The sequence below is a fragment of the Candidatus Latescibacter sp. genome (assembly GCA_030692375.1).
Lineage (GTDB): Bacteria > Latescibacterota > Latescibacteria > Latescibacterales > Latescibacteraceae > JAUYCD01.
This window is the reverse complement of record JAUYCD010000020.1, coordinates 1-52,735: the sequence shown is the minus strand read 5'-3', so window position 1 is coordinate 52,735 and position 52,735 is coordinate 1. Positions and strand designations below refer to the sequence as shown.

The following is a 52,735-nucleotide window of genomic DNA, read 5'->3' as shown; positions in this document are numbered from 1 at the left end:
ATATTCCCCCCTTAACAAGGGGGGATGCCAAAGGCAGGGGGGATTTCTTCTTCCCGGCGAATAAAGATCCCCCCGCCGCTTGAGCGGCGACCCCCTTTTTAAGGGGGTAAAAAAAACTTCAGCACCAGACATTATCTGATTGACTTAACACCGGGCTCTCGCGGTAGTTTCCTGATACACCGGTAACCGGAACGAGTATCAATTTACAATTCCATGCCCCCTCGCCCGCTTGCGGGAGAGGGGGTAGGGGATGAGGGAATCACCAGCCCAGTCTCAGTTGGACTGCTCCTCGCGTGTCGCCATTAGTTCCGGGAGTTTTGGAAAGCTCGTCGGTGAAATAAGCGGCGTCGATCTGTATAAGTTTGAGATTGAGACCCACCCCGACAGTGGGGTAACCGGAATTGATTCCGGCGCGCAGTGAAAGCACGGTCAGGTCCAGCTCTCCGCCAAAATGAATTTTCTTAAACATATTCTCGCCGTTGGAGTTGAGAAAATCAAGGTAATCGGCGAGGAGAACAATCCGGTCGTTATAGAACCGCTTGGCGATACCGAGATCGACGGATGAGTTTCTCCCGTACCCGATGTCACGGATGGCGGCGCCAACTTCGGACTCGATGAGCGGAACACTCCAGAGTGTGCCCACATCAACGGCATAATGGGTGGTTTTGTTGTTCTTGGCGTTATCTATGACCGGATTCATGGTATCCTGAATATTCCCGAGGTCGGTGGCCTTGATCTGGAAAAGCGGCGCTGTACGGCGTTCCATGTACTTGAGATTCACACCGACTTTCAGCCCGGGATACAGCATGGTCAGCGGTCTGGCGAATCCGAGTACAACAGCGGTGTTCGCTTCTCCCTCGCCCCAGACGCGCGGCTCATAGATGCCCCGGTCGACCTTGAAAGCCACATCTTCGGTGCTGAAAACCGCAAGTCCTACTCCCAAACCAAACGCATTCACTCCAATATCCACCATCGGAGCGGCATTTATTCTTCCCCATTTGCTGTCATAGGGTTCAAGATCCTTGACAAACTTGTCCTTGTCGTCCGGGGACAGGGTGTCAAAATTCTGGAATGAGTCCTTGTGGTCGTTGATGAACTTTGCCATATCCAGGAGGTCTTTGTTTCCGAATATAGCGAAATTTACGATGGAAAACCGTATTGTATTAATCCGGGTCAGTAAAGCGGGATTGTCGACAAAGCCGTTGTATCCCATCCCTCCGGCGATACGGGCATCGCCCATGCCGATCGCCTTCACATTTCTGTAGGATATCCCCTGATCGGCGAATGAAACAGCCGTAAGACTGAAGATCATCGCACAGATAAAGCCGAAAAGCAAAATTGTCTTTTTCACGATTTCTTCTCCATCTTTTTCAAGAGATTATTTGTTTCTCCATTTTTCCCAGACTGCTCTATACTGGGTGTTTCTCACATTGGTGGGATCGGTAGAATAATACTTGGAATCCTCATCGGTCAGGCCGTCGCCGTCATTATCTTTTCCGTCGATGACTTCCTCATCCACCCGGCCGTCGCCGTCGTTATCGATGCCGTCATCGTACCAGTAGAAATTGATAATGCTTGCTATCTGGTGGACATACTTCTTGATGTCCGCCGTATCGAAGGTGGTATTTGTGCTGTTCTGTACCATGAAGACAATGCTGTCTTCCCCGTTCTCGAGCAGATTAAGAAAGATATTGATGAGACGGTTGATGTCATCCGGAGTATATCCGGGGACTCCGGCGGTAATACCGGCCGGTTTGGCGGTTTGGCCGAGGAATGCGGTCAAGCCGTCGAAATTGATCTGCTTCCCGGTTGCATCGGTGATCGATGCGCCGGTGAACTTATACCCGTCAAGGTTTCCGGTCTTTATTGCGCCGAGGTTAAGCTGGAAATCGTTCGAGTCGATGACACCGTCGCCGTTGGTGTCACGGAGACTGAGCACCCCGGACAGGATACTCGACACCGTGTAATCAAGGGCGATATCCTTTTTCTGAAGGTCGCCTCTGGCAGTGTTGTTCCATATAGCCGAAAGCTTTTGGGTTATATCCACATTTGCCTTGTACCAGGCGGTCTGCTGGCCTGTACCCATCTGGTCGAGCGTAGTCAGGAGCGCCAGACTGCCGGTACCTGCCTGAGAGCCTTTGCTGGACTGAACGAGGTCGACTATCCTGGTGATGTTCAGCCCGGATTGAAGGAGCGTCGCCTTCGAGTAGGTATAGAGCACCATAGAATCGGTAGAATCTATAAGTGCGCCGGTAGCCTGATTCACCAGATCCTGTTTGGCCTGAGCGTAATTCCCATCTCGTATGGCTTCTTCAGCTTTTTCAATCGGCGTCTTCTCTGTGTCGCCGGCGAAACTGAATATATTGCATCCGGCAAACAGAGCTATACCCATCAAAAATGTTAATACTGATGTTAAAAAACGAATTCGTATACTCATGCTGCCCTCCCATTGCGTATGTCATTTCTGTAACCCTCTAACGAACAGCGTGGAAACATTTCTCGTGTTACATTGCAAACGGCTACCTCATGCCGTGAAGTATTCACCTCCTCAGTATTCGATTATAGAAAGATGCCGAAACGGCTTCATCGTTCCCGCGATACGGCAACGGTTTTATCGTTCCCGTGATACGGCAACGGCTTCATCGTTCCCGCGAAGCGGCAACAAGTTCGGCATGACAGCGTCACCCTGAACTTGCTTCAGGGTCTATAAGAAACCCCGGATCAAGTGCCTTCTTTCCAGGAATTAAGGTATTCTATCTGCTCCGGGGTGAGCCGGTCGATGCTGACACTCATCGCATCAAGCTGGAGTTTCGCCACCTGCATGTCCACCTCCTCCGGCAACCGGTGCACACCGGGCGCCAGTTTCCCGCGGTTCTTGATGCCGTATTCCACTCCCAGCGCCTGGTCGCAGAAAGACATGGCCATAACTGTTGAAGGATGCCCCTCAGCACAGGCAAGGTTCACCAGCCGTCCCTCGCCGCAGAGGAACACCGCCTTGCCCTTGATGATGTACTCATCGAAGTAAGGACGGATGGCGCGTTTGGCTGAAGCGGTTTTCTCCATGCCCGCCACATCTATCTCATTGTTGAAATGCCCGGAATTGGCCAGTACCGCACCGTCTTTCATGGCTCGGATATGTTCCAGGGCCACCACATGCAGATCCCCGGTCACAGTTATGAACAGGTCGCCGAGCGGAGCGGCTTCGGCCATTTTCATAACCCGGAACCCATCCATTACCGCCTGGAGCGCCCGGAAGGGATTGATTTCGGTAATTATAACATTGGCGCCCAAACCCTTGGCCCGGAGCGACACTCCCTTTCCGCAGTTGCCGTAACCGGCAACCACAACGGTTTTTCCGGCGATAAGGATGTTCGAGGCCCGGAGAATCCCATCGATGGTGGACTGCCCGGTTCCGTAGTAATTATCCATGAGATGCTTGGTGTCGCAGTCATTGACCGCGATGATAGGATAGAGAAGAGCGCCGTCTTTCTCCATGGATTTCAGACGTATGATGCCGGTGGTGGTTTCCTCGCAGCCGCAGACCATTCCGGGGATCAGGTCTTTCCTCTCCATATGGACCGCGGTAACCAGATCGCAGCCGTCATCGATGGTAATATCGGGATTGAAATCCAGAACCGCCCGGATATACCGGTAGTAATCCTCGACCGATTCGCCTTTGACTCCGTAAGTGGCAATGCCGTCTGCGGCCAGCGCGGCGGCCACATCATCCTGGGTGGAGAGCGGGTTGCAGGAGGTGATGGCTACCTCAGCTCCTCCGGCAATAAGCGTTTGCACCAGCACTGCTGTTTCCTTGGTTATATGGAGAGCCAGACCAATACGATGACCTGCAAGAGGTTTCTCACTCTCAAAACGGCTCCGGATTTTGAGAAGAGCCCCCATCTGACGCTCCGCCCATTCTATGTTTCTCCGGCCCTGGTCCGCTAGGGTTATGTCTTTTACTTCGTACGGCATGGTTTTCCTTTCAAAGGGTATGCGGTTAGATGCATAATGAAATCTGCCGCCCGGTAAATTTCTGTGATAACTATCACACTTTTCAGAGGCCTGTGAAAAAGTTTGTTTTTATTGTCATTTAGATCCTGAAACGAGTTCAGGATGACGTCATGCCGAACTTGTTGCCGCTTTGCGGGAACGATAAAACCGTTTCGGCATCTATCAATTAAACAGGGTTTTTCACAAGTCTTTTCAGAGTTTCAGCGCTTTCCGCAGTTCTTCGGCCTTATCTGTCGCTTCCCAGGTGAAATCCGGGTCGCTGCGTCCGAAATGCCCATAGGCGGAAGTTTTGGCATAAATGGGCCTGCGCAGTTTCAGAGAATCGATGATACCCTTGGGAGTGAAATCGAAACAATCGCGCAGCGCTTTGCAGAGAACCTCGTTATCGACCTTGCCGTTTTCGAACATGTCTACATTTATATGGGTAGGTTCGGCCACACCGATGGCATAGGAGAGAGCCACCTCACACCTCGAGGCGATTCCAGCGGCCACGATGTTCTTGGCAGCCCAGCGCGCTGCGTACGCTGCGGAGCGATCCACCTTGGTGCAGTCCTTGCCGGAAAATGCCCCGCCCCCGTGATGGCCCATGCCGCCGTAGGTGTCCACAATGATCTTACGGCCTGTCAATCCCGTATCGCCGTGGGGGCCGCCTACTACAAATCGCCCGGTGGGATTTACAAATATCTTGGTTTTGTCATCGAGGAGACGGGAGGGAATCACCTCACGGATCACCATGTTGACCATGTCCCTGCGTATGGTTTCAAGGGAAACATCGGGGCTGTGCTGGGTTGAAATGACCACGGCATCCGCATGATGGGGCCTGCCGTCCTGGTACTCGATGGTAACCTGGGATTTGGCATCTGGTTTCAGGTAGGTAAGCTCCCCGGATTTTCGCAGTTTCGACAATTTATAGACCAGTTGGTGAGCCAGTTGGATGGGCATGGGCATAAGCTCGGGAGTCTCATCGCAGGCAAATCCGAACATCATTCCCTGGTCTCCGGCGCCCATTTCCCCGTAGAGGCCCTGCCCTTCGGTCACTCCCTGGGAAATATCGGGGGATTGCGGGTGAATGGACACGATAACTCCGCAGCTATCGGCGTTGAACCCGATGTCGCTGTCCGTATAGCCGATCTCACGGCAGGCCTGACGGGCCACATCGGCGAAATTGATAAAGGCGTTCGTAGTGATCTCGCCTGAAATAACGATCAGTCCGGTTGTGCAGAGCGTCTCGCAGGCAACTCGGCTCATGGGGTCCTGGGCGTAAGCAGCATCCAGAACGCTGTCCGATATACGGTCACTTACTTTATCAGGATGTCCTTCAGATACAGACTCGGATGTAAAAACGAATTTCCCCCTCATGCGATTCCTTTCATTTCTATTTCTGGTGTTAATCGGAGTTTGGATATTTTATTTCAACATTACAGATTTTTTTATGAATAGATGCCGAAACAAGTTCGGCATGACACAATACGCTTGTCATCCTGAACTCGTTTCAGGATCTAATTATATTATATTGAACCTGTTCATCTCTTTTTTCACCAATTCCTTGACCTCCTCGGCGGTATCGAAGGTAAGGGACCGGTCAGCGATTTTTTTCGCCTCCTCCAGACTTACCGAGCGGATAAGACGTTTTATTGCCGGTATGAAAGAAGGGGTCATGGACAATTCATCGATCTCCAGCCCAATGAGCATAAGAGCGGTTGCCGGATCGCCGCTCATCTCTCCGCAAACAGCAACTTTTATGCCGTTCTCATGAGCCGCTTGTGCAGTGATCTGGATCAGCCTCAGAACCCCCGGATGAAAAGGCTCGAACAGCGCGGAAATCTTGTCGTTGGCGCGGTCCACCGCCACCGAATACTGGATCAGATCGTTCGTTCCGATGGAGAAGAATTTCACCTTTTTTGCCATGCGGTCGGCGATCATCACAGCAGCCGGCACCTCGATCATTACTCCCACAGGCATATTGGGGTCGTAATCCCGGCCCTCCTTACGGATCTCCTCCTTCACCTCTTCCACAATGGCCAGGGTTTCGTTCAACTCCGCAATGTTGGAAACCATCGGAAACATCACGCTAACATTCCGTGCAGCGGAAGCGCGCACGATGGCCCTGAGCTGTATCTTGAAAAGATCCTTCAAGGTGAGGCTCACCCGAATGGCCCGCCAGCCCAGGTAGGGGTTTTCTTCCGGTTCCGGGGGAGAAAGGTAGGAAATCTTATCGCCGCCGAGGTCAAAGGTTCGAATGACTACCGGCCGCGGCGCCATCTTGTCCGCCACCGACTTGTAAGCGGTATACATTTCCTCTTCGCTGGGGAGAGTATCTTTCATGATGTAGTGAAATTCGCTGCGAAATAATCCGATGCCTTCTGCGCCATTTTCCAGCGCCGCTTCTCCCTCTTCGGTAAATTCGATATTGGCCATAAGAGCGATATGTCTGCCGTCGGTGGTGACCGCCGGCAGATCCTTGATATCCTGCAGGTTCAGGCGGTCCTGTTCAAGCTGTTTCTGTTCCTCACGGTAGCGGTCGATGGTTTTCTGATCCGGGTTAACAAACACTTTTCCGCTGGAGCCGTCGACGATAACCGCATCCCCGGCGCTTATATCCAGCGAAGCGGTTTTTGCACCCAGAACGGCGGGAATTTTAAGAGCACGGGCAATGATGGTGGCGTGGGAGGTTTTCCCCCCGTAATCAGTCACAAAAGCCTGGATTTTCCCCGAGTGCATGTTCGCTGTATCGGAGGGATTAAGAATCTTGGCTATTACAATCACCGGGTATTCAATATTTTCAAGGGTGAAATGATCCTTCCCGAGAAGCTTGACATATACCCTGCGAAGAATATCGGTTATATCGCCGATCCGCTCGCGCAGGTACTCATCTTCGACACGCTTATAAGCTTTTATTATCTTGCGGGTGGTACGGAAAAAGGCGTATTCAGCGCTTTTGCCTTCCTCGATGAGCGTATTGGTTTCATCGATGAGCTGGGGATCCTCAAGGAGCATGATGTAGGGATCGAATATGCTGGCATTTTCCTTACCCGCTTTTATCTCAAGCTTGAAACGCAGCTCCTTGATATCCCTGACCACTTTGGCGAGCGTTTCCTGAAGCCGGAGTTTTTCGTGTTCGATCTCCTCCGGGGCAATGTATTTTTCCTCGATCCAGATATTCTCGCTGTCGTAGATAAACGCATGACCGATAGCAATGCCGGGTGACCCCGCAATACCGGTATATTCCCGAGATATGAGTTTTTTTTCTTTTTCCAAAGAAGTCACCCTGTACCTTTATAAGGTATTTGAAAAACTTTTTTTACATGATAGACTTTTGCAAAAGGCTCATAATAGATGCCGAAACAAGTTCGGCATGACGCTGTCACCCTGAACTCGTTTCAGGGTCTACATGATAATAAAGCCAACTTTTTCACATGCCATTTAAGCTATACATGCTTTATTCTTCATCAAATTTACTGTCGATAATAGCCTTTATTTTTTCCACAGCCTCTTCCGCATCTTCACCCGTGGCGTTTATGGTCACTTTGCTGCCGTAAGCGGCGGCAAGCATCATCACTCCCATGAAGGATTTACCGTTTACCCGGGTGCCGTCCACTTCCAGCTCTATTTTTGATTTGAAGCGTGACGCCTCCCGGACCAGGAGCGTAGCAGGCCGTAGATGCATTCCCAGTTTGTTTTGAATATATACCACCTTTTCAACAACCATTTTCTCCCCTAAAAAAGCTTCGGCAGGAGGTTTTTGCCTTTTTACATTACGATATAATCATTCCCAGAATCAGAGCGGCTCCTGCCGACCACACCAGCGCCTTCGACGGCGGCTGCTTCCTACGGAAGAGGAAAACGCTGAGAAGAAATACCAGGCAAACTCCCACCGTTATCCAGCTCGCCCTGTACGGAGGATGAGCCAGAAAGATTACCGTCAGATAGGGGAGAACCAGACAGCCGAGCAACTCCATTGTCGATACCGCAGACTCCAGCTTTCTATTCTTAATCTCTATCACCACCTGTGGCCCGAGTTGATATCCGTTCAAAAGCCAGCGCCATTTTAAATAGAACAGGGGAAGATTAAAGAGCGCCAGAAAAACCGCTGCTCCCCATAATCCATAAAAATACGATGAAAACAATCCCATTACAACAGCAAATGGCCGTAAAGTTCTCCAGAAATACCTATCCCCTACCGAGCCGGTCGCCTGCCCGACCGCAAGCTTGAAACGCCGAATGTCCTCTTCACTTATACCGTCATCATCACGGAAACGTTCCTCCATCTTTATTACTGCACCGAGGACTAAGGGAAACATGAACGGGTTGGCGTTGAAATATTCAAGGTGGCGGAGATAAAATTTCCTCCTCTCATCATCACCCTCCCAAATGCAGTTCCCCGCCGGTTCGATGCACCAGGCAAAACCAAGGTTCTGACGGTATTTTCCCGAAAAAGATCCCTGAGCAAAAAAGCTTCGCAGGTATATTTCCACCAGAGCTGCGAAGCCAATTTTTTTCATATCACGTTTACCAAAAGCCATAGGAATCCGCCTATCGAACCGATAAGGAAATACCTTTTTTTGTTGTATTGCCAGTAAAAATGGAGGGCTGATGCGGCAACCGTACCCCAGATGATGTACGACCCCACCACGAGAACATGGACCGCTTTGAACGGCAAATGCCTCACCAAACCGCATAAATACGCTCCAACCGGTACAAACACCAAAGCCATCAGAACACCTTTAAGGAAACACGTCCCGATTCCGAAAACGTGCTTCATCCCTAGAGAGGGCCTCTCGCCGCGTTCCAGACCGGAGACGATCTCTTCGCTGCGCATGCCGTTTCTTTTCCTGATGAAAACTGTCATGTAAAGCCCTGAAAAACCAACCGCAATTCCGAAAAGCATGGCGGGTAGGAGCGCCGCCCTCACAATCGTGTTGTCGAAACCATAGACTTTCGCAGCCGTCAAAAGCGAAGCGGTGGAAATAAAGGAAGCCATATTGTTATCGGTGAGTCGCACCGCCCCGAGGGGCATGTAATCGAACCAAAGGAGCTGGAACACTATCCCCATCAGGAGACCGATAACGGGCATGCCGAGAAGAATTCCCAGAAGGGAGCAGGATACCAGCGGTTCGGATACCATCACCTGTGGCCCGCTGGTGGTGTCCATGGATACGATGCCCCCCAGGAGAAGCAGCAGCAAAAAGGTCTCCACGGTCAGTCTCCGAGAGCTTCAAGGTTGGCAATCAGTTTTTTCATTTCTTCACGCGTATCGTTTCCCTTGCGGCGCTCCTGTTCGATAATGTCCTTCGGCGCCCGGGAGAGAAAGTTTTCGTTCGCCAGTTTTGTCTCGATGGAGGCGATGAAATTACGGCGTCTCTCGATCTCTTTGGAAAGCCGCGCCCGTTCACGGTCGAAGTCCACAAGCCCTTCGAGGAGAACGAACACTTCATTTTTATCGCTGATTCCTGCCGCCGATTTAGGCGGCCGGGCGGACTCTCCGGTAAAGGTGATATGCTTCACCGCGGCCAGATCCAGAATATAGGCAATATTTTCCTCTAGAATGCGCTTTGCCTTTTCATCCGCCGGAACCACGATCACCTCGGCCTTTTCACCCGGAGGGACATTCATCTCGTTTCGGATGGTGCGGATGGCGCTGATGAGAGATTGCACCATCTCCATCTCACGCTCGATATCCGGGTCGATTATATGCATTTTAACATCCGGCCACTTCGAGACCATAATGCTCTTCGCCGGTTTTTCACCCAAAAGCCCGGTGAGAAGCTGCCAGATTTCCTCGGTAATAAAAGGCATGATCGGGTGGAGAAGCTGCATGCTTCCTGCCAGAATCTCCGCCGCGTTCCGAAGCACGAACGTTTTTTCATCACCCCCGCGGGCCACACGGGGCTTGATGATCTCCAGATACCAGTCGCAGAAATCATGCCAGATGAAATGATACATGGTCTGAGCGGCTTCATTGAATTTAAAGTTTTCCAGCATTTGAGTCACATATATCACTTCGCGATTGTACCGGGACTTTATCCATGTATCGGCTAAATCCGGTTTTACTGCATCGGTCCGCCCTATTGAACCGCCGGAGAATGTCAGGATGAGACGGGCCGCATTCCAGATTTTATTGGCAAAGTTCCGGCCGATATCGAAAGTGTTGTGCTCCTTCTTTTTCCCGCTCTTCCCGGCATAGGAGATGAACACATCCTGCCCCTGCGCCGTAATGATAATCATGCTGAACCTCAGGGCATCGGCGCCGTGGGTCTCGATAACTTCGAGAGGGTCGACTCCGTTTCCGAGCGATTTGGACATCTTCCGTCCCTGTTCATCCCGTACTGTGCCGTGGAGATACACCTTGGAGAAGGGGATGTCCCCCATGAATTCCATTCCCGCCATGATCATCCTCGCCACCCAGAAAAAGATGATCTCCGGCGCGGTAGAAAGTGTGCTGGTGGGATAGAAAGTACGCAGATCGGGGGTGTCTTCCGGCCAGCCGAAAGTGGAGAACGGCCACAGCCAGGAGCTGAACCAGGTATCGAGGACATCGGGGTCCTGAACCACATCGGCGCTCCGGCACTTCGTGCACTCGGTCACCGGAGTCTTTGAAACCATGACCTCACCGCATTGCCCGCAGTAATATACCGGAATCCGATGCCCCCACCAGAGCTGACGGGATATGCACCAGTCTCTTATATTCTCCATCCAGCCCAGGTATACTTTGGTCCAGCGCTCGGGATAGAAAGCGATACGGCCGTCGTTTACCGCTTCTATCGCGGGCCTGGCAAGGGTTTTCATACGGACAAACCACTGGTTTGAAAGATACGGCTCGGTAACGGTATGGCAGCGATAGCAGTGCCCCACCGCATGACGGTGATCCTCCACTTTGACCAGGAGGCCGAGGCCGGTTAGCATTTCAACCGCCTTCTTCCGCGCCGCCTCACGGGTAAGGCCATCGAATTCGGTCCCAGTGTGGGCGTTCATGGTGCCGTCGCCGTGCATGACGGTAACCGGCTCCAGGTGGTGACGGAGACCGATCTCGAAGTCGTTCGGATCATGGGCCGGGGTGACTTTGACCGCCCCGGTGCCGAAAGCCGGGTCCACGAAATCATCGGCGATTACCGGTATCTCACGGCCGACCAGGGGCAGAATCAGTGTTTTCCCCAAAAAATGGCTATAGCGCCGGTCTGCGGGATTCACCGCCACCGCCACATCTCCGAGCATGGTTTCCGGCCGTGTTGTAGCAACCACGATCCCCTCAGAGCCGTCTTTAGCCGGATAGCGGATATACCAGAGATGCCCGGAGCGTTCTTCGTGTTCGGCTTCCTCATCCGAGAGAGCGGTCTGGCAGCGCGGGCACCAGTTGATAATATACTTGCCGCGGTAGATAAGCCCTTTTTCGTAGAGGCGGACAAATACCTCTGTCACCGCCCGTGAAAGTCCCTCATCCATGGTGAACCGCTCACGCTCCCAGTCACAGGAACAGCCCATCCGCTTGAGCTGCTTGATGATGACGCCGCCGGTCTCTTCCCTGAATTTCCATACTTCGCGGATAAAGGCCTCGCGGCCCAATTCCTGGCGGGTTTTTCCCATCTCGGAGGAGATTTTCCGTTCCACTACGTTCTGGGTGGCGATGCCGGCATGATCTGTTCCCGGCATCCATTCGCTCTCAAAACCCTGCATTCTTTTCAAACGGATGAGAATATCCTGGATGGTATTGTTCAGGGCATGTCCCAGATGAAGCACTGCGGTAACATTCGGAGGAGGAATAACGATGGAATAGGATTTTTTCCCGGTCCCCGGCGCCGCATGACCGAACCCGTTTTTTCCCCAGAATTCCAGCCATTTTTCTTCGACTGTTTTGGAATTGTAAATTTTATCTATATCGGCGGCGCCCACCTGAACCCCCCGTACATCTTTCGGCGTGAAAGTTCAATTGATAAAGGTTACAATATACTATCTCTCGCATGGTATGTCAATGGAACGGCGCAAAAAGAAAAGGGAATGCACCCCGGTCTCCGAATTTCCACTAATTGTCCAGACTTTGTCACTTTGTACCTTAACTTTTTATATCATTTACATTGAAAAATCTTATATTTTATTCTATATTTGATGAAGCCCCCTTCAATCCACCCCGCACGTACTTCGTACGAGCGGGGACCCCGTGTCCTTCGGACATCCTTCCCCCGTTCCGGGGGCAGGTAAAGATACAAGCGGGTTTCTTGCTTCCCTTGCCCCCGGAACGGGGGAAAGGGACTGAGGGTTAGGGGGCTGGTGACCAACAAAGGAGATGGGAAATGAGTGAAAAGAGAAAAAGAGTCGTGTTTGGATGGGCCGTCTTAGTGGCCCTCGCTGTTTTTGTCATCCTCGATGTTCATGTGGCCCGTCAGGAGAACGGCAAATCTCCGGTGTCGCTCGTGAACGATGCGGCAGCCAAATCGGGAAACAAAGCGGTAGTGACCCTGGTCACTTCCATGGACAAAGAGCTGAAAAACCCGGCGCCTCTCGATACCGAAAAGGTTACCGACGAGCAGGTTAATGCCGCGGTGCGCCGTGCGCTTGATATGGATAAATCGGAAACCAGCCTAGTCAAAGTCATCAAGCCGACCGATTGGGTGCTTGTCAAGATCAACATGGTGTCCGCCCCGGTGCAGGACAAGGACGGGAAAAGGAAGAATTCCAATTTCTGGAACCACGACTTCGAGCATTGGGGCGATGTAACCGATGCACGGGTGGTGAAAAGCGTAATCGGATACATGGTGGAAAAAGTGAAACCCAAACGCATCACCATAGTAGAAGGTTCGGGAACCTGGGCAGTGGCCGGGAAACGCGGCCAGGGTTCCCAGTACGACCGGGCTTCCTTTGACGATGACGGCTGGACGATACACTGGAAAGAGTTCGACAATATCTGCTACAAGGAACTCTGTGAAGAATTCACCAAATCCCAGAATCATACGGTGGTGGATTATGTTGACCTGAACGAGGACAAGTACAAATTTGTCCCCGTCCCGGGATATGGACTCCAACGAACGGATATGAAATCACGAGGCCAGAAATTCGGGAAAGAAGCCTGGATTCCCGGCACCGGAAAGCTGCGTGAAGGATACTACATGCCGGAAACCATGCTCAATGCCGACAAACTGGTCAATATCCCGGCTATGAAGATGAATTCGATGGGGGGAACCCTCGTTTTCAAGAACTATGTGGGGGCGTTCTCATCGTTCCCCTATAATGACGGAGTGGCGAAGAGCCAGATGGACCGCTATGGAATCTCGCAGGGAATGGTGGACATTTTTAGCTACCGTCCCACCAATTACGCGGTTATCGCCGGGTTCTGGGGCTCGGAAAAGGACTGGCCGAGCTGGACGCTGAACCTTCACCATAACGTCGTGATCGCCGGCGGCAACCCGGTGGCCACGGAAGCCACCGCTCTCCGTGTCATGGGAGTCAATCCCGATGATGTGGTCTGGACCCATCTGGCGGTAAACAAGGGATTCGGGAGCTATGATGAAAAAGACATCACGGTGGTGGGGAAACAGGTTCGGGAAGTGCGCCGGAACTTCATCAAGCACTCGGCATACCAGGGCATCGGGTTCCAGAATTACCTGATGAACGGCCCCTATCAGGAAACCGACCTGAACAAGGATATTCTGGGCGGAGAAGCCTCTATCAAACCAAGCGACGGCCAGAGCGCTTCTACAGGCAGGCCCTGGTGGGTGTTCAAACATCCCCTCGGATTACCCGAAGCGTATGTGAGCTTGAACGAAGCCATGAATGACGACCTGGCCAACACAATTACCTACGCCTATGTCTGCCTGAAATCCCCGCGCAAACAGGAAGGGAATTTCATGTTCGGATTTGATGACGGCGCCAAAGTATATCTGAATGGAAAAGTTATCCTAAACGATGACGGCCCCCACGAGTTTAAACTGCGGGAGCAGGCCATTCCGGTAGTTCTGGAAAAGGGTGAGAATCATCTGCTTATCAAGCTGAAAAACCGTTTCGGGCCAGCGGGATTTGCCTCTTCAATAGAGGATACCTCCAAGACCATGCTGTATGATATGGAGGTGGTGGTTCCCAAAGAAAAAGGGATGGCCCAGCCGGGCAAGAGCGCGAAACTTTGAAAAGGAGACAAGAGTACGGATACCCTGAAAAAAAGGAAGAAATTAGTATTTTCTTTCGCCCTTGTACTGGCATTTTTTCTCAGCATCGGGATTGACATCAGGCTCGCGCACCGTGAGCACGGTTCCTCGCCAGTGTCTCTGGTGGATAATTCGCAGGCCAAAACAGGCCGTGCGGTGGTTGCCATTGCCACTTCCGAAGACAAGGAGATGAAGAATCCGGTTCCTCTGGCTGCCGGGAAAGTTACTTTCGAACAGGTAGATGGAGTCGTTCGCCGGGCGCTGGAGATGGACCGGTCCGAAACCAGCCTCGCCAAAGTCATCAAACCCTCCGATCATGTGGCGATCAAACTCAATATTGTCAGTGCCCCGGTGTATGACCATGACGGTAAACGCAGGAATGATCGTTTTTTTAATAACGGAGCGGGACACTGGGGCGATGTCACCGATGCCCGGGTTGTGAAAAGCGTGGTGAAATACCTCGTGGAAAAGATGAAACCCCGCCATATCACCCTGGTGGAGGGCGCTACCTGGACAGTGGCGGGGAAACGGGGCCAGGGGCCGCTGTATGAAGCCTCCTACGATGAGGACGGCTGGACTCTCCGCTGGGAAGGATTCGACAACATCTCCTACAAGGAGATGTGCGCGGAATTCACCCGGTCCCAGAACCATACGGTAGTGGATTATGTCGACCTGAACGAGGACAAATACCGTTTTGAACCGGTGCCCGGGGGCGCGTTTCAGAGAGTGGATGTGAAATTCCGGGGCGGCAAATTCGGCTATGGTGTACCGATACCCGGAACCGGCACACCCCGTGACGGGTACTATATGCCGGAAGCCATCCTCAGCGCCGACAAGTTGATAAATATCCCGGCCATGAAGATGAACATCGGCGGCGGCACCCTGCTTTTCAAGAATTATGTGGGGGCGTTCGCCTCCATCCCCTACGGCGACGGGCGCGGTAAAAGCCAGATGGACAAGTACGGTTTTCCTTACGGCATGCTGGACATTTTCAGCTACCGGCCCACCGATTACGGGGTGATCGCCGGTTTCTGGGCATCGGAGAAGGACTGGCCCACCTATACTCAAAATCTCCACCATAACATCGTTATCGCGGGCGGCAACCCGGTTGCCACGGAAGCCACAGCGCTGAGGGCTATGGGGGTGAATCCGGCGGATGTAGTAGTAATGCATCTCGCGCGGAACAAGGGAATCGGCAGCTTTGAGGAGAAAGACATCACCGTTGTGGGGAAACCGGTCCGTGAAGTGCGCAGGAACTTTGTGAAGCATTCCGGATACCAGGGAATCGGATTTCAGAACTACCTCATGAACGGGCCATACAAGGAAACCGATCTGGACAAGGACATTCTTGGCGGGGAAGCCGCTGCCAAACCGAAAGACGGACAGACTGCCTCCACCGGCAAGCCCTGGTGGGTGTTCAAGCATCCCTTTGGTTTCCCGGAAGCGTATGTGAGCCTGAATGAAACGCTCACCGACGATCTGGCCAACACGGTCACCTATGCCTATCTCTGCCTGGAATCCCCCGGTAAGCAGGAAGGGAGATTCATGTTCGGTTACGATGACGGCGCGAAAGTATTTCTGAACGGGAAGGTAATCTTTCGTGATGACGGTCCCCACGAGTACAAGCTGCGGGAACAGGCCCTACCGGTGGTTTTGGAAAAAGGGGAGAATCATCTGCTTATCAAGCTGAAGAACCGCTTCGGGCCGGCTGGATTCGCCTCCTCCATCGAGGACACCTCCAAAACCATGCTCTACGACCTGAAAGTAGTGGTTCCACAGGAAAAAGGGATGGTCATGCCGGTCAAAAACGCCAGGCTATAGAGAATATCTCTTACAAAAAAGGGTACTGCGTTAATCAGCACTCCAAATAGAAAGATGCTAAGAGAGAAATTTGACAGGATTGACAGGATTCCCAAGATTTTAGAAAAAACAAAAAATATAATCCTGTAAATCTTGTAAATCCTGTCAAAAAATCTTTCAGTTTCCGGCTCCTCGTTTTTGGATTCTTTTCATTTTTTACAAGGCAGCTTTTCTTGACTCATGTTTATGAAATACTGAATTTCTTTTACAATCTCTATTTCACCATAGAGAAACTGTTTTACGGGACCTACACAGAGAAAATCATCGCCAACACCTGGGCGCTTTTCCAGAGCCTCTGGTATTATGTGCTGTTCGGCGTCCTGGCGGCTGTCTTTATCTCCGAGCTGATGTCCCATGAAAAAGTGCGGGGATTCCTGAACCGGAGCGGCGGAATCCCCATTCTTTTTGCCGCGGTTCTGGGAATACTCTCCCCGATGTGCACATTCGCCGCCATACCCCTGGTGGGCGGACTTGCGGCGGTCGGCGTCCCCCTGGCGCCGCTGATGGCATTCCTGATAGCCTCGCCCCTGATGAACCCCTCCCTATTCATTATCACCTGGGGGGTCATGGGGCCGGAAATGGCCCTGGCGCGCACATTCTCGGCTCTCCTTTTGGGGGTGATCGGCGGATGGACTGTGGAGTTTTCCCTGTCACGCGGCGCGGTATATTTCAAAAATCCTCTAAAGGAAGGTTTCACCGCGGGAAATATTATCCGTTCCTGCCCTTCGGACGGCTCACCTTTACCCTCACGGGCGCGGGTGCGAGGTTTCATCAAACATACCTACAAAATGTTTGTATATATATCGAAATATTTCATTCTGGCGTTGTTCCTCGCCGGAGCGGTTCAGGCTTTCATCAAACCCGAGTGGATTGCAGCACTCCTGGGAGGAGGAGGTTTCAAATCTGTGCTCCTCGGCGGGCTTTTGGGCATCCCCCTTTATGTATGCGGAGGCGGAACGGTCGCCCTCATCGGCGTCCTGGTCAGTATGGGCATGGGCCAGGGCGCGGCGCTCGCTTTTTTCATCACCGGACCTGCCACAAAAATCTCTACTATCGTTTCCCTCCATGCGGTTCTCCGTAAACAGGTCGCTCTCGTCTACCTGGCGGTAACCCTCATCGGCGGGGTGCTCCTGGGATACGGGTATTCCATGATCGCTCCTCCCATGACCCTGGACTCCCGGTACTACGGCAAGGTGGAATCCAAGGAAGATTCCATCATCTACAAGCCCGGCATCGGGTCGCCTTCGGGAGATTGATACCTCAAGCCAATGAACTTCCCCGAAACAAGAGGAAAAAACTTGACGTGAACTTACAGTTTTTGTATTATATTTTGTTTTCTCAAAGCTTGTGAAAAACCCATGTTTAATTGATAGATGCCGAAACGGTTTCATCGTTCCCGCGAAGCGGCAACAAGTTCGGCATGACGCGGTCACCCTGAACTTGTTTCAGGGTCTAAATGTTAACCCTTTTCACAAGTCTTATCCCTTTTTACATCAGTTCGGAGTATGCTGAATGATGAATTTTCATAGAAGGAACATACTGGCTGCTTATTCCTCTTTCTCTACCCCTCAGGGGGCGGAAGAGTTTTACATGACCTGCGATACCAATGATGAGGCGCCTTTCTTTCTGTCATTGGAGGAGCTTCATACCGTCTACTGCGAAATGCTCAGGGAATGCGGACTTTCGGAAGACACCCAGGTATTCTGCCGCTTTTACCTGAGCGACATCGCCAACCAGAAAGAAGAATTACTCCGGTCACGTGCCTGTCGCATGGCCCGCAGCGGCGCCGTTTCCATTATCCAGCAGTCGCCGTTGAGCCACGGACCGGTGAGTCTTCTGGCTTATCATGTCAGAAACACAGCCGCTTCCTACGAAAAAAAAATTCTTGCCTGCGATACGGAAGGATGGCGTAACGGGGCTGTGCTGTCCGGAAAACACTATTCCCTGGTATTGACAGCCAATTTCAGCGGGAACGGCGACTTCGATTCCTACAGACAGACCGGAGAGATTCTCCGGACATTCAACGGAGTACTGGAGGACAACGGTCTCACCATGCTCGGGAATACTGTGCGGAAATGGGTTTATGTCCGTGACATCGACAACCATTATAACGGCATGGTCAAAGCCCGGCGGGAGTATTTTGCCGAGCACGGGCTGACAAGCGATACCCGCTTCATCGCCAGCACCGGCATCGAGGGCAAACTGAAAGAGACCAACACACTCGTTTCACTTGATGCCATTTCGATAAAGAATTTACGGCGGGAACAGATAATCCTCATGGAAGCTCTCGATCATCTCTGTCCAACCATCGATTACGGAGTCACCTTTGAGCGGGGATCCCGGATTCAATTCGGCGACCGCTCTCACCTGTACATTTCGGGAACGGCAAGCATCGACAGCGCGGGGGAAATTCTCTATCCGGGTGATGTCATCCGTCAGACAAGCCGTACCATCGAGAACATCCGGGCGCTTCTTGCCCCCCATGGCGCCGACCTTTCGGATATGGCGTACCTGATTGTCTACCTCCGCGATTTCAAGGAACAGCCGAAGGTGATGCGGGTTCTGGAGCGTGAAATTCCGCCGGAAATTCCTCTGCTTTTTGTCGAAGGAGCGGTCTGCCGTCCTTCCTGGCTGGTGGAAATCGAGGGAACCGGGATCATCCCGGACGCAAACGAGTATCCGCCGTTTTTATGAAAAGCCTTTGAAGAATATTTTCTCGCAAAGTTTGCAAAGTCAATAATAGAAAGAAAAAAATATTGGACATGATTTACAAGATTTACAAGATTTTATATTTTCTTTTTAATTCTAATCATGTTAATCTTGTTAATCCTGTCTGATTTTTCTTTGTTTTTTCTTTGCGAACTATGCGAGAAACAAATCAGAGATTGATAGTTATTTCCCGGGATTGATCAGATTTCCCGGATTTTTTTTGTCCATTCCTTTGAACCTTTTTCCTCCTTTTCACGACTTTATGCATAAGGCACGAACCGATAAAAAAGGCATTTCATGACTGAAAAAGAGCGGATATACAGCGAGCTTCTGGTTCTCCGGTGCCGTCGAAAGGACAGGGGCGCATTCGAAGAATTGATCAGGCTCTGGGAAACGAAGCTTTTTTTCTACATCCGGCGCCTGGTTTCGGATGAAGAAGATGCCTGGGATATACTGCAGAAGACCTGGGTGAAAGTTCTTCAGGGTATCGGCTCGCTGAAAAATCCCGGCTCGCTGGCTTCATGGCTTTACAGTATCGCCCGTCACACAGTCATGGATCACTTTATAGACAGGTACTCCGAAGTTCAGGCAGAAGAGATGGATGAGGAGACGCTGGCAGAAATCCAAGATGACAATTCACCGGATTTTGATGACGCCGAACGAGTGCACCGTGGGCTCGACCTCATTTCGCTCGCCCACCGTGAGGCGCTGACCCTCTTTTTCCTGGAGGATTTCTCCATAGATGAGATTGCCTCCATCCTGAATGTTTCTCCGGGAACTGTCAAATCAAGGCTCCATTACGCGAAACGGGCGCTTCGGCTGGTGCTGGAAAAGGAGGAATAAAGAATGGATAATATGCAGGATAATTTCCGTAAAAAACTTTTGGAATCCGAACACTTTAATACGGAACTCAGAGAAAAATACAACCGGGAGGTACACATGCTGTTCGAGAAAAAACTTACCGCACCGAGAAAATGGATCATGACAGCGATGATTGCTGTAATGCTGGGACAGGCGGCACTTTTCCTTTATGCCGTGATTGCTGGCGGCGAGCTTCCTTTACTCGCCCGTGTCGGCTTCGGAGTAGGGGTGATCTTCGCACTGTCATTTGCCGCTCTCCTGTTCTCCATAGTGAGAAAGGGAAGTTTTAATGAAAAAAAGGACTCCAACGCCGGAGTGGGTATGGTTTGGGTCTTCATGATCATCATGATTACTCTCTTCATGATCGTCGCCGGCAATATGCGCGATCAGGTCAGGGGAATTGCCATGGTACTGAACGGACTGGTATTCTTCAATATTTTCGGCGTGGTTGGTATGCTCCAGAACAACATCAACCAGGCGACACTGAAACTCCAGGAAAAACTCCTCGAGATCGAATTGCGCCTGGCGGAAATGAAAGAGATTATGGAAAGGAAATAAAGACAGAATAAAAGATTGTCTGAACCACTGATTCATGCAAACGGTCAGGTATGCACGGGAGATATATGATCGGATGCCAGAATCTTCACTTCATTTTCCAGCCGTCCGTTCAGCTTGTCTTTTTCTACTTCAAGGTCATACCGAGATTGAAGGTTCATCCAGAAACGCTCCGATAGGCCGAAATACCGTGACAGCCGAAGCGCGGTATCGGCGCTGACGGAACGCTTGCCGTGAACGATCTCATTGATGCGGCGCGGATGGACGGTGATGTCCTTGGCTAATTTGTACTGGCTGATCCCCATGGGCTTGAGAAATTCTTCCAGAAGAATCTCGCCGGGATGAATGGGATCTAATTTCCTCGTCATGGCAGTCTCCTAATGGTAATCTGTTACTTCAACATCGTAAGCGTGGCCGTCACTCCAGCGGAAACATATTCGCCATTGGTCATTAATGCGAATAGAGTATTGGTTCTCACGGTTTCCCGATAGTTTTTCGAGATGGTTTCCGGGAGGTATGTGAAGGTCATCCAGTTGTTCCGCGGCATCCAGTATGGTAAGCTTCCGCAATGCGGTGCGGTGCAGACTGGATGGAAAACGACGAGAAAAACGCCTTGAAAAGAGGTGCGCAGTTTCTTTGTCGCGGAAAGTTTTTATCATAATTAAAATAATAGCGCGTTACGTTATTAATGTCAAGTGCTATTTTTTTTCTTACCGACCAGTTCGTTGAAGAATCCGAAATACCGTAACAGCAGGAGTGATGTATCGGCGCTGATGGAACTCTTGCCGTGGACGATCTCATTGATGCGGCGCACGCCTTGCGTATCTCATTCGAGGTCGGTATGGGCTGTCCGCCACCGCCCCAATGGCAAATAATCGCTGTTGACCGGCGAATATTCATCTCCTGGCAAACTGAAATACCAGGTGCAGGGAAGGAGAACAGTGAATGAATGTCCTGAAAAGAAGCCCTTGCTGTTGATCATTCAAATGAATAGATTACAAATTAGCCGATGAATTGAATATACTCTTCTTTCAGGGAAAAGGAGTACGCTATATGATGAGATTCATTCCGTTGTTCTGCTTGGGATTTCTGCTCAGTTCATCCCCTTTCTGCGCTGAAACCGCCAGTCCCTTTTTCATAGGCGCCATCCGTTCCGACGGCGTCCTGATCCCCTTTGCTCTCTACGATTCCGGAAAATGGTCTAGCCCGTGGCCGAGTTATTTCAATCCGGATTTTCCCAGCTCCCCTTCCAAAATACTGAATGACTCCACTATTACCACCCTTTCCAAAATACCCACTTCCTGGTCCGGCTCGCAGAAAACAATTCCCACCCGCTGGTGGAAATTGGGAACCAAAGGTGATTCGCTCTTTACCGTATCAAAACCGGTCATAATTCCATCATATTGTGTAAAGCTCTGGGCGCTCCTGCTTTCCGGCAGAAAACCGCCGCTTAACACCCATGCGTATGTACCTTTTAACAGTATCGCTGCAAGTGCTCGGCTTCCCTTGTCACAGATTATATCGATTCGTCCGGATTCACCGGAATGGAAAGAATTATTGCTTTTGGTTGAATCAATGGTGAAAAAGAAAGAGGCGGGAAAGGGGTCTACTTTCTCGGAAAAGGAGAAGGTGGTAATAAAAATGAATATATCAATTATTCGAAATGAACTGCCTTTTCACGACGAGTACTACTACTATTATGAAGTTGAAAAGTTATCTCACATCCTGGAATCAGACAAACGGTACCGGTGTAAAACTCTCAATGGGGAAGGATGGATACGAAAGAATCAGACGGGAGAGTTGGCGGTTATGAAAAAAGAAAACTATGGCACAAGTGAATTCTTTATCCCTGACATTAATAATTATATCTTTCATAATAATGATATCCCCTGGGGGATGCTCGTTCTTCAAAACAAAATGTACTGGATCATCGACCGTCCGGGATATGAAAGCGAGTCATGTGTGATATATCAAGTCGATCAGATGGGGATTACAAAGGTCATTGATTTTTACCTAGGCGGATGCTGAAGCTGGTTTGTATACCATTTTTCACAAAAAAGCTCCCCCGTTTAATGAGGAGCTTTTTTTTTGCCTTTTTATTACTTGCTTCCTACACGATATACTTTCCCCTTGCCACATAATGGGTATGCAGGAGCTTGTGGCTCTTATGACCGCAGGGACCTTCGGTGAGGAATTTGGTGTAGAGTTCCACCACCGCGGGGTTGTCGTGCGATTTGCGGATTTCGTAAGCCTGGTCTTCAGCGTAGATGGCGCGGGCGCGGGCCTTACGGATTTCCTTCGAGGTCGGGATGGGCTGACCGCCGCCGCCGAGGCAGCCGCCGGGGCAGGCCATGAACTCGATGAAGTGCGCCTGGCTGAATTTCCCGCCGGCCTTGATGTCCTCGAGAACCTTCTTGGCATTAGCGGTTCCGTGGGCAACCGCCAGCTTGAGAGTGGCGCCGCTGAGCCAGTTCCAGTCCTTGAACGGCAGGTCCTTCCGCATCTTGAGGATGTCGGGAACCGGGCCGAGCTTAGTGGGCAGGGTTAATTCCTTGTATTTTATCCCCTCGAATCCGCGGATTTCACTCACCTGTCCGGCTAGGGCATCCGGGTCGGCAACCAGGCCGGTAACGATTTCGTAAACCGTCCGGAGAGCTGCTTCCATCACCCCGCCGGTGACGCCGAAAATCACACCAGAGCCGGTGGCTGTTCCGAACGGATCATCGAAATCACTCTTGGGTACATTGGGAAGATCGATTCCAGCCTCACGGATCATCTGGGCAAGCTCGCGGGTAGTCAGGCCGTAATCCACATCCTTGAAACCGGAGTCCCGCATCTCGGGACGGTTGCACTCGAACTTCTTTGCAGAGCAGGGCATCAGCGCCACAGTGACAATATCCGCCGGATCGATGTTGTTGATCTTGGAATAATAGGTTTTGATTACCGCGCCAAACATCTGCTGGGGGCTTTTCGCCGAAGATACATGGGGAAGGTATTCGGGATAGAAATGCTCGATATACTTGATCCATCCCGGCGAGCAGGAGGTAAACTGGGGCAGCGCCACCTGCGGATCGCCCTTGACCAGCGCGTTATAGAGGCGCAGGATCAATTCGGTTCCTTCCTCGATGATGGTGAGGTCGGCGGTGAAATTGGTGTCGAACACCCGGTCGAACCCGCAGCGGCGCAGAGCTGTGTTCATCTCGAACGTCAGCGGATGCCCCGGCTCAAGGCCGAATTCCTCGCCGATGCCTGCCCGCGGGCTGGGCGCGGTCTGGATTACCACGTGCTTATTCGGGTCGTCGATGGCGTCCCATATCTCATCCGAAGAATCGTTGGCGCGGAGCGCGCCGGTTGGACAGCGATTTATGCACTGGCCGCAATTGATACAGATCACTTCGGCAAGAGGCTTGTCCATGAAAGTGCAGATTTTGGTACGGTCGCTCCGGTTGATCGCTTCGAGCACTCCGACTTCCTGGAGGTCGATGCAGGTGCGCACACATCTGCGACAGAGCACACACTTGTCCATGTCCCTGACCACCGAGTAACTGCTCCTGTCTATCTCGAACCGAGGCTCCTGCACATGACCGAACCTGTAAGAATCTGCCCCGTACTCCTTGGACAGACTCTGAAGTTCGCAGTTGTTGTTTCGGAAGCAGGTGTAACATTCGCCGTAATGCTTGGAAATGAGCAGATCGATAATGTTGCGGCGGGCGCGGCGCACATTCGGAGAGGTTGTGTACACCGTGATCGGCTGGGTGATGGGATAAGCGCAGGAAGCCTGAAGAGTACGCTGCCCTTCAACCTCCACCACGCAGACACGGCACACTCCGGCAATACACAGGTCATCGTGAAAGCAGAGTGTAGGGATATGTACATTGATCATTTTCGCCGCGTTGAGAATTGATGTTCCGTACGGCACACGCATTTCGACACCGTCTATGTTGACTTTCACCTTCGCCCCGATAGCTTCCTCCGGGCCTTCCACTTTCACCGTGTGCGGCTGGACACTCTTGGGAGCGCGGGAGGTGTCGTCGTGTATTGTTGGTTCCATGGTTCCCCCTATATCTATAACGGCATCCTGCCGAATATTTCGTGCTTGAAATTTTCTATGATTGATAAAAAAGCATTTGGGCTCGACTGTCCGAGACCGCATTTCGATGCAAGCTGCATGGTTTCGGCCAAACCCTCAATGGTTCGCAGGTAGGCGACGGAGCATTCACCTTTCTGGAGCTTGAACACCGCATCGAGCAGATTGGAATTCCCCTCGCGGCAGGGAGTGCACTGGCCGCAAGACTCATCGACAAAGAATTCGAGGAAATTTTCCGCCACATCGAGCATATCCCGATCCTTACCAAAGACGATGACCGAACCACCAGTCGGAGCATCGACAAAGGCCACCGTTTTGGCGAAATCCTTCGCCGGAATGACTCTCCCTGAAGCCCCGCCGATGGCTGCTGCCTTGGCGTCCTCGCCACCCACCTCTATCAGGAGATCAGATACCGTGATGCCGATGGGAAATTCATATACTCCAGGCCGCTTACAGTCGCCGGAGATGCTGTAGAGCTTTGAGCCGGTGGATTTTCCCAGGCCGTAGGTCTTGAACCAGTCGGCGCCTTTTTCCATTATCCGCGCGGCGGTGACCAGGGTTTCCACATTGTTGACAATGGTCGGACAGCCCAGATAGCCGGTATTCACCGGAATTGGAGGCCGGTTGCGAGGCTCGCCTCTCTGTCCTTCGAGAGATTCGATAAGGGCGGTTTCCTCCCCGCACACATACGCGCCTGAACCCATACGGATTTCTATATCGAAATTGAATCCCTTCTTACTTCCGGCATCTTTTCCCAGAAAACCTTCTTCGTGACGTTTTCTGATAGTTTCTTCAATGTGCTTTTTCAGGTAGCGGTATTCTCCCCGAAGGTAAATGATTCCCAGATACGCTCCGACAGCATACCCGGCGATGGTGATCCCCTCCATGAGATCATTGGAATAATCGGAAAGGAGCACCCGGTCCTTGAACGTCCCCGGTTCTCCTTCGTCGGCATTGCAGACCACATACTTTTTTGCTGAATCGGCGGCTGCTGCAAGGTTCCATTTCACCCCTGTGGAAAAGCCCGCTCCCCCGCGTCCTTTGAGACCGGAGTTACGAATTTCTGCAATCACTTCGGCGCGTGACTTGGAGAGAGCGTTCTTCAGACCGGCATTGGGTTCGATGCCGCTTACGAAAATGATATGTCCCTTTTTTTCAGGCATGCGCTGGTCCCCCCTGTGCATAAACGCTGAAAGCACGCTGGCATCCCTTGATAATATCGTGCACTTTTTCGGGAGTGACATTGGTGAAAGCCAGATCGTTCACCAGGAGTGCGGGGGCCTGGTCGCACAGCCCGAGACAGTTGGCATATTCCAAAGTGAAATGTCCATCGGGCGAGGTCTCGCCGAAGGTGATTCCCAGTTCATTTTCCAACTGACGAGCCACTCCGGACTTCCCGGCCATGTGGCAGGAGATGGTCCGGCAGAGACGAATAACAAACTCACCGGTGGTTTCAGTTTGAAGGAAGCTGTAGAAGGTGACCACCCCGTACACCTCTACAGGGTGTATGTCGAGCTGCCTGGCTACTTCCTGCATGGCAAAATCGGAGATATGATTGTATTTCTCCTGAATCGCCTGAAGGATCGAAAGAAGCCCGGTTCGCTGATTGCCGTATTTTTCAGCCAAAAGGGAGATTTCATCCCCTAAAGTTTGGCGTTCCGTTGCTAACATGGATCAATCCTTTCCATTCTCGAGCAGATTGTTGATCTTTCTGAGGAGTTCATCCGGAGTAACCGGTTTTTCCAGATATTCATCTACCATTATCATCTCGTTATCCTTGGCATAATGCATGCCGGTGACGCTGCCGATGGATGTCAGCATGATGATAGGAATATGGTTGTTTTGGGCATGAAGCTCCTGAGCCATGAAAAAACCGTCATCCGGCTCTTCCATCATGACATCGAGGATGACCAGGTCCGGTTTCTCCTCTTTGATCAAGCTCATGCCCTTTTCACGGTCCATAGCCCCTCTGAAAATAAACCCGGCATTTTCAAGAACCATTTTAATGGATTCCTGGATATCAAGATCGTCGTCTACCAGGACTATCTTTTTCACATGAGACCTCCTTCTTCTCTTGATTCGGTGAAAGGTAGCAGGTTTACAGGTTTATTGGAAAAATATATGCATTATTACATATTATCTTTTTATTTTTAATCCTACTAAACTAATACATGGAATAAATGAAAGCAACAATAATTGTGAATCATTTCACAATTATCTTATGTGATTTATCTTGACTTTCCGCAGAAAAAGTAAATTATATTTCCTTTAGTCACCTACAAATCGGAGGGCAGTCATGTCTCAAGAAAATTCCGAAAGCCATGCAGAACATAATGCCATGACTGATTTCACCATCGAATCTCTCGGCCCGGCGCAGTATGATTCGCCATTGAGTGAGCCCCTGACGGAAGGCTCGTACACTTTTGGTTTTGTGCAGGAATCGGAACGGGTGGTCCACGATCCCCGGGTTACGATCATTCATCAATGGATTTCACAGGGTAAGGAACCTCCTTCCCTGGAAATAGCCGGTCCGCGGAAGAAACTTTTCTTCAATCCCGCTTCCTTCCGTGCTGCTATAGTTACCGCTGGGGGGATCTGTCCAGGTTTGAACGATGTCATCCGGGCGCTTGTCATGGAACTGCATTACCGCTACCGGGTGAAAGAAGTTCTCGGGTGCCGGTATGGCTTCCAGGGGCTGGTTCCACGGGTCGGGCAGCCTCCGCTGGTGCTCACTCCTTCAATGGTGGCGAATATCCATGTCAACGGCGGCACATTCCTCGGCTCTTCACGGGGGCCGCAGGACCCGAAGGAGATGGTGGATTTTCTCGAACGGGAACGTATTAACGCCATATTCACCATCGGCGGCGACGGCACCCAGCGGGGCGCCCTGGACCTTGCGATTGAAATCGAGAGGCGGGGCCAAAAGATTGGGGTGGTGGGAATACCCAAGACCATAGACAATGATATCTCCTATATGGAGCGCTCTTTCGGATTCCAGACTGCAGTTTCCATCGCCCGCGACATCCTGAGCAACGGACATGAAGAAGCGCGGGGAGCTTTCAACGGAGTAACGGTGGTAAAGCTCATGGGGAGGCAGTCGGGTTTCATCGCGGCCATGTCGGCGGTGGCGAACGGGGATGTCAATTTTGTGCTGGTGCCTGAGGTTCCATTCGACCTGGGAGGTGAAAAGGGCCTTCTGAGAGTACTGGAACGCCGCCTTGAAGAGCGCCGTCATGCCCTGATCGTAGTCGCGGAGGGCGCAGGCCAGAACCTGTTTGAAGAAGAAAAGGCCTCTCAGCAGTTCGATGCTTCGGGGAATGTCAAACTCTTCGACATCGGCACCTATCTCCGTGACCGTATCGCCCGGCACTTCAGCTGCGGCTGGAATGCAGCCACGGTGAAATACATCGATCCGAGCTACATCATCCGATCGTCCCGGGCCAGCGCCGACGACAGCATTTTCTGCAGCCGCCTGGGACAGAATGCAGTCCATGCTGCCCTTGCCGGTCGTACCAAGATGGTGATGGGACTCTGGAACAATACATTCACCCATGTCCCGATCACCGCAGTCATCTCGAAGAGAAAGCAGCTCGATCCCGCCGGGCCCGACTGGTTGAGCGTTCTGGAATCCACCGGCCAGCCGGCGTCTATGAAAAACTAAAGAAGCCCCCTCGCCCGCTTGCGGGAGAGGGGGTAGGGGGTGAGGGAAATACCGCTGACTTCGACAAGCTCAGTCAACTACTTCATCAGCAGCATCCGGTTCGCCGTAACCTTATCTCTCATCATCAGGCGGGAAATGTATATCCCGGACGAAACGGGTTTGCCGTTCTGGTCACGGCCGTCCCAGACCACGGAATGCCACCCGGCAGGCAGGGTTCCTGACACGAGCTCACGTACCTTCTGGCCGGTTACATTGTAGACTGCCAGGCTGGCCCGCCCGGTTTCAGTCAGTGAGAAGGAGATGGTGGTGGAAGGGTTGAATGGGTTGGGATAATTCCCGGTGATGGCGAAATTCACCGGCACGGTTTCCGCCACCACGGTCGGCCCGGTGGAGAGCTTCATCGCGGAGAGTGTGCCGCCCTCGCCGACGCTGTAGATCGAGGCAACCCACATATAACCGTCGGCATCCAATGCAATGGCGCTCAGAGACCCGAGCTTAATGTCAGGCCAGGTTTTCCAGGTTTTACCGTCGAAAGATATCAGGGGGTTGTGAAGCACCCACAGGACATTGTTGCGATCCACATAGAGACTATAGGGATACTTAACGCCGGTGACCTCCTGGCCGTATGTTTTCCAGGCTGCGCCGTCGAAGCTATAAATCATACCATCATTGCTGGCGAACCATTTGACGTTGTTCTGGTCTGCCGCTGCACTCAAGATAGAGCCTTTGAGCGGGCTGTTGGAAGTATAATAATTCGTCCAGGTTGTGCCGTCGAAGCTCCAGACGCCTTCTTTGAACGTGCCGAACCATTTTACATTATCATTATCCACTGCCCCGGAGTACGCCGCGAAGGTCTTGTATTGTTGATAGTTTGTCCAGGTTTTCCCGTCGTAGCTCTTGATATATATTCCGGCAAACCATTTGACATTATTCCGGTCCACAACAATAGTATAGGTAAGTCCGCCCACGAATGTTGAGTCCCTGGTATGAGTATAGAGTTTCCATGCTTTCCCGTCATAGCTTGCAACATGACCGATTTCGGAGCATACCCATACCACATTTTCCCGGTCTACTACTATCCCCTTAATCCAATTAGCAAATAAATTCGTGCTTTGAAGATTCACAGTCGTGCCGACATCATCAGTCGTAAGGGTAAAGAGGTGATTTACCCAGGACTTGCCATCGAAACACGAGACGCCGTGGTAAGTGGCGAACCATTTCCGGTTCATGCTGTCTATCGCAATTCCCGAGAAAGAATAGTTGAGAGGGCCATCAGTAAGGTAAGTTTTGACCATCGTGCCGTTATAGCTGTGGAGGCTCAACGACCCATAATACTCCTGAGTGACAAACCAGACCGTGCCGTCGGCATCGACACGGACCCGGGTGTAAGCCAGTGTGGGGCGGTCAAATTTGGCGTCAAGGGGGTATGTGGTCCAGGACTTGCCGTTATAGCTCGACAAACTGTACGCCGAGGGCGGTGAGATTCCGGAGGGCACGCCGCCCGCGGCGGCCCAGAGCGCCCCCTTGCTGTCCACGGTCATATCGTTTACATAGGGAACCGCATGCTCGGCCCAGGTCTGCCCGTCGAAGCTGATGAGTGTCAGGGATGCGCCGAACCACTTTGTGTTCTTGTCATCCACCGCGATGGTGATGACGGAATTGTCTTTCAACCCGCTGTTTTCTGTGGTGTAGGTTTTCCAGGTGGTTCCGTCAAAGCTGCTCACTCCCCTATATTTCAGATACTCATAGTGCGCGAGCCAGACCACACCGTTTCGGTCCACCGCAAGGGAATTGATATAGTTATAGGGGATGCCGCTGTTCTGGGTTGTGTAATTCGTCCAGGTTTTCCCGTCGAAACGGGAAAGACCTGCTGTGGTACCGATCCAGATCACGCCGTTTTGCGCCACTGCGACAGCATGAACGGCGTTGTTCACCAGCCCGCTGTTCGCGGTATTGAACGTGGTAAACGCGGCGCCGTCAAAGCGCTGTGCTCCTTTCCTCGTTCCGAGCCAGAGATTGCCCTGGGCATCCTTGGTTATGGAATAAACCCCGTAATCCGCAAGCCCGTCTTTTTCGGTGTACTGACGGTAGGTTCCGTCCGCTTTGTTCCATCGGACAAGACTCCCGGTTGTTGCGCACCAGACATAGTTGCCCTGGATTTCCATGTCCCAGATGAAGTTACCGTTGGGATAGCTGACGGTCGATTCCTGCGCGGCCACAGGTGCGGCAAGGAACAAAATCGCCGCAGCCAGGATGTAAAGAAACCACAGCCCGGCGTTCTGCATGGTGTGATGAGTACGGTACATAACATATCTCCCTTGAAAGGGGTGTGAGTGGAACTGAAGATGGAGAAAAGTCAATTAAAAAAGCAGCGCCTGAGTGCCTAAGTGCCTGTCTTTATTTAACCAGCGTCATCCGGCGGGTCTCAACCTTTCCTTCCATCTTCAGTCGAGCCACATAGGTTCCGGATGACACCGGTCTGTTCTCCTGGTCGCGTCCGTTCCAGACGATGGAATGCATTCCCGCTTCCAGGCGGCCGGAGACGAGCGAGCGGATTTTCTGGCCCATCATGTTGTATACTTCCAGTTCCGCTGGCCCCGCCGAGGGGATAGAGAAGCGGATCGTAGTGGAAGGATTGAACGGGTTGGGAAAGTTGCCGACCAGTTTGAATTCTGAGGGTTTGGTTGTTTCCGCCGCCGGCCGGTTGAGGCTCGACGACTGGAAATTATCGATGTATATGGTGCTCCGGCGGGAGGTGAATCCATCTTTTATCATGTCACTGATGCGAGTGTAGCAGAATTGGCGGCCGGTGGGTGACCAGGCGCCCATTTCAGCGGTCTCCGCGCCTTCGACCCTGATAAAGTAACTCATGCGTTCGCGAAGGTTGAAAACCCGCAGCAGAGCGTACTGACTGTATCGGGAGATTCCGTATCCCGTGCAAAGCACCCATTCGCCGTCGGGGGAGATTTGGGGCCCCCACCAGTTCCCGTCGGTGGTGAGCTGCTCCGGTTTCCCTCCGGCGATGGGCGCCCGGTAAAGCTGATAGAAGAGATCAACCCAGCCCTGGTCCACATAAATGATGGAGAGGCCGTCTGGGGTCAGGCAGGGCGAAAGCCCGGTTTCCGAAATCACTCGCCGTTTCCCGGTCGAAGTGTCGAGGACGCCGATGCCGCGCGAATCGCCTTCCGCGTATACGAAATATCGCCCGTCCCTGCTCCAGGAGCCTTCGGTCGCGCCCTCCGCAATAACCCGCCGCTCGCCGGTGAAAAGATTGATATTCTCGATGACCGGCATGAGGGAGACAGCTTCCGCAGATGCTTCCTTTTTTACACCGCTTCCTGCGGGTTTGGGGATGAATTTCAAGTATGTAATTTCCCTGCCGTCGGGTGTGAAGCAGAGGGTGCGGGAAATTCCCCCCGACGATACGATTTCTTTGGAAACAGGTTCGTTCGTGTTGTCAAGAACGAGAATCGGCTTTCCTCCCTGCGCTGAAACCGCCCAGATACCCATGCCACTGCTACCTGTAAACGCGATAATCTTACCCGAAGGTGACCACACCGGATTCTGCTGGCCGCTCTCCAGGCTTTCGCGAAGAGCGGAAGGAAGCCCGCCAGGGATGGAAATCTCCAGCGGGCCAGTCTTGGCAGTCACTGTTTCCCTTTTGTCGGTAACAGCAGAACTGAGTTCACGGAGATCGGGGAAGAATTGCATGGATTGTGCGTTTTCCGTTTTTGAAGAAGATTTTTCGCGGGATTCGGTGGCAGACGATGCGGTGGTTTTTCCAGACAGTTCCTTTTGCACCGGCTTCGCTTCTTCAGGGCGAACTTCAAAAACGGCACTATCTGCGTCGGCTCCCGGTTTCTGTTCCTCCGGTTTTTGCGAGGAAACTGCATCGGGCTGGGATGAAATCCGTGTCATTTCCTGATCTATGGACGCCATAGCCAGGATAACCGGGGCTGGCGATTCTGCAGGAGTAGATTCACCGGCGGGCGGAATGGATTCGGCAGATGGAGAAGGATCGTTTTCCCGCTCTCCAGCCGGTGTAGTTTCTTCTTCACGGCTTTCCTCCGCGGCTGCCTGCTCCTGTATCATGGTACGTCCGGCGAGTACGGCAGAAAGCGGTTTATGGAGAAGAGTACTCATCTTCGCTTTGGGTTTCCCATTATCCCGTAAGCGGTGTTCAGAGGCATAGGTTTTGCCGACTGCGCCCTCTGCGCGTAAACCGATGAATCCCGTCATGGTGACCGCACAGAGGAAGAGGATCGAGAAAGACATGACCTCGTTTGCGCTCGCTGTAATGTGACGGGTATATGTATTGTCAAGGATTCGCTCGATGCGCCGCAAAAGCGGGAATCGGGAGGAAAGAATGCCTGATCCGGCTCTCGCCTCGATGCCCTGGGGCTGGAACGATCGGGCGAGATTGAAAAGCTGAGTCGCATACGGCCTGTTCAAACCGGTGTGACGGATGACAAAATCATCGCAGGCAAAATCGCTCAACTCCTCTATATGCCGTGAGAGTACCCATAAAAGGGGCTGGAACGGAAAAATAATTTTCGCCAGTTGGCACAGGTGGAGCCAGAACGGGTCACGGCGCGCCAGGTGGGCGAGTTCATGGAGGAAAACCTCACGGGTAGCCAGGACAATTTCGTTCCCGCCGGAAGGCAGGAGAATCGCCGGACGGAACAACCCGGTGAGGAGGATGCTCGTTACATAGGGACTCTGGAGGATTTGGGGCGCAGAAATCCCCAGTTCATCGGCGACCGCCCTGCACAGTGCGGTATGGCGCGGTTCGGCGGGTGAAGACAGGCGGCGGATACGGCGGATATACAGGGTAATCGCTCCGAACCTCAAAGCGAGAAACAGGGAGAGCGCGATCCAGAAGAGAGAAAACAGGATTGCAATACTTGGCAGTATACTGTGAGTAGATGTATGTGGAATTACTGTTTTCTTCGGCAAGAGAGCTGATTTCGGCGCGGCGGGAACAGATCGTGGTTTCACCGGCGCTGTCGTAACCGGCTGTTGTTTGGCGGGAGGCGCAGTTGCCAGTATCTTTCCAGCAGGCTGCTGTCCGGCAGAGTTTTCTTCCAGGCCTGATTGCCCTCCGGTCGGGGTTGAAGGCGATATGGGCGGGTAAGCCTGCGGTGCGGATACAACCGGCGCAGAGACAGCCGGAACACGGGGCAGCGGAATTGGTATATACAGCCCTCTCACCCCGGCAGCAGAAGAAATAAGTAACGCCGGAGAAGTTAATAGCACTGCAATGAGGCAGAACCACAGCAAAAGCGATTGAGAAGCGGTTCCTCTCCGCTTCTTCCTCAGGATATAGAGTCCCCCCAGCCCGATGAGGATGATCAGGGTAGAATGGATCAGGAGGTTGAGTCCAAAAAGCATTGTGATATCCGACAAGCCGGGAAACCGGTTAAGAAAGGCCGCCCACATCGCTGTTACTCCTTTTTGTCGAGCTTCTCCTGAATTTTCGCAAGTTCTTCCAACGATATATATTTTTTATTCAGAATAAAAGAGACAAGCCCCTCCATGGAACCCGCAAAAACATGGTCGATCAGGTCTTTCACAGCATGGTTCGCAATACTCTCCTCTTTCACCAGCGGATAGTAGATGTAGGTGCGCTGCTCGATATCGTACCCCGCCACTCCCTTATGCACCAGGGTGCGGAGAAATGTAGATACGGTACTGAACTTGATGGGTTCGGTCTTGTTCAGGATGTCGGTGATTTCCTGCGCGGTTGCCCGTTTTCTTTCCCAGAGCACCCTAAGGACTTTCATCTGCCCTTTTCCTATTTCCAGTTTTTGCATCTGCTCCTCCCAATTATAAGCTAAGGCTTTAATACTACATGTATAATATTACCAGTTTAGATGATTTGTCAAGAACTTTTTTTAATTTTTATAAAAAAAGCCGCAGGGAATACAGAGATCACTTACCGGATGGTTCGATTCTCTATCCGCTGTGGCTTTTTTATTGTATATCTGCCGAGGGGGCGCCTCAGTTATTTCATGGGGGTCATTGGGGGATGTTCGGACAGTTTTACGGTAAAAAAGAGCGGTTCACCGCTGCGGAGAATTTTGAGGCGTACTGTTTCTCCCGAACGGGTGGAACTCATCACCCCGACAAGGCAGTCGGGTGAAGAAACCGGCGATCCGTTAATCTCTGCGATCGTATCTCCGGGTTTGATACCGCATTTATCTGCGGGGCTTGCCTTGACCACATTCTGAATAAAACCTCCGTTGACAGCAACGGATACACCCAGCCAGCCGCCACGGGCTTCAGCGTTGTGGATAACAGACCGCGCCACTACGGAAACATATTCCATGGAAAAAACCACATAGGTTTTTTTCGGCGATGGAAATACAGCCGGATTTTCCTTCTCGTCGAGGCGGTATGCAAGAATCCCGACAATCTGCCCCGTTTCATCGAAAACCGGGGTACCCGCAGTGCCTGGCTCCCCTGAAACTGTAACGAGGATGGTGCCGTCGGATTCATGAACAGACTGTACAATCCCTGTCATGGTAGAAAGATTTTTCCCCGGAGGAATTCCCAGGAAAACTACTTTGCTGCCAGGTTTCATGGAATTCATCGGCCTGATGGGAGGTATGGAAAACAGGGTCTGAATACCAGTTTTCAGGACAGCGATTCTGCCGGTTTCATCACATCCCACTGCTACGGCATCAAATTTTACCCCCCGGTTTCCCTGAATCATAATTTTTTCTGCTTCCTTGCACACACAATTCAGGGTCAGGAGATACCCCTGGTTGTCCAGGGGGAAAGCAGTTCCCACATTACGGCGTTTTTTTATACCGTTTTCTCCGTTTTTCAGGGAAGGCATTTTTGGATAGGCGTGTACGGTAAAAACAGAGCTGCCGAATTTCTCTTTTATCCCGAGCGGGATAGAGGAGTTATCACCCGGGGCGCCTGCTTGAGCAGTCAGACCGTTTACCCCGGAAAGTATCACCGCGGCAAGGAATGTTTTCCCGAATAAAAGAGTTTTTTTCATCACCATTAAAAACTTATCAAGGTAACAGTATTGGTTGAAATTGCTCTCGCCGCGGAGGTGTTCCGTGGCGCAGTACCGATCCCGGTCTCGCTCTCTCCGACTGACTCCAGCACATAATTCACATCTTCGTCGGGAGCATCAGCAAAAGCCCGGACAGCAGGATCATTATTTTCTATCGTAATTTTGCTGGTAATCTGAGTGCCGGAATTATGATTCACTCCGTTCCCGGAGTAGAAAAATAATCCCGCTATAAGGAGCGCCGCAGCAGCCGGTACGGTGATGAAAGCCCTTATATTTTCACTGATATAAAGGCGCATACGATAGAATGGATTGCGTATGAGAGTATTCTCTCGAATGAGGCGCGCCCTCAATTCGAAATCAAACTCAGGTGAAGCGGTTAAAGGGGTAAGATTGGCCAGAAGCCTTCTTACATATTGAATTTTCTGCAACTCTCTTTCGCATACCGGACAACTCAGTGCGTGAGCAAGGAAGTCCGATCGTAGTTCCCCGGAAAGTTCATCATCAACAAAATCCATAATGTACTTTCGAAAGATGGAACAGGTATAAAACCCTTCATGAGCACTTTTCACGATATCGTTGAACCTCCGTTTGATTATTGCTTTATTCTGAATATTCAGAGCTTTTTGCAAAAGTCGATATTTGAAGCAGCCCCCTTCGGGGGTAAACGGTTTCATCGTTCCCGCGAAGCGGCAAGGGACTGAGGGGTAGGGGGCTGAAGTAATAAAACTTATCATTTTTTCATTTAAAATCGACTTTTGCAATTGGCTCTTCAATTACAATTTATTATTGAACAGATCCTGAAACGAGTTCAGGATGACTCGTGTCATGCCGAACTTGTTGCCGCTTCGCGGGAACGATAAAACCGTTTCGGCATCTATTTTAACCCGGATTACAGGAGTTCATCCTGCGGGGTATGCCCTTTCAGTTTTTTCTGAAGCTTGATCCGGGCGCGGTTTACCCTCGATTTCACCGTTCCGACCGGAACACCGATGATTTCGGCTATCTGCTGGTAGCTCATCCCTTCGATATCCCTCAGAATCAATGCCTCCTTATACTTGCTCTGAAGGAGATCGATGGAATCATGAACATGTTCATCCAGCATCCGTACAGCCGTAGCCCGGTCCGGTTTCATACCGGGATCTAGAATATCGAAGGTTTTCTCATCTTCGGTTGTAGCATCTATGGAAAGAAATTTCCATCGTTTACGGCGACGGAGTTCACTTTTCGCAAGGTTGCCCGCTATGGTGAAAATCCACGTGGAAAAATTCGCTATCGCTTTATAATCACGTCTTTTTCGAAACACTCTGAGGAATGTTTCCTGGACTATATCCTCGGCCACATCAAAATCTTTGACAAAACGGTACACAAAGTTGATAAGCCTGTTTTTGTATCTTCCCACGATAACATCGAAGGCATCCATATCTCCGTTTACCAGATCGAAAAGGAGATCTTTATCAGGAACAGTATCATGATTGGTTTTCATAAGTGGCGCCATCAGCATGTTATCACCTCCTGCTTTCGTATATAAGCATACGACCGAAGGAAGCTTTCGGTTCCGAAAAATATTTTTCTGCGGAAAGAATTTCTTCTCTTTTTACTCAATTCCCCAAAATGAGAAGTAACCGGGGTAATCTGTAACACATCATGTCAAACAGGCAGATACTGACTAACATAAAAAATTGTATTGCAAAACGAAACAAAATTATTATCTTAGGAAGTTACATATCATACAATTTCGAGCTTTTCCTCTATGTTGTACAAGGAGGCTGTACCGGTGAGTTTTTCCATAAAACGATTTCTTGTTTTTCTTCTCGTCATGATGTGTGTATTTATTAATGCTCCGTTTTCTCCCTGCCAGTCTTTTGATCAAATGATAGATTACAGCAATCTGCCGGGTCTGAGAACCATGGCCAACCAGCCGGTTAATCCCCAGGCAGGCATGGAAGTGGGAGATGTCAATGTGCCAAGTATTATTCCGGAAGAGAAAAAGGAACAATTACTACCCGGGGAGCAACCGGCTCCTGAGGCTTTGCCAGTCTTTTTCGACATGAATAAAATAGACCCGGACAAATATATCATCGGTGCGGACGACTTGCTTAATCTCTATCTCTGGGGAGAACTGGATATGCAGTTTCGTTTAACGGTATCTCCTGAAGGCACAGTCAATATCCGTACTGTCGGTTCCGTGGAAGTTGCCGACCATACGCTCGCAGAATCGAAAGAACTGATTAAAAAATTTGTTAGCAAAAAATACAGCGGTATTGATATTTCCGTGACTCTCGTCCGGCCGAGATATTTTCGTTTGTATGTTTCTGGAGTCGTAAGCAGAGCGGGTGCAGTGGTTTCCCATCCAATCCAGCGGGTGTCCGATGTTGTAGAACGTGCAGGTTTAAATATAATGGAGATTCAAAATGTGGTCTTGACCCGTCAGCAGGAACAAGAGTATGAACCTTCTCTCAGGAGAGAATCGAGTCAGCGATCCATTGTGGTACACCGGGGAGACAAGGATATTCCAGTAGATCTCCAGCGTTTCCGTAAATTCGGCGATCTCGAAGCAAACCCTTACGTGAGCGCCGGGGACCGTATCGAGGTGCCTCCCTATATCGGCAGCACGTTTATTTACGGCAATGTCAATAACCCGGGCAGGTATGAATTTAAACCCGGTGACCGGGTGCTTGATCTTGTTAAATTTGGAAGTGGAATCACTTCGGTAGCAGATACTGCCCGTGCCACTCTCGTCCGCTTTGATGGTAAAGGGAAAGACCTTATCAATATTGATATTAACCTTTATGATGCCCTGTACCTCAATCCTGATGATCCCAAATATCTTATCCATGAGTCAGACCGTCTTTCCGTCTGGAAGAAATTCGACTACAAAACCATCGCCGATGTGATCCTTGGCGGAGAAGTGCGGTATCCCGGCGTATATCCCATCACTGAGAATCAAACCACGCTGACTGATATCATCACTATGGCGGGCGGATTTACCGTGAATGCCAACCTGGATGAGGCCCGTATCATCCGAAGATCCTCCACTACCGCCCAGGACCTTGAATACCAGCGCCTTCGCACAATGGCGGTAGCGGACATGACCCCGCAGGAATACGACTTCTTCAAAAGCCTGTCCCGGTCACGGCCCGGAGAAATCTCTATTGATTTCGTCAAGCTTTTCACCGGTAACGATCTGAGCAATGATATCTTCTTGGTGAACAGGGATGTTATCACCATCCCGGCAAACCGTGATCTGGTAAGGGTTACCGGAGCGGTGCAGCAGCCCGGCTACATCAAGTGGGAGCAGAAATCGGACGTTAATTTTTACATCGGGAAAGCAGGCGGGTACAATTTCAATGCAGACATCAGCAAGTCACGGATTATTAAAGCCAAAACCGGGCAATATTTCAAATTGAGCAAAAACATTCCTTTAGAAGCCGGCGATACCATTCATGTGCCGGAAACAAAACCATTCGCTACGTGGAACGCAGTAAAGGATGCCGCCACCTTTTTAGCCAATGCGGCCACGATTGTTATTTTAGCCAAACAGCTTAAAAACTTCTAAACAAGCCGTTCGCTTAAGTTGTCTTTCAGGAGTGAGTATGGAGAATAAAGAAATAAATATCCTGGAATATGTGTATATTTTTTATAAAGCCAGAAAATTGATCCTTTTGAATTTTATCGTCATTTGCCTTCTCACCGGCGTTGCCAGCATATTCATGACGAGGTATTACAAGACTGCTACAATTTTAATGCCTCCCCATGAAATAAAAAAGGGATTCGGTTTCGCCGAACAGCTCGCCAGCCAGGTTACAACGCTCCGTCTCGGCACCCAAGGTTCTCCAACCGATATATTCATGGGTATTCTCAAAAGCCAGACAGTAGAAATCATCCTGGTCGATAAATTCAATCTGGTAAAATTCTATGGAGTCCCAGACCGGGATACCGCTGTCGCCCGATTGAAAAAACTGACCAATGTGTCCCTTACCAAGGAAGGTCTGATTAAGGTCGATTATGAAGACAAGGACCCGGTGCGGGCGGCTGACCTCTGCAATATGTACATTGTCGTGCTCGATTCGGTAAACCAGTCCATTAATCAGCGTGTATCACGAGAACGGGCGGATTTCATCGAGCAGATGCTGATTGAGAATTACCAGGCGCTGAAACAGGCGGAGATGGATCTGAAAAAATTTCAGACGGAAACCAAGGCGATTTCTCCTTTCCAGCAGGAACGAATCGCTCTTACGGTGACCGCTGAACTGGAAATGGACATCATGAGGATTGAAAACCAGCTCAAGGAAATGAAATCGAAGTCGTTCACCAACGATAATCCCATGGTCAAAGATTCGCAGAAAAAACTCCAGTTCCGTGAAGAGCAGCTCCATGACATGCGGTTCGGCGGTTCCAAGGAGGGACGTGAAACGTTGTTTGTCCCCTTGCAGGAATCGGCGGCGCTGGTAATGGAGTACCAAAAGCTGTCACGGCGCATCACGGCTCTAGGCATGCTGGAACAACTCCTCCGGAACCAGTACGAGGAATCGAGAATCGAGCAGGTGAACAACACTTCCACGGTTTCGGTTATCGACCGGGCCAGACCCCCGATAAAACCTTCGAGACCGAAACCTTTCCTAATGGTCCTGATCGCCGGCGCCGCATCGATCTTTTTCTCCCTGGTTACGATCATCATGATCGAGTATTTCAACCGTTTGTCCGGCTTGAGCATGGAAAACCAGAGAAAACTCGAGCAATTAAGCCGGTTTATGAGGATTGACAGGTAATGTCACGCCGATATGGGTTTTCTTAAAGGGTATTCTATCGTACTGGGGGCCAACATGATATTGTTGGCTCTCACCTTCCTTAATAATAAGCTTCTCTATATTTGTCTGGATAAGGAGAATAACGGCCTTTTCTTCCTTATCGTGCGTTTCTCTCTATTTATTTCCTTTTTTTCCAGTGATTGGCTCCGGCTCTCCAATATGAACATCGCCGGCCGCGCCAAAAGTCTGAGTAAAACCCTGGTCGCCAATACAATCTGGTATTGTATCATTCTCGGAATCATTCTCATCCCTGTTCTATACATTTTAACCCCCTTAATAGAGACACTCTTTCCCGGTATTCCCTGGTTGTATATCCTGGCAGCGGTCGGGGTGGCGATTATTCTTATCATACGGGACAGCTCTCAGGTGCTTCTCCTGGTGAGCCAGCGGCCGATGTCTTACGGGCTTACGCATATCGTCGGGGGAAGTGTTTTCTTCTTTCTCAATCTCTTGTTCCTGACGGTTTTTCACAAGGGGCTTCATGCGGTGCTTCTTGCCTGGGCGATAAGCGGACTGGCTGGAATGGTTTGGGCTTTATTTTCTCATATGGCAGTTCATGGATATTCTCTACGGCCGTCGTGGAGTGTTTTTAATCAATCACGCAAACTTGGTGTACGGTCCTGGCTGGCCATAATAGGCATGTTTCTCATGATCAATATTCATGTTTTCGCCATCGGGCCGATAATCGGTGACCCGGTGAAAACATTCACCATGCTGGCGGTTTTCTCCGTATGTTTCAGGGTATTCCAAGTTCTACAGCGTTTCGCCGATGTGACCTCAGGGTTTCTCCTTTCCAATGTAGTTCGGCAGGATATAACTTCGGGATCCAGGATGACCGTTCTTACCGCCCGAAATGTGATGCTCTTTTCCCTGGTAGCTTCGGCGGCCGGTGTACTCCTGGGCAAAAACCTCATTACCATTATATCCAGTTCCCAGTATATGGCGGCATATTTCCCCCTGCTCATCATGTTTCCCGGTATGATAGCCATTAATTCGGGGAGTGTGTTGAACGGTTTTTTTTGGGCGCACGGGTATCCCCTGCGGATTATCCTTTCATCTTTTGTGGCCGCCGGGCTGGCTTTGCTTCTTGACTTTTTGCTCATCGGCCATATGGGAGTGAGTGGGGTCGCTTTGTCTTTCACTCTGGCAAGCCTGGGCTGGATGCTGTATACCAGTCTTTACTTCAAAAAGATTTCGGGGACAGGTCTCATCGAGCTTTATGTTCCGCGCTTTTCTGATATCACCTACGTTGCTGCGAGGCTAAAAAAATATTTCTGAGGAGCCCGGCATGAGAATAGGTGTGGTTTCCCTGTATTACCCCTCTGCCCGCAACCCATTCTTCGGGACGTATGTCAAAGAAGAGTTGGACAGCCTGATGGAACATGTTGATATACGATTAATAGCGCCCTTTTTTAACCAGTTCTGGCTGGGTGAGCCGCATTCCTGGACAGCGCCGCGCGGATACCCGGTGCTGCGGCCGTTTTCGCTGGGTTTCCCCCGATGGTTTTTCCAATCGCTTTGTCCGAAAAGCCTGTCCGTTTCTCTTTCGCTGGCCGGAAAATTCTTCTCAGGGTGCGACCTTGTGCATGTGCATAATGCTTTTCCCGACGCGGTAGCTGCTGTGAAGGCTTTCAGACGTCTGTATCCGGTGGTGGTGACCGTGCACGGAAGCGATGTCAATATCTGCGCCATGAACCCATCTCTCAGACCGGCGATAGTCGGAACTCTTAACTCTTCCGCACGCATAATTTCTGTCAGCCGCGATCTGAAAAACACCCTCCGGGAAATCGGTGTAACCACGGAAATTGAAATTATTCCGAACGGAATCGATACTTCCCTTTTTACTCCCGGAGAAAAGCGGGAGGCGTGTAAGAAGCTCGGATTTGACCCTGACCTGCCGCGAGTCATCTTCATCGGGAACTTTTTACCGGTTAAAGGCATTGAATATCTTATCGGGGCATTGCCTGAGGTGCAGTATTTTCATCCGGAGTGCGAGCTTGTACTCGTCGGGGCCGGTCCCGGCGGAAAGGACAGCGCTGTCTATCGGAAACAGATACGGGATCTGGGGATCGAGCGGCGGGTGAGAATCCATGAAAAAGTGCCGAACTATGAACTCCCCGTATGGATACGGGCTTCGGATGTTCTCGCTCTCCCGAGTATCAGCGAGGGTTTCGGAATTGTAGCGGTTGAGGCTCTCGCCTGCGGAAGGCCGGTAGTCGCGACACGCTCCGGCGGCCCTGAAGAAATTGTAAAGGAGGGTCTTGGATTTCTTGTACCGCCCGGTGATTCGGAACCATTGGGGGATGCGATAGTGAAAGCGCTGTTTCGGAGAGGCATTCTTGGACCGGAACGGCTTGCGGAATCTGTGAGGGAGCGTTTCTCCCTTTCAGAAATCGCAAAACGGATTGTGAAGGTATATGAAGAGGTTTGCAGGGAGGGTTGTTTACGGTGAAATCGCCCTATGTAAAAATTCTTCTGGTTTTGGACCAGATCATGATATTGTCGGCGTTTGTGTTCACTTACTGGCTGTCCTTTCAGAGCGGAATCTCCCCCAACAAGATTTTCATTCCGCTGAGCCATCTCCTGCTTCCCCTCGTGCTCATCAATGTCTTCTGGCTTCTTCTTTTTGCGCTGTTCGGCCTCTATGGAAAATGGAAATACGCCTCGCGGTTTGATGAGCTTATCTCGGTGTACAAGACAATTACGGTCGGAGGGGTTTTTTTCCTCCTGATCGCTTTTTCCTCGGATATCTCTCTTTCCACCTCTAAACTCATCGTTCTCGGATACTGGGCATCACTGGTATTCCTGGTGGGCGCGGAACGGCTGGCTGTGAGGACGGTGCAGCGGATGCTGCTTCTTAAGGGAATCGGGCTGAGACCATCGGTGATTGTCGGCACGCTCGAGTATACCGCCGACATGTTGAAGAAAATAAAAAAGGCGCCTGCCCTCGGCTATGATGTTAAAGGGGTGGTGCTCATCGACCGGGGCCGTCACCCGAAATCGGTAGAAGGAATCATGGTCATAGGAACTGTCAAAGATCTGCACACCATTATACAATCTCTGAAAATCACCGATGTTCTCATCGCCCTTGAATTCAGGGAAGAAGAGGAGATTTTCCGGCTTGTTTCAGCAGCGGATTCGTACGAAGTGGACTTTTCCATCCTCCCGGGGCCGGCGGATATTCTGGCCCGGAGAATGATGTTCAACCATCTGTACGGTTTCCCGATGATACGGATACTTTCAGAACCTATGCCGCCCTGGGAAAAGAATGTTAAACGGGTTTTCGATATTACGGCAAGTCTCGCGGCGATCATTTTGTTTCTCCCCGTAATGGTGCTCATTGCGGCGGCGATAAAGATTGAAACCCGCGGCCCGGTGATGTACATCCAGGAAAGGGTCGGGTATCGCGGAGTACCGTTCAAGCTCTGGAAATTCCGTTCCATGTTTGTTGACGCCGAAAAATTGAGCGGGCCGGTCTGGGCTGATAAGAACGACATCCGCATCACCGGGGTCGGCAGATTTATCCGTAAAGCGCGCATGGATGAGCTTCCCCAGATGTACAATGTTCTCAAAGGGGATATGAGCCTGGTCGGCCCGCGCCCGGAGAGGGAGTTTTTCGTGGAACAGCTCAAAAAGAAAATTCCCTACTATCCCCTGCGGCTCAAGGTGAAACCCGGACTGACCGGGTGGGCGCAGATAAAGCATAACTATGACCGCTCGCTCGATGATGTACGGGAAAAGTTGAAATATGATCTCTATTACATCGAGAACATGTCGCTCTCGATGGATTTCAAGATTCTCATCGCCACAGTTTTTGTCGTAATCGGTGCAAAAGGTGCTCATTAGTGAATTCTATAACATCAAAACGTAAATTCTCCGGGTTCTCTTCAGGGACTGTAAAAGCCACCATCTTCATCCTCCTTGTCGGCATAGCTCTCACTTTCTGGCTGTATACCCAGATGATTTTCGATCATGTGCGGAATTATCAGAAATCGGTAATAAAAACTCAGGTGGAGATTTACATCAGCATCATTGACCCCAAGTATCCCGATACAACCGGACTGAGCACCAGCATGTTCCAAAATGTTGTCCAGGAATCGCCCTACGATATCATTTTTTCAGACAAGTATTTGAATCCGGTGCAAGGTTACTGGAGAAATGTCGGCATAGACCCCGCCGACACCACCCTGAAAGCGCGGCTGAAACTTATCGATCTCATGAAAAAGATGGACAGGACAAATCGACCAGAGCCGATCTCCATGCCCCGGCTGGAGCTGCATATCGATACTCTCATTGTTTACGAGGAACCTCCTTCGCGGTTTTTTCCGGTGGTGGTTACCGATTCGCTGGGTGTGTTTCTGTACGGCAGGAACATTCCGTCAAAAGAAGACCGGCTGAAGATTCATTCCTCCATCGAAGAGATAGATTCTTTTTCTCCGCCGGAGCGCTTCCTTACAGAGAACAAACCTCAGCTTATTTTCCACGGTGTAAATTATATGGGAAACTGGCCGATGATCGTGGCCATGAAAAAAACCGGCCAGCCCATCTACTGGAAGGGATTTCCCACTATCGTCCGGAATGATACATCCCGGACAGCGATGGATCAGCTTAAAGCTGCGGCAAAGAGATTAAAAAAGGAAGGGAACTGGTATGAGATCGTTCCCATCTATACGGTGATTGTGGACCGTACCTGGTTTCTTCACTACGGAGACCTCAAATTTCTCTCGTTGATCGGATGGCTTCCCATCATCCAGTTCATGGTTATTCTCATTCTGCTCTATGTCGGATTCATCGGATTCAGGAATATTACCAACGCGGAGCAGCGGTCTATCTGGGTGGGTATGGCCAAGGAGACAGCCCATCAGCTCGGGACGCCCATCAGCTCTATCGGCGGCTGGCTCGAGCTTTTAAAAACGGAACAGGACCCCTCTCTCCTCGACCAGGCGGTTACAGAAATGGAGTATGATGTAAAGCGTCTGACGAGGGTGGCTGCGCGGTTTTCCAGCATCGGATCCCGCCCGGAATTGCAACCATTAATGCTTTCGGACGTTATTGAAGAAGTACTGGATTACTATCGCGCCAGGGTTCCCCACATGGGGAGGAGTGTGACTATCGAGGGGAACTATTCTGGAAATCTGCGGATCATGGGCAACCACGAGCTTTTGAACTGGGCGTTCGAAAATCTCATCAAGAACTCCATCGCCTCCATTGAAAACAGGGATGGCCGTATCTCGGTGACCGGGATGATGACCAAGGATTTCAAACATGTCATTCTCGATTTCAAAGACAACGGGAAAGGAATCCCGCACTCCGATCAGGGGAAAGTGATGAAACCCGGGTTTACCACAAAGAAACGGGGATGGGGGCTGGGACTCAGCCTGGCACAAAGGATCATAAACGATTACCACGGGGGCAGGATCATGCTTCTTGAGAGCAAGCCCGGGGCCGGAACCATTTTCCGGGTGATTCTCCCTACAGTAAAAGAAAAAATTTGACCTCATAAGGCAGAACTTCATGCAGCGTAACATACTCTGGGCGGACGACGAGATTGATATTCTCAAGGGGCATATCATTTTCCTCGAGAAAAAAGGCTATCACATCACTCCCGTTTCCAACGGCGAGGACGCTATAACCCTGGTGAAACAGCAGACGTTCGATGCCATACTCCTGGATGAGATGATGCCCGGACTCGATGGGCTAAGCGTGCTGACCGAGATCAAGAACCTTGATCCGGGTCTTCCGGTAGTGATGATCACCAAGAGCGAGGAAGAGCACATCATGAATGACGCCATGGGGGCGCGGATAAGCGATTATCTGATCAAGCCGGTAAATCCGAGCCAGATATTCACCACGCTCAAACGTCTGCTCGATACCCGTCAGCTCCGCAGCGAGCGGGTAAGCCGGGAATACGCCATGCAGGCCAACCAGAACAGGCTGGAGCTTGCCATGGGGCTGGATCATGAGCGCTGGGCGCTCATCCATTCCCGTCTTTCGACCTGGGACATCGAGATAGAAGAATTCAATGACTCCGGACTGAATCAGATTCATGCCGACCAGAAGGTGGAATTCAATCATGAGTTCTCCAGATATGTGGAGAAGAATTACCTCTCCTGGATCCAGGGGAAAGGGCCGCTTTTGTCCCATCAGGTATTTGACCAGTATGTCGCCCCGCTCTTAAAAAACGAAGAAAAGCTCTATATCTTCGTTATCGACTGCTTCCGCCTCGATCACTGGCTGGCGATCGAGCCAACGCTGGAAAAGATGTTCCAGGTGCAGCGCTCTTATTACTATTCCCTGCTCCCAACCGCTACTCCGTTTTGCCGTAACGCGCTTTTCTCCGGTCTTCTCCCCAGCGAAATCGCCAAGATTTATCCGGAGCTTTATCTCTCCGGCGGTCACGAGGAGACGGGCATGAATCTCCATGAGTCTTCCCTTTTAGAAATGTATCTGGCACGCAAAGGGATCCGTCTCGACCGCAAACCCCATTTCGAAAAAATCGCCAATACGGAGAATGCCACCGCGTTTCATAAGAAACTGGGCAACCTTCGGGATAACCGCTGTGTAACCGTAGTATATAATTTTATCGACATCCTCTCGCACCATCGCTCGGAAAGCGATATCCTCCAGGAAATCGCCCCCGATGACGCCGCGTTCCGCAGTCTCACCCGGTCCTGGTTCGGCCATTCGGTGCTGCTCGACATTCTCCAGTCGATCTCCGAAGAAGGAGGAACGGTGATTCTGACCACCGATCACGGCAGTATCACCGGAACAAAGGCGAGCATCGTCCGCGGAGACCGCTCCACCTCGACCAATGTTCGCTACAAGTACGGCCGCAACCTGAAATGCAATCCTTCGGAGGTTTTCTTCGTCGATAATCCGGAGGCATACGGCCTTCCTTCAGTGGGAGCCGGCACCAACTACCTTTTCGCCAAGGACGATTACTATCTGGTGTACCCGAACAACTTCCGGGAGTATGAAAAACTCTATCGGAACACCCTCCAGCACGGAGGGATATCCATGGAGGAGATGATCCTGCCCATCGGTATTCTGAGGTCGCGATGAAAGAAATTCATTTCACGAACTCCGAAGGGGAAACAACCGCCCTTGCCGCTGCTTTCGCCCGGACGCTCCGTTCCGGGGACGTGGTCGCTCTTACCGGAGAGCTGGGTGCGGGGAAAACGGTTTTCGCGAAAGGGATTGCCTCCGCTCTCAAGGTAGAAGGCGAGGTCACCAGCCCGACTTTCACCCTCATCAACGAGCACCGGGGAGAGGTCACCCTTTATCACATGGACCTCTACCGCCTGAACAGCCTCCGGGAGATGCTCGATATCGGAGTGGAGGAGTATTTATACAGCGACGGCATCTGCCTGGTGGAATGGGCGGAAAAGATGGGCAAAAATTTCCCGGCGAACGCCATCCGGGTATCCATTCGTTATGGCAGCGACAATGATAACGATCACAGCCGTGCGATTGAAATTGAAAGGAATACTATTCCATGACCGGACAGGGAGTCATTGTTTCGCTCAAAGGAAACAAGGCCACAGTGAAAGTTACTTCCGAATACGAATGTACCGGGTGCGCCGGCAAAGATCATTGCTACACAAACACCCACACCAACCGTGAAATCACCGTGGTAAATGAGTTCGGCGCCCAGGTCTCGGACAAAGTGATCTTCGAGGCCGAGCCGGGGAAAGTCATCTTTTCCGCTGCCCTGATCTGGATACTCCCGATCATGGCCATGATAGTCGGCTACCTGGTCGGGAAACAGTTCGGAGGCGGATTTCTGCCCATCGGAGCGGCGTTTCTTTTCCTGGGGCTGACTTTTCTTTTCCTGAAAATCCTGGACAACCTCATTTCCGGCGGTAAAACCTTTTATCCCCAAGTCACCGCGGTGGTTGAATCTTTCGAGGAAGGCGCGGAATACTGTCGGAAGGAATAAAAGATTGTCTGAACCATGATTCGCCTGATTACATGATTCGCCTGATTTTTAAGGAATAATTCATCGTGGTCATCGTTTAATCTCAGAATTCCTCGCAGCTTGCTGCGGGGTAGGATCCCCCCTGTCCTTCGGACATCCCCCCTTTTTAAGGGGGGCAATCGATACCAACTGCGGTAGAATGGTTTTTCTATTTTATCTCCCTTAGTAAGGGGGATGTCACCGAAGGTGACAGGGGGATCATCTTTGGATACCTCGCAGCTTGCTGTGGGGTAATTCATTCCTGATAATCATTGTTCGGGCAATTTTCCATTATTTTACACACCTCATTTCGGAACATCACCTTTTCCGGCTTAACTGGATTAACGTAAATATTAACATGACAGACGACACGAATACAGAAAAGCAATCGATACCCCTCTGGAAGAACCCCGATCTCTATTGTCACGATCTGCCGACCGAACCCTGTCCTGATGTGGGAACAGTCCTGGTGACCGGAGCTTCGGGATATATCGGCGGAAGGCTCGTTCCTGAGTTGACGGCCAGGGGTTACCGGGTTCGGGTCATGGTGAGAGCTGCATTGCCGGAATCTCAGGAACTCTGGCCGAATATCGAAGTAGTTGTCGCCGATGCATTGGATAAAGAGAGCCTTCGAAAAGCTCTATCAGGCATTGATACCGCTTATTATCTCATCCATTCGCTCCTCCTAGGACCGGAGAAGTTGGAAGTCGCGGAAATTCAGGCTTCAACAAATTTCAGAAAAGTTGCCGAACAGGAACATGTGAAGAGGATCATTTACCTGGGAGGTCTTGGCGATATCCATTACGAGCTATCGCCCCATCTGCGGAGCCGCATGAAGGTTTCCGAAGAGCTGCAGCACGGGTCCGTTCCGGTGACAATATTGAGAGCGGCAATTATCATCGGGTCGGGGAGCGCTTCATACGAAATTATTAGACACCTGGTAAAAAGGATTCCGGTTTTTATCATTCCCCGCTGGGCCGAAAATCTGTGCCAGCCCATTGCCATCCGTGATGTGATCAAATATCTGGTGGGAGTTCTGGAAACACCTGCCACAGCGGGAAAATCTTATGATATATGCGGACCGGATATACTGACCTATAAAATGATGCTCAAGGTATGCGCCGAAGTATATCAACTGAAAAGAATTTTTATCCCTTTTCCCACCTGGAATATCGGTATTTTTTCATATTTCACCAGCCTGCTGACGCCTGTGCCTGCACAATTGACAAGATATCTAATGGGGGGGCTCACGAACGATATAGTTTGTCAGACCACCTCCATCATTGTCAGCATTCCTTTTCAGTGCCTTAGTTACAGGGAAGCTATCACGCGGGCAAAGAATATCGAGGAGCAGGATACCATATTCACAAGGTGGACCAGCGCTTATCCTCCGGCATATGAGCTTGCTGTAAAACTCGATGAACTCCGGGAAAGGGCCGATTATACAACTCGATATTCTCTTACAACGGAAAAGGAAGCCCCGGCGCTGTTTCAATCTATCTGTACTGTCGGCGGCAAAGAGGGCTGGTTTTCCAACAACTGGATGTGGAGGCTCCGCGGTTTGATCGACAAAATATTCATGGGAGTTGGTGATTTGCGGGGCAGGAGAAGCCGGAACAGGTTGAATATCAACGATGTCATAGGTTTTTGGCGGATCGAAGACCTTCGTCCCAATAAACGCCTCCTCCTCCGGGCTGAAATGAAGATGCCCGGCAAGGCATGGCTGGAATTTACCATCGAAGATGATGGAGATAAAAGAAAGCTCTCCGTTATTCCCTATTATTACACGAAAACATTAGCCGGGAAGTTGTACTGGTATGTGTTTCTTCCCTTTCATGGGTATATTTTCAACGATCTTATCAAGGACATTGAAAAGAAGAGTTGAGGAAAGTTAGCCCGGATTATTCATAAAAAAGGATTTTCTTTTTGTAAGCTTTTAAACTACAGCCCCCTAAATCCCCCAAGGGGGGACTTAAACGGCTGAAAGACAAAGCCTAACAGTTATTTTACAATTTTGTTGAACTTACATGTTATTATCTTTACCATACCAAGTCCCCCTTTGGGGGATTTAGGGGGCTGCCTTTAAAGAGTAGGCTTAAGTGTTTGTTTAAAAATAAGTTGAGATAATACCTATTTAACTTTATGAATAATCCGGGTTAGATATACATGGAGAATTAGGTTAATTCTGAAACGGGTTCTGAAAATTGGTACACAATGGTTGATAAAATACTTTTATCCCAAGCGGTTGCCAGTATTGTGGAAAAATTCAAGCCGGACCGAATCATTCTCTTTGGTTCTCAGGCGCGCGGAACCGCCGACGAGCGGAGCGATGCAGATCTCCTTGTCATTTCCCGATTCACCGGAAAACGACGGGAAATACTGGCTGAACTATATTGGACGCTCCGCGATTCCGGGTTCGCTCAGGATATCATACTCATGACTCCCGAAGAGTATGAAAGCGAACGGCAGATTCCCGGAACGATTGCTCGCCCGGCTTCAAAGGAAGGGAAGGTGTTGTATGAACGTTCCCGATAGTGCCTTTATAAAAAAAGTACCTTTCTTCATCATCTTGTTACTTTTTTTAACCGCTCCATTCGTATGGGCTGCCTTTCTTAAAGTACCCATAGAAGGCGCCATTGACGGCGGCCTAGCGGCATTCATATCCCGCAATGTGAGCGAGGCGGAAAAGATGCACGCGGACGGCATCATCTTCCATGTCAACACTCCCGGCGGAAGGATCGACAGCGCTGTGGACATCAAGGACGTCATACTCAATTCGAAGGTTCCCACCATCGCCTTTGTGGACAAAAGCGCCATCTCCGCCGGTTCGCTCATCTCTCTCGCCTGCGACAGCATCTACATGGCGGCGGGATCCTCCATCGGCGCGGCGACAGCGGTGGACCTGGAAGGGAAAAAGGCCTCCGAGAAGGTTATCAGCTACATGCGGGCGCAGATGCGCGCCACCGCCGAGGCAAAGCATCGCCGTACCGACATCGCCCAGGCCATGGTGGATGAAGACATCGCCATCCCCGGCCTCACAGCAAAAGGTAAGCTCCTCACCCTGACCTACTCCGAAGCGCTTGCAGTCGGCATCTCCAACGGCACAGTCACCGGTATCGACGACATCCTTGCCCGGCTGGGAAAAAAGAACACGCCGGTCATCGAAAGCCGGATCAACTGGGCGGAGCGGGTGGTACGGTTCCTCACCGATCCCATCGTGAGCTCCCTGCTTCTGACCATCGGATTTCTCGGGCTTGTCATGGAGCTGAAAGCCCCCGGCTGGGGCATCGGGGGAACCATAGCCCTCATTGCCCTCGGGCTCTTCTTCGGCAGTCATTACATTGTGAAACTGGCGGGAATTCTGGAAATCCTGCTTTTCGCGGCGGGAGTTCTCCTCGTCCTGTTCGAGATATTCATCGCCCCCGGTTTCGGGATTCCGGGTGTGGTGGGAATCGTCCTCATACTCGCCAGTTTTTTTCTCAGCCTTGTGGGGAAAATGCCGAGCCGCGGGGATTTCATTACCGCCGCCCACACCATGGGATGGACATTCCTCCTCACCGTTGTCCTCGGATACTTCGTGATCCGCTTTCTCCCGAAAACGAACCTCTTCAACAAGATCATCATGGCCGCAGTGGAGAACCGGAGCGAAGGCTTCTCTTCCGCCGACACCGCCGGGGAACTTGTCGGCATGACCGGAACCGCGACCAGCAATCTCCGTCCTGCAGGGAAAGCGGAGATAAACGGGAAGCGCCTCGATGTAGTGACCGAAGGAGAATATATTTTAAAGGGAGCGCCAATTGTGGTCACCGAGGTACATGGGTCGAGGATTGTGGTGAAAGAAATGAGTTCGTGACATTTTGTCACGGAGTGAAATCTTCAATTTGGAAACAGATTTCAAATGCCGACAATTTGTCGACAGTTGGGAGAATTTACGGGACTAAATGTACGATTTTGAACTGATCTTTACCATGCTCGGAGAAAGGTACAAAATGAATGAAATTACCCCCGAACTTGAATCCATGATAAATAAAGCAAATCAGGTTCATGAATCCATGGAAATAAATAAAAAAACAATTTATTCTTCTGATGAATTTTTTAAATGGCTTGCAGGTGTTGATCCCATTCATGCCATTTATCGTGGTGTTAGGGACGAAAAATATGAATTGATACCTAAAATCGGACGCGGCGAAGGCGGCAAATTTAATAAAAAAAAACAAGAAATTGAAATATTAGACGAATTCAAAAGACGTGCTATTCCTTATGTTACATATCAATATGACAATGAATGGGAATGGCTGGCACTTGCTCAACACCATGGATTAAAAACACGTCTACTTGATTGGACGGATAATCTTCTTATAGCTGCATATTTTGCTGTTCATAATAACTCTCATAATAATTCAGCAATTTATGTTTATTCGAAAGATTTTCTTAAAATAACAAATTACAAAATATCGCCATTTGAAATTTCAAGCGTTTGTATTTATTATCCAAAACATATTTCCAACCGTATTTCAGCTCAGTCAGCCTTATTTACAGCACACCCTTTCCCTTCTGAAACATTTACAGATGATAAATTGGAGAAACGGATAATTGATAGTAAATGCGCTTTTGAATTAGAACTTCAGTTGCGAAATTGTGGAATACATGCCGCATCCGTTTTTCCAAATCTTGATGGGGTTGCTCAATTTATTAATGACCAAGTATATTGGTAAATTTGTTAAATAGTTATATAACTCACTTTAAGCAATTTCACCATTTTTTTGTTACACAGAAAGAGTGAAACCTTGACTACAGATGAGCGCAATGGTATAGGCTATTTGTATTTAGGATTATTGGCTCTTTCATTTATTATCAATGTAAAAGCATTCATTTTTCTTTTAATACCTTATTTATGGAACACCTTATATTTTAATCATCCAAATCCTATGAAAAGACCATTATTTGCTTTTAGTGATATTGTGAAATTAATAAGTTTTGTTATATCTGCGATTCTTTCGATAACTGGTTTGATAATTCTTTTTACTAAGTCTTGAGAATATTAGAATGGAATTGCTGAATTGAGA

Annotated in this window: 43 protein-coding genes; 21 read left to right on the top strand and 22 right to left on the bottom strand. The window is 50.6% G+C overall.

Features of this window, described 5'->3' with window-relative positions:
• Positions 1-259 precede the first annotated feature (259 nt).
• The 9 genes from Q8O92_01495 to Q8O92_01455 all read right to left on the bottom strand — a co-directional run bounded on the left by Q8O92_01495 (position 260) and on the right by Q8O92_01455 (position 11,898).
• A complete protein-coding gene (locus Q8O92_01495) occupies positions 260-1,351 on the bottom strand; it encodes a hypothetical protein (GenBank protein ID MDP2981989.1) in 1,092 nt (363 codons plus the stop codon).
• A 27-nt stretch (positions 1,352-1,378) separates the two neighbouring features.
• Positions 1,379-2,437 (bottom strand): hypothetical protein, encoded by a 1,059-nt coding sequence (locus Q8O92_01490; protein MDP2981988.1) that lies wholly within the window; start codon positions 2,435-2,437, stop codon positions 1,379-1,381.
• 284 nt (positions 2,438-2,721) lie between these two features.
• A complete protein-coding gene (ahcY, locus tag Q8O92_01485; GenBank protein MDP2981987.1) occupies positions 2,722-3,972 on the bottom strand; it encodes an adenosylhomocysteinase in 1,251 nt (416 codons plus the stop codon).
• 231 nt (positions 3,973-4,203) lie between these two features.
• Complete coding sequence (gene metK, locus Q8O92_01480; protein ID MDP2981986.1) at positions 4,204-5,370, bottom strand: methionine adenosyltransferase; 1,167 nt, start codon at positions 5,368-5,370, stop codon at positions 4,204-4,206.
• Positions 5,371-5,514: 144 nt separating this feature from the next.
• Positions 5,515-7,269, bottom strand: coding sequence for a phosphoenolpyruvate--protein phosphotransferase (gene ptsP, locus Q8O92_01475; GenBank protein MDP2981985.1), 1,755 nt, complete (start codon positions 7,267-7,269; stop codon positions 5,515-5,517).
• 181 nt (positions 7,270-7,450) lie between these two features.
• Complete coding sequence (locus Q8O92_01470; protein ID MDP2981984.1) at positions 7,451-7,720, bottom strand: HPr family phosphocarrier protein; 270 nt, start codon at positions 7,718-7,720, stop codon at positions 7,451-7,453.
• Positions 7,721-7,766: 46 nt separating this feature from the next.
• Complete coding sequence (locus Q8O92_01465; GenBank protein ID MDP2981983.1) at positions 7,767-8,534, bottom strand: PTS system mannose/fructose/sorbose family transporter subunit IID; 768 nt, start codon at positions 8,532-8,534, stop codon at positions 7,767-7,769.
• Positions 8,510-9,208 (bottom strand): PTS sugar transporter subunit IIC, encoded by a 699-nt coding sequence (locus tag Q8O92_01460; protein MDP2981982.1) that lies wholly within the window; start codon positions 9,206-9,208, stop codon positions 8,510-8,512. Before Q8O92_01460 ends, Q8O92_01465 begins: the two co-directional genes overlap by 25 nt.
• A 2-nt stretch (positions 9,209-9,210) precedes the next feature.
• Positions 9,211-11,898 (bottom strand): valine--tRNA ligase, encoded by a 2,688-nt coding sequence (locus Q8O92_01455; GenBank protein ID MDP2981981.1) that lies wholly within the window; start codon positions 11,896-11,898, stop codon positions 9,211-9,213.
• Between the two features lie 398 nt (positions 11,899-12,296).
• On the opposite strand from Q8O92_01455, the gene Q8O92_01450 reads away from it, so the two are divergent.
• The 6 genes from Q8O92_01450 (at position 12,297) to Q8O92_01425 (ending at position 20,129) form a co-directional block, all read left to right on the top strand.
• Complete coding sequence (locus Q8O92_01450; protein MDP2981980.1) at positions 12,297-14,123, top strand: DUF362 domain-containing protein; 1,827 nt, start codon at positions 12,297-12,299, stop codon at positions 14,121-14,123.
• A gap of 141 nt (positions 14,124-14,264) precedes the next feature.
• Entirely contained in the window at positions 14,265-15,962 is a 1,698-nt protein-coding gene (locus Q8O92_01445; GenBank protein MDP2981979.1) for a DUF362 domain-containing protein, read from the top strand.
• Positions 15,963-16,174: 212 nt separating this feature from the next.
• Positions 16,175-17,257: a permease gene (locus tag Q8O92_01440; protein MDP2981978.1), complete on the top strand. Its 1,083-nt coding sequence runs from the start codon at positions 16,175-16,177 to the stop codon at positions 17,255-17,257.
• A gap of 256 nt (positions 17,258-17,513) precedes the next feature.
• On the top strand, positions 17,514-18,695 hold the full coding sequence (locus Q8O92_01435; protein MDP2981977.1) for a Rid family hydrolase: 1,182 nt from the start codon (positions 17,514-17,516) through the stop codon (positions 18,693-18,695).
• 312 nt (positions 18,696-19,007) lie between these two features.
• Positions 19,008-19,553, top strand: coding sequence for a sigma-70 family RNA polymerase sigma factor (locus Q8O92_01430; protein MDP2981976.1), 546 nt, complete (start codon positions 19,008-19,010; stop codon positions 19,551-19,553).
• A 3-nt stretch (positions 19,554-19,556) separates the two neighbouring features.
• On the top strand, positions 19,557-20,129 hold the full coding sequence (locus Q8O92_01425) for a hypothetical protein (GenBank protein ID MDP2981975.1): 573 nt from the start codon (positions 19,557-19,559) through the stop codon (positions 20,127-20,129).
• Positions 20,130-20,173: 44 nt separating this feature from the next.
• Here Q8O92_01425 and Q8O92_01420 read toward each other — a convergent pair whose 3' ends face one another.
• From Q8O92_01420 to Q8O92_01410, 3 genes are read right to left on the bottom strand one after another with little or no spacing between them, the layout of a single operon-like run.
• Positions 20,174-20,494, bottom strand: coding sequence for a HigA family addiction module antitoxin (locus Q8O92_01420; GenBank protein ID MDP2981974.1), 321 nt, complete (start codon positions 20,492-20,494; stop codon positions 20,174-20,176).
• 9 nt (positions 20,495-20,503) lie between these two features.
• Positions 20,504-20,785, bottom strand: coding sequence for a type II toxin-antitoxin system RelE/ParE family toxin (locus tag Q8O92_01415; protein MDP2981973.1), 282 nt, complete (start codon positions 20,783-20,785; stop codon positions 20,504-20,506).
• A 32-nt stretch (positions 20,786-20,817) separates the two neighbouring features.
• Positions 20,818-20,940, bottom strand: coding sequence for a hypothetical protein (locus Q8O92_01410; protein MDP2981972.1), 123 nt, complete (start codon positions 20,938-20,940; stop codon positions 20,818-20,820).
• 239 nt (positions 20,941-21,179) lie between these two features.
• Between Q8O92_01410 and Q8O92_01405 the strand changes: the two genes are divergently transcribed.
• Complete coding sequence (locus Q8O92_01405) at positions 21,180-22,154, top strand: hypothetical protein (protein MDP2981971.1); 975 nt, start codon at positions 21,180-21,182, stop codon at positions 22,152-22,154.
• Between the two features lie 82 nt (positions 22,155-22,236).
• Here the strand turns inward: Q8O92_01405 and Q8O92_01400 are convergent, their stop codons facing one another.
• Genes Q8O92_01400 through Q8O92_01385 form a run of 4 tightly spaced genes read right to left on the bottom strand, consistent with a single transcriptional unit; the run spans position 22,237 to position 26,268 of the window.
• Positions 22,237-24,177, bottom strand: coding sequence for an NADH-dependent [FeFe] hydrogenase, group A6 (locus Q8O92_01400; GenBank protein ID MDP2981970.1), 1,941 nt, complete (start codon positions 24,175-24,177; stop codon positions 22,237-22,239).
• 14 nt (positions 24,178-24,191) lie between these two features.
• Complete coding sequence (locus Q8O92_01395; protein ID MDP2981969.1) at positions 24,192-25,376, bottom strand: NADH-ubiquinone oxidoreductase-F iron-sulfur binding region domain-containing protein; 1,185 nt, start codon at positions 25,374-25,376, stop codon at positions 24,192-24,194.
• The gene (locus tag Q8O92_01390) at positions 25,369-25,884 is read right to left on the bottom strand and encodes an NAD(P)H-dependent oxidoreductase subunit E (protein MDP2981968.1); all 516 of its coding nucleotides are present in this window, start codon (positions 25,882-25,884) and stop codon (positions 25,369-25,371) included. Before Q8O92_01390 ends, Q8O92_01395 begins: the two co-directional genes overlap by 8 nt.
• Before the next feature lie 3 nt (positions 25,885-25,887).
• Positions 25,888-26,268 (bottom strand): response regulator, encoded by a 381-nt coding sequence (locus tag Q8O92_01385; GenBank protein MDP2981967.1) that lies wholly within the window; start codon positions 26,266-26,268, stop codon positions 25,888-25,890.
• Positions 26,269-26,509: 241 nt separating this feature from the next.
• Here Q8O92_01385 and Q8O92_01380 point away from each other — a divergent pair, with 241 nt between their 5' ends.
• Entirely contained in the window at positions 26,510-27,874 is a 1,365-nt protein-coding gene (locus tag Q8O92_01380) for an ATP-dependent 6-phosphofructokinase (GenBank protein MDP2981966.1), read from the top strand.
• 77 nt (positions 27,875-27,951) lie between these two features.
• On the opposite strand, the gene Q8O92_01375 is transcribed toward Q8O92_01380, so the two are convergent.
• The 6 genes from Q8O92_01375 to Q8O92_01350 form a co-directional block, all read right to left on the bottom strand.
• The gene (locus Q8O92_01375) at positions 27,952-30,180 is read right to left on the bottom strand and encodes a two-component regulator propeller domain-containing protein (GenBank protein ID MDP2981965.1); all 2,229 of its coding nucleotides are present in this window, start codon (positions 30,178-30,180) and stop codon (positions 27,952-27,954) included.
• 91 nt (positions 30,181-30,271) lie between these two features.
• Positions 30,272-33,313, bottom strand: coding sequence for a M56 family metallopeptidase (locus Q8O92_01370; protein MDP2981964.1), 3,042 nt, complete (start codon positions 33,311-33,313; stop codon positions 30,272-30,274).
• A 5-nt stretch (positions 33,314-33,318) separates the two neighbouring features.
• A complete protein-coding gene (locus Q8O92_01365; GenBank protein ID MDP2981963.1) occupies positions 33,319-33,687 on the bottom strand; it encodes a BlaI/MecI/CopY family transcriptional regulator in 369 nt (122 codons plus the stop codon).
• A gap of 191 nt (positions 33,688-33,878) precedes the next feature.
• Entirely contained in the window at positions 33,879-34,889 is a 1,011-nt protein-coding gene (locus tag Q8O92_01360) for a S1C family serine protease (GenBank protein MDP2981962.1), read from the bottom strand.
• Positions 34,889-35,332 (bottom strand): hypothetical protein, encoded by a 444-nt coding sequence (locus tag Q8O92_01355; protein ID MDP2981961.1) that lies wholly within the window; start codon positions 35,330-35,332, stop codon positions 34,889-34,891. The genes Q8O92_01360 and Q8O92_01355 overlap by 1 nt, the downstream gene beginning before the upstream one ends.
• Positions 35,333-35,793: 461 nt before the next feature.
• A complete protein-coding gene (locus Q8O92_01350; GenBank protein MDP2981960.1) occupies positions 35,794-36,405 on the bottom strand; it encodes a sigma-70 family RNA polymerase sigma factor in 612 nt (203 codons plus the stop codon).
• 273 nt (positions 36,406-36,678) lie between these two features.
• On the opposite strand from Q8O92_01350, the gene Q8O92_01345 reads away from it, so the two are divergent.
• From Q8O92_01345 to Q8O92_01285, 13 genes are all read left to right on the top strand, one after another.
• Entirely contained in the window at positions 36,679-38,460 is a 1,782-nt protein-coding gene (locus Q8O92_01345) for an SLBB domain-containing protein (GenBank protein MDP2981959.1), read from the top strand.
• A gap of 37 nt (positions 38,461-38,497) precedes the next feature.
• On the top strand, positions 38,498-39,673 hold the full coding sequence (locus tag Q8O92_01340) for a Wzz/FepE/Etk N-terminal domain-containing protein (protein MDP2981958.1): 1,176 nt from the start codon (positions 38,498-38,500) through the stop codon (positions 39,671-39,673).
• A 54-nt stretch (positions 39,674-39,727) separates the two neighbouring features.
• The gene (locus Q8O92_01335) at positions 39,728-40,990 is read left to right on the top strand and encodes a hypothetical protein (protein MDP2981957.1); all 1,263 of its coding nucleotides are present in this window, start codon (positions 39,728-39,730) and stop codon (positions 40,988-40,990) included.
• A 10-nt stretch (positions 40,991-41,000) separates the two neighbouring features.
• Positions 41,001-42,164 (top strand): glycosyltransferase, encoded by a 1,164-nt coding sequence (locus Q8O92_01330; GenBank protein MDP2981956.1) that lies wholly within the window; start codon positions 41,001-41,003, stop codon positions 42,162-42,164.
• A complete protein-coding gene (locus Q8O92_01325) occupies positions 42,161-43,558 on the top strand; it encodes a sugar transferase (GenBank protein MDP2981955.1) in 1,398 nt (465 codons plus the stop codon). Before Q8O92_01330 ends, Q8O92_01325 begins: the two co-directional genes overlap by 4 nt.
• Positions 43,558-45,207: a HAMP domain-containing sensor histidine kinase gene (locus Q8O92_01320; protein ID MDP2981954.1), complete on the top strand. Its 1,650-nt coding sequence runs from the start codon at positions 43,558-43,560 to the stop codon at positions 45,205-45,207. Before Q8O92_01325 ends, Q8O92_01320 begins: the two co-directional genes overlap by 1 nt.
• Positions 45,208-45,226: 19 nt before the next feature.
• Positions 45,227-46,774: a response regulator gene (locus Q8O92_01315; GenBank protein MDP2981953.1), complete on the top strand. Its 1,548-nt coding sequence runs from the start codon at positions 45,227-45,229 to the stop codon at positions 46,772-46,774.
• Positions 46,771-47,211: a tRNA (adenosine(37)-N6)-threonylcarbamoyltransferase complex ATPase subunit type 1 TsaE gene (gene tsaE, locus Q8O92_01310; GenBank protein MDP2981952.1), complete on the top strand. Its 441-nt coding sequence runs from the start codon at positions 46,771-46,773 to the stop codon at positions 47,209-47,211. Before Q8O92_01315 ends, tsaE begins: the two co-directional genes overlap by 4 nt.
• Positions 47,208-47,651 carry a SoxR reducing system RseC family protein gene (locus Q8O92_01305; GenBank protein MDP2981951.1) on the top strand — a complete coding sequence of 148 codons (444 nt, stop codon included), beginning with the start codon at positions 47,208-47,210 and terminating at the stop codon, positions 47,649-47,651. The genes tsaE and Q8O92_01305 overlap by 4 nt, the downstream gene beginning before the upstream one ends.
• 376 nt (positions 47,652-48,027) lie before the next feature.
• Positions 48,028-49,554 carry an SDR family oxidoreductase gene (locus Q8O92_01300; GenBank protein MDP2981950.1) on the top strand — a complete coding sequence of 509 codons (1,527 nt, stop codon included), beginning with the start codon at positions 48,028-48,030 and terminating at the stop codon, positions 49,552-49,554.
• A gap of 329 nt (positions 49,555-49,883) precedes the next feature.
• Positions 49,884-50,204, top strand: coding sequence for a nucleotidyltransferase domain-containing protein (locus Q8O92_01295; protein ID MDP2981949.1), 321 nt, complete (start codon positions 49,884-49,886; stop codon positions 50,202-50,204).
• Positions 50,188-51,522, top strand: coding sequence for a nodulation protein NfeD (locus Q8O92_01290; GenBank protein MDP2981948.1), 1,335 nt, complete (start codon positions 50,188-50,190; stop codon positions 51,520-51,522). The genes Q8O92_01295 and Q8O92_01290 overlap by 17 nt, the downstream gene beginning before the upstream one ends.
• A gap of 136 nt (positions 51,523-51,658) precedes the next feature.
• Complete coding sequence (locus Q8O92_01285) at positions 51,659-52,384, top strand: FRG domain-containing protein (protein MDP2981947.1); 726 nt, start codon at positions 51,659-51,661, stop codon at positions 52,382-52,384.
• Positions 52,385-52,735: the final 351 nt, after the last annotated feature.

Coding starts and splice junctions, on each gene's coding strand:
- Q8O92_01315 (MDP2981953.1), top strand. CDS start 45,227: ATGCAGCGTAACATACTCTGGGCGGACGACGAGATTGATATTCTCAAG.
- Q8O92_01435 (MDP2981977.1), top strand. CDS start 17,514: ATGATGAATTTTCATAGAAGGAACATACTGGCTGCTTATTCCTCTTTC.
- tsaE (MDP2981952.1), top strand. CDS start 46,771: ATGAAAGAAATTCATTTCACGAACTCCGAAGGGGAAACAACCGCCCTT.
- Q8O92_01285 (MDP2981947.1), top strand. CDS start 51,659: ATGAATGAAATTACCCCCGAACTTGAATCCATGATAAATAAAGCAAAT.
- Q8O92_01465 (MDP2981983.1), bottom strand. CDS start 8,534: ATGGCTTTTGGTAAACGTGATATGAAAAAAATTGGCTTCGCAGCTCTG.
- Q8O92_01395 (MDP2981969.1), bottom strand. CDS start 25,376: ATGCCTGAAAAAAAGGGACATATCATTTTCGTAAGCGGCATCGAACCC.
- Q8O92_01360 (MDP2981962.1), bottom strand. CDS start 34,889: ATGGTGATGAAAAAAACTCTTTTATTCGGGAAAACATTCCTTGCCGCG.
- Q8O92_01400 (MDP2981970.1), bottom strand. CDS start 24,177: ATGGAACCAACAATACACGACGACACCTCCCGCGCTCCCAAGAGTGTC.
- Q8O92_01300 (MDP2981950.1), top strand. CDS start 48,028: ATGACAGACGACACGAATACAGAAAAGCAATCGATACCCCTCTGGAAG.
- Q8O92_01450 (MDP2981980.1), top strand. CDS start 12,297: ATGAGTGAAAAGAGAAAAAGAGTCGTGTTTGGATGGGCCGTCTTAGTG.
- Q8O92_01420 (MDP2981974.1), bottom strand. CDS start 20,494: ATGACGAGGAAATTAGATCCCATTCATCCCGGCGAGATTCTTCTGGAA.
- Q8O92_01370 (MDP2981964.1), bottom strand. CDS start 33,313: ATGTGGGCGGCCTTTCTTAACCGGTTTCCCGGCTTGTCGGATATCACA.
- metK (MDP2981986.1), bottom strand. CDS start 5,370: ATGAGGGGGAAATTCGTTTTTACATCCGAGTCTGTATCTGAAGGACAT.
- Q8O92_01295 (MDP2981949.1), top strand. CDS start 49,884: ATGGTTGATAAAATACTTTTATCCCAAGCGGTTGCCAGTATTGTGGAA.
- Q8O92_01290 (MDP2981948.1), top strand. CDS start 50,188: ATGAACGTTCCCGATAGTGCCTTTATAAAAAAAGTACCTTTCTTCATC.
- Q8O92_01330 (MDP2981956.1), top strand. CDS start 41,001: ATGAGAATAGGTGTGGTTTCCCTGTATTACCCCTCTGCCCGCAACCCA.
- Q8O92_01375 (MDP2981965.1), bottom strand. CDS start 30,180: ATGTACCGTACTCATCACACCATGCAGAACGCCGGGCTGTGGTTTCTT.
- Q8O92_01305 (MDP2981951.1), top strand. CDS start 47,208: ATGACCGGACAGGGAGTCATTGTTTCGCTCAAAGGAAACAAGGCCACA.
- Q8O92_01415 (MDP2981973.1), bottom strand. CDS start 20,785: ATGATAAAAACTTTCCGCGACAAAGAAACTGCGCACCTCTTTTCAAGG.
- Q8O92_01405 (MDP2981971.1), top strand. CDS start 21,180: ATGATGAGATTCATTCCGTTGTTCTGCTTGGGATTTCTGCTCAGTTCA.
- Q8O92_01380 (MDP2981966.1), top strand. CDS start 26,510: ATGTCTCAAGAAAATTCCGAAAGCCATGCAGAACATAATGCCATGACT.
- Q8O92_01425 (MDP2981975.1), top strand. CDS start 19,557: ATGGATAATATGCAGGATAATTTCCGTAAAAAACTTTTGGAATCCGAA.
- Q8O92_01350 (MDP2981960.1), bottom strand. CDS start 36,405: ATGCTGATGGCGCCACTTATGAAAACCAATCATGATACTGTTCCTGAT.
- Q8O92_01365 (MDP2981963.1), bottom strand. CDS start 33,687: ATGCAAAAACTGGAAATAGGAAAAGGGCAGATGAAAGTCCTTAGGGTG.
- Q8O92_01490 (MDP2981988.1), bottom strand. CDS start 2,437: ATGAGTATACGAATTCGTTTTTTAACATCAGTATTAACATTTTTGATG.
- Q8O92_01340 (MDP2981958.1), top strand. CDS start 38,498: ATGGAGAATAAAGAAATAAATATCCTGGAATATGTGTATATTTTTTAT.
- Q8O92_01470 (MDP2981984.1), bottom strand. CDS start 7,720: ATGGTTGTTGAAAAGGTGGTATATATTCAAAACAAACTGGGAATGCAT.
- Q8O92_01390 (MDP2981968.1), bottom strand. CDS start 25,884: ATGTTAGCAACGGAACGCCAAACTTTAGGGGATGAAATCTCCCTTTTG.
- Q8O92_01335 (MDP2981957.1), top strand. CDS start 39,728: ATGATATTGTTGGCTCTCACCTTCCTTAATAATAAGCTTCTCTATATT.
- Q8O92_01430 (MDP2981976.1), top strand. CDS start 19,008: ATGACTGAAAAAGAGCGGATATACAGCGAGCTTCTGGTTCTCCGGTGC.
- ahcY (MDP2981987.1), bottom strand. CDS start 3,972: ATGCCGTACGAAGTAAAAGACATAACCCTAGCGGACCAGGGCCGGAGA.